This window comes from Streptomyces fagopyri (assembly GCF_009498275.1).
Lineage (GTDB): Bacteria > Actinomycetota > Actinomycetes > Streptomycetales > Streptomycetaceae > Streptomyces > Streptomyces fagopyri.
Genome location: NZ_CP045643.1, coordinates 6,723,332 through 6,781,002, shown reverse-complemented (window position 1 = coordinate 6,781,002; position 57,671 = coordinate 6,723,332). Strand labels below are relative to the sequence as shown.

Here is a 57,671-nt window from a genome sequence, read left to right as displayed (position 1 = left end):
TCGACGTAGGCCTCGTCCACGATCACCATCGACGGCTTGGCCGCCTGTGCGGCCTCGTACAGCGCGACGACCGTCTCGCGCGGCATCGCGTTGCCGGTGGGGTTGTTGGGGGTGGTGAGGAAGACGACGTCGGGGCGGTGCTCGGCGACGGCCCGTTCGGCGGCGGCCGGGTCGATGGTGAAGTCCTCGTCGCGCGGGCCCGGGATCCAGCCCGTGCCGGTGCCTCGTGCGATCAGCGCGTGCATCGAGTACGAGGGCTCGAAGCCCATCGCCGTCCGGCCGGGGCCGCCGAAGGTCTGCAGCAGTTGCTGGATGACCTCGTTCGAGCCGTTGGCCGCCCAGACGTTCTCGACGCCGACCCGGTGTCCGCCGGTCCTCGTCAGGTATCCGGCGAGTTCGGTGCGCAGTTGGACCGCGTCCCGGTCGGGGTAGCGGTTGAGGTCGCGGGCGGCCTCACGCACCCGCTCGGCGATCCGCTCGACGAGGGGTTCGGGCAGCGGGTAGGGGTTCTCGTTGGTGTTCAGCCGTACCGCGACGTCGAGTTGGGGCGCGCCGTAGGGGGACTTGCCGCGCAGCTCGTCCCGTACGGGGAGGTCGTCGATGCCAGTCACTTTGCCGGTCACTTGCCTTCGGGTACCTTCCAGCCACGCGAGACCTGTTCGTCTCCGGGAAAACGGGCCTTGATCGCCGCGCCGTGCGCGGGCAGGTCCTCCGCCTCGGCGAGCGTCACCACGTGATGCGCGACGTCGGCGAGCGCGTCCCGCGTGTAGTCGACGATGTGGATGCCGCGCAGGAACGACTGCACGGACAGGCCCGAGGAGTGGCAGGCGCAGCCACCGGTGGGCAGGACGTGGTTGGAGCCCGCCGCGTAGTCGCCCAGCGAGACGGGGGCCCAGGGGCCGACGAAGATCGCTCCGGCGTTCCGGACCCGGTCGGCGACCGCCGCCGCGTCGGCCGTCTGGATCTCCAGGTGCTCGGCGCCGTACGCGTCGACGACCCGCAGCCCCTCGTCGATGCCGTCGACCAGGACGATCGCGGACTGCCTGCCGCGCAGGGCCGGGACGATCCGGTCCTCGATGTGCCTGGTGGCCGCGACCTGGGTTTCGAGTTCCTTCTCCACGGCGTCCGCGAGGGCCGGTGAGTCGGTGACCAGGACGGCCGCGGCCAGCGGGTCGTGCTCGGCCTGGCTGATCAGGTCGGCGGCGACGTGCACCGGGTCGGCGGTGTCGTCGGCGAGGACGGCGATCTCGGTGGGGCCCGCCTCGGTGTCGATGCCGATCCGGCCGGTGAAGTACCGCTTGGCGGCGGCGACCCAGATGTTGCCGGGGCCGGTGACCATGGCGGTCGGGGCGCAGGACTCGGTGCCGTGCGCGAACATCGCGACGGCCTGGGCGCCACCGGCCGCGTACACCTCGTCGATGCCGAGGAGGGCGCAGGCGGCGAGGATCGTCGGGTGCGGGAGGCCGTCGAAGTCGCGCTGCGGCGGGGAGGCGAGGGCCATGGAGGGCACGCCGGCCTCCTGTGCCGGGACCGCGTTCATGATCACGGACGAGGGGTAGACGGAACGGCCGCCGGGCGCGTAGAGGCCCACCCGCTCGACGGGCACCCACTTCTCGGTGACCGAGCCGCCCCGCACGACCTGGGTGGTGTGCGAGCCGCGGCGCTGCGCGCGGTGGACCAGGCGGGCCCGGCGGATGGACTCCTCCAGGGCCGCGCGGACGGCCGGGTCGAGCCGCTCCAGGGCGTCCGCGAGGGCCTGGGCCGGGACCCGCACGGCTTCCAGCCGAACGCCGTCGAACTTCTCCGCGTAGTCGATCAGCGCCGCGTCCCCCCGATGATGCACGGCCTCGCAGATCGGACGCACCTTCTCCAGGGCGGCCGATACGTCGAAGTCGGCTCGGGGCAGCAGGTCGCGCAGTGCGGTGCCTTCGGGGAGGGCGTCGCCGCGCAGATCGATTCGGGAGATCACGTAGGCAATTCTCTCAGACCGAGATAAGGCGCCGGTCGCCTGTATCAATGGCTGATACAAGCCAGCCGTGTCACCCCCTGGACATCCCCGTCACCAGTAGCGTTCGGCCTGTCACACAGCGGGCATGAACGGATGTACGAAACCCGCGAGTAGCTGGGGAGGAAGGGAAGAACCGTGACCGAGGGTGCCGGCCTCCGCGCCGGGGACCTGCCGGACGAGCTGACCGCCGCCGAGGCCGGGATGTGGCAGGCCTTCCGCAACGGCAGCGTGTACGACCTGCGCGACGGGGACACCGCCGTGGACGATCCGCACGGCGGCCACCCCTGGGGGCCCGAACGCAGTGTGCGGGCCCGGATCGTGGCGTGGCTGCTGCTCGACGGGCCGCCCGCCCTGCAGGGCCGGGTCGCCTCCCTGAAGCTGACCGGCGTGCAGATCTCCGACGTGCTGGACCTCGCCGGCGGCACCGTGGTGCCGTACGTCGAGCTGAAGGGCTGCCGGTTCGAGAAGGAGATCCTGCTGCCGGAGGCCCGCTTCACCACCGTGCGCCTGGTCGACTGCTCGGTGCCGCGCCTGGAGGCGGCCCGGGTGCACACGGAGGGCGACCTGCATCTGCCGCGCTGCCGGTTCCACAACGGCGTGCGGCTGACCGACGCGCACATCGGCACCGACCTGATGCTCAACCAGGCGGTGGTCTACCGGGACCGGCGCGGCCGCTCGATCACCGGCGACGGCATGTTCGTGGGTCAGGACCTGCAGGCGGAGATGCTGGAGTCGCACGGCGAGCTGAGCCTGCGCGGGGCGACCGTCGGCGTCTCGCTCAGTCTGCGCGGCAGCAACCTGAGCAATCCGTACACCCGGCTCGCCCTGAACGCCCCCCAGCTGACCGTCAACCGCACGCTGTACATGACACCCGCGGCCGTCGGGGCGCCCTGGCTGACGAGCGGGACCACCCCGGCGCGCGGCACGCTCGTGCAGCGGTTCGAGTGCCGGGGCGGGATACGGCTGGACGACGGGCGGTTCGGGGACGCGGTCGACTTCGAGCGTGCCCGTTTCACCTTCGACGACGACCAGGAGCTGTCGCTGCTGCGGGTGCAGACGCCGGAACTGCGCTTTCTCGGCGAGCGGCCCGAGCGGGGCAAGGTCGTCCTGTCCGGCGCGCGGGTCGTCAACCTGGTCGACCGCGCGGACAGCTGGCCCCGGCCGGGCAATCTGCACATGGGCGGCTTCAGCTACGAGAACCTCGTGCCCCAGGGCGCGTTCCCGCTGACGCGGCGCCTGGAGTGGGTGGCGGCGGCGACCGCCGAGTACAGCCCGGAGCCGTACGAACGGCTGGCCACCGTGCTGCGTGACTCCGGCGAGGACGAGGACGCGCGCGAGGTGCTGCTGGCCAAGCAGCGGCGCCGCCGCGAGACCCTGCCGCTCGCGGCCAAGCTGTGGGGGTACGCGCAGGACTGGACGGTCGCCTACGGGTACCGGCCCGGCCGCGCCGCCCTGTGGATGGCGGTGCTCTGGGCGGCGACGTCGATCGCCTTCTCGCACGCGAGCCATCCGCCGGTCGACGACGGCGGACATCCGCCGTGGAACGCCGCGCTGTTCGCCCTGGACCTGCTGCTGCCCGTGATCGACCTCGGACAGGTGGGCGTCTGGCAGCTGCGCGGCGGCTGGCAGTGGCTGGCCGCCGTGGTGATCCTGCTCGGCTGGATCCTGGCGACGACGGTGGCGGCGGGAGCGACCCGGCTGCTGAGGCGCAGCTGACTCGACCGCGACCGGGGCACGACCGCCACTGTTGGCCAGGGTTCAATAGCCGAGAAACGGGCACTATTTGCCCATTCTTGACTGTTCGGCGTACAACCAATCAGCGGTTACGAAAGCTTCACCGCGCCCCCTCTGGCACAGCCCCGACCTGCGTCTTTCAATGGTCGATACCATGGCACTGCTGCGCGCGCTCATCCGCACGGCCCGGATGGCCCGGAACTCCCCGCGTCTCACCTCCGGGCTGCCCGGCGACGACGAGGTGCTGCTGGACGCCCCCGACGACCGGCTCGGCCCGGCCCTGGTCGACGCGGGCCGCGGCGAGTACGGCACCACCGCCAAGCTGCTCGCCACCACCCGCGAGGCCGCCGAGTGGGAGAACCGCGACCGCTACACGATGCGTCTCGCGGCCTTCGCGCGCTGCCGCGGCGAATGGCTCGACGCCTGGCAGGGCGACTCCCCGCACGACCCGGACGCGCTGCTGGTCAAGGCGGAACTCGCGGTGCGCCGCTGGTGGGACTCGCCCGCCCGCGCCGAGCTGCTGCGCCAGGTCGGCCCGCTGATCACGGCCGCCGCCGAGGGCGACCCGCACGACCCGGTGCCGTGGCGGATCGCACTCGACCACGCCAGGGGGACCAACGCCGGGCACACCGAGTTCGAGAAGCTGTGGGGCGAGGCCGTACGCCGCTCCCCCCACCACTACGGATGCCACGTCGCCGCCCTGAAGTACCTCTCGGCCGCCTGGTACGGCTCGCACCACGAGTGCTTCGACTTCGCCGAGCGTGCCGCCCAGGACGCGCTGCCCGGCTCCCTGGTGCAGGCCCTGCCGGTGCGCGCCGCCTTCGCGTTCCTGACCGAGGGCGGCGGAGCCGTGGTGCGGCGCGAACGGCTCGACGCGGCGGCCGACCTCGCCATCGCGGTCTCGGCGGCCTACGGGCCCAGCGACCCCTGGCCCGCCGAGGTCCGCAACCTGCTCACCTACGTCCTGATCAGGCTGGAGCGCTGGACGGACGCCCTGGAACAGCTCCGTCTGATCGGCCCCTACGCCACCTCGTTCCCCTGGGACCGGGTCTCGGACGACCCTCTGGGCCAGTTCCTGGAACTGCGCGACGGGGTACGTCTGGAGGTCGCGTCCCGCATGCCCGTACATCCACGGAGTGAGCACGGCGGACGCGCTCCCTCCGGCGACCATTAGGCTTGCCCGTCGTGACCACCGTCCGGCTCCCCCTCTTCCCGCTGAACTCGGTACTGTTCCCGGGGCTCGTGCTGCCCCTGAACATCTTCGAGGAGCGCTATCGCGCCATGATGCGCGAGCTGCTGAAGACCCCCGAGGACGAACCGCGCCGGTTCGCCGTCGTCGCGATCCGCGACGGCCACGAGGTCGCGACGAGCGGCCCCGGCATGCCGGACCAGACCGCCGTACCCGTCCGCGGGCCGGCCGCCGGCTTCGGCGACAACCCCTTCCTCGCCTTCCACGAGGTGGGCTGCATCGCGGACGCCGCGACCATCCGGGAGCGCGCCGACGGCAGCTTCGAGGTACTGGCCACCGGGACCACACGGGTCCGGCTGCTGTCCGTGGAGGCCTCCGGCGCGTTCCTCACCGCCGAGCTGGAGGAACTGCCCGAGGAACCGGGCGAGGAGGCGGGCGCGCTCGCCGAAGGTGTCCTGCGCGCCTTCCGCCAGTACCAGAAGCGGCTCGCGGGCGCCCGCGAACGCTCCCTGTCCACCGGCGCCGACCTCCCGGACGAACCGGCGGTGGTCTCCTACCTGGTGGCGGCCGCCGCGATGCTGGACATCCCGGCGAAGCAGAAGCTGCTCCAGGCCTCCGACACCGCGGCCCGTCTCCGCGAGGAGCTGAAACTCCTGCGCGCCGAGACCGCGATCATCCGTAACCTGCCGTCACTGCCTGCGTCGGACCTGACACGCGGCCCGACGAGCCTGAACTGACACCCCTCGCGCAGCCGGGAAGGCCGATGGCGAAGAAGCCGAAGAAACAGCAGCAGTCCGGGGGCACCCCCGCGACCGTCGCCCTGACGGCGGCGGGCGTCGCGTACACGGTGCACGCCTACGAGCACGACCCCGCGCACCCCTCCTACGGCGAGGAGGCGGCCGAGGCGATGGGCGTCTCCCCCGACCGGGTCTTCAAGACCCTGGTCGCCGACGTGGACGGCGCCCTCGTCGTCGCGGTGGTCCCGGTCGCGGGCTCCCTGGACCTGAAGGCCCTGGCCACGGCGGTCGGCGGGAAGCGGGCCGCGATGGCGGACCCGGCGGCCGCCGAACGCACGACCGGCTACGTCCGCGGCGGCATCTCGCCCCTGGGCCAGCGCAGGAGACTCCGTACGGTGCTGGACGCGTCCGCCCGGCTGCACGAGACGATCTGTGTCTCGGCGGGCCGGCGCGGCCTGGAGGTCGAGCTCGCCCCCGACGACCTCGCCACACTCACGGACGCGGTACGCGCACCCGTCGCACGCCACTGAGCCGACCCGCGGGGGTGGCAGCCCTCAGGGGGCGGGCCGCCCCCGCTCGGCCTGAACGGCCTCGTCCTCAAACGCCGGACGGGCTGAAACACCTGCCCCGGCCTTCACGCGCGGGCCGTCCGCACCCTTTCAGGGCGGGCGCGCATCTCCAGCCCGTCCGGCGTTTGAGGACGAGCCCTTCGGGCGACGCGGGGGTCCAGGGGGCGCGGCGCCCCTGGCGGGGTCCGGGGCGGAACCCCCGGGACGGGACGGGTAGGGCCGGCGGGGGCGAAGAACCCCCGCCCGGTGGACACCCTCAAACCGCCGGAGGCACAGGCGGCAAAGACGAATACGGACTCTCGTAGGGATCCGGATCCCGCGGCCCGAACAGCGCGGTCAGCCCCAGATGCACCAGCAACGCCCCCAGCGACCAGGCCAGCAACGCCCCCTTCGCCCCGAGCTTCAACGGCGCCGAGAAGGTCACCCCCTTGCCCACGGCCTTGGCGTGGGCGACCACGTTCTGCGTGGGCCCCAGATACACGCCGAGCCGCCAGGCGAGCACCGAGCCGAGCAGACCGCCGACCGCCAGCCCGACGACCAGCGGCACACCCCCGCGCCGCCGCACCAGGAACACCACGGCCGCGCTGACCGCCCCGAACCCGAGCGCCAGCAGCGCGAACGTCCCGTCCACCCCGATGGCCTGCTCCCCCTCGGTGTCCTTGAGGTACACGGCCGTGTCGTCCGCGACCAGGGGCACGTGCGGCGCCAGCCACCACCAGAGCACGCCGAACAGCACCCCCGCCAGCGCCACCGCCACCGTGACGACGGCGGCCTCCAGGATTTCGGTCGTCGTCCCGGGCCCGTCCTTCTCGTACCCGGCGTACCCGCCGGCGACGGCGGGCGGGGCCTGCCACCCGTGGGCGTTGTCCGAGGGCTGATGATGCGGCGGCGGAGGCGGAGTCAGCGGTGCGGTCACCCTGACATCGTGCCAGGCCCGGCTGTCGGCCGCGTCACCGGACGGCCGCCCGGCGGTACGCCCAGGTCGCCACGGCCAGCGAGGCGACGCCGACACCCGCGCAGACGGCGAGGTCGGCGAGGACGAAGGTCCAGTCCGGGTGCGCCCCGAAAGTCCGCGCGAAGGCCTCGACGCCGTACGTGGAGGGGAGCAGATCACGCCCGTACCGCACGACCGTGGGCAGCCGGTCGGCCGGCAGCACCCCCAGCAGCAGCGCCGCGGACATGCCCAGCTGTCCCAGCAGCGTCGCGAGTTCCGGCCTCGGCGCGAGCAGCCCGAGCGCCGCCCCCAGCCCGGCGAGCGCCGCGCCCGCGAGCGGGATCACCGCCACGAGCACCCACAGATGGGCCATCGGCAGCCCGAAGAGCACACAGCCGAAGACGGCGGTGGCGACGGTCCCCGGCACGGTGAAGGACGCGTACGCGCCCGCGGCACCGAGCACGACGGCCGCGGGCGGCACCGGCAGGGTCGCGTAGTGGTCGAGGCCACCGCCGGCCCGCAGGTGCCCGAAGTACTGCGCGAGGAGGTTGAGCGCGACGAACGCGACCACGAGGACCGTCGCCCCGGCCACCACGGCCCGCGCCTCGCCCCCGCCGTCCACCACGCCCCGCATCAGGATCATGATCCCGACGGACTGGAAGGTGGCCACGAACAACAGCGGGATCCGCGCCACCCGTGCCCGGGAGAGCTGGGCCCGGTACACGGCCGCGAGGGAGGGCCACAGCCGCGCCCTCGGCCCGAGTTCCACGGCGTCGCCGATCTCCTCGGCCACGGGCAGCGCGCTGCCCGGCAGCACCTCGGCGGGTACGACACTCACGTCGAGCTGCTCCTCTTCGCTCCGGCAGCCGTCCTGTCCCTGTTGCGCACGCCCATGACACCCCTCCCCGTCCGTACAGACTCCCCTACGGATTCCAGGCCCCCCGTGCTCATGCCTTGACCAGCCCCTGCGTGTCGCCACCGAGCGCCAGGTACACGTCCTCCAGGCTCGGCGTGGCCAGTGTGAAGTCGTCGAGCGCGGCGAAGGCGGCCCCGCCGGTGACCGTGGCGACCGCCGCCCGGGCCTCGTCGGGCGCGAGCCGGAGGGTCCAGCGGCGGCCCGACTCGACGGCCCGTGAGCGCAGCGCGGCGACCTCGGGCACGTCCAGTGGGGCGTTCTCGCGCCAGACGAGTTCGACCCGGACCTCGCCCGCGACCCGCTCCTTCAGACCGGCCGGGGTGTCGCAGGCGATGACGCGGCCGCGGTCGAGGACGGCGACCCGGTCGAGGACGGTCTCGGCCTCGATGACGTTGTGGGTGACCAGCAGCACGGTCGTACCGCGCTCGGCCCGGCGGCGGTCGACGGCGGCCCAGACGGCGCGCCGGGCGACGGGGTCCATTCCGGTGGTCGGCTCGTCGAGGACCAGCAGCGGCCGCTCCCCGACGAGTGCGGCGGCGACGCACGCGAGCCGCCGCTGCCCGCCCGACAGCTTCTTCAGGGGGCGGGAGGCCAGCGCGGTCAGGCCCAGCTCGTCCAGGACGGCGTCCCGCTCGGCCCGTGCCTGACGCAGCTCCAGTCCGCGCAGCCGTGCGGTCGTCTCCGCCGCCAGCGACACGGTCAGCTCGTCGAGAGCGGTGGACTCCTGTCCGAGGTAGGCGAGGATCCGCGCCGCCCGTTCGGGGTGGCGGACGATGTCGTGCCCGAGGATCTCGACGCTGCCGCTGTCGGGCCGCATGAGTCCGGTGAGCTGGCGGACGAGGGTCGACTTGCCGGCGCCGTTCGGTCCGAGGAGCCCGAAGATCTCGCCGCGCCGGATGTCCAGCCGCACCCCGTCGGTGGCCCTCACCTCGGGCGTGCCGGGGGCGCCCCGGCGTCCGCGGACGGCCGGATAGGTCTTGGTCAGCGCGCGTACCGCGCACACGAGACCGCCCCCGTGTCCGTTCCGGACTGCCTGTGCCGTGCGCGTACTCACGAAGGACGAGCCTACGGGGTCCGATGCCCCGTTATGCGCCCGGGGCCCTCGCCCCGGTCCGGTCCCGAGCGGCGCTGGACCGACTCTCCAGCCCGGCGTGCGCTCGGCCGGCCCTGCCGGGGACCCGGACCGGGCGGGCTCCTCCACGGGCCCGGGGGGCCGGGTGGCCGGAGCCCGGCCGGCCGCGGCGGAGGGACGGGCGGGGTGGGGCGGCTCCCCGGTTCACTCCCCGGCGGGGGCGTGCTGCGCGGCCGTACGCACGTCGATCTCGCGCCAGAAGCCCGCCCGGATGGCATAGCGGTCGTGCTCGTCGATCTGGTCGTCCTTGTGCGCGAGCAGTCCGAACCGCGCGGCGTAGCGCAGCAGCTCGCCGTCGACACGGTGCGGGACGCGCGGGTACATGGTGGACAGCTTCTGCAGATGGCTCTGGTCCGTCAGCCGCCCCATCCAGCGGCGCGCGAAGACCTGTCCGACCTCGTACGGGTCGCCGCCGACCGTGGTGATGTCCTCCTCCCGGTCCGCCCAGCGCTGCTCGGCCGAGGTGAGCTGGGCGAGCGTGGGCAGTGCGGCGGCCTCGCCGGACTCCGTGGTGCCCCCCGGCCGCTCGACCCATCCCTTGTCGGAGGACCAGCGCAGGGTGGCGCTGGTGGGGGGCTGGGCGGCCTGGACGCCCGGCGCGCGCAGTGCGGCGAGGTCCTTGGGGGTGGGGACGCCCTTGGGGGTGGGAACACGCTCCTCGGCGCCGTTCTGCGACTCGGCGGCCGGACCGTGCTCCACGTCCTGGGCGGGGCGCTCGGCGGTACCGGCGAGCGAGGAGTCGGGCAGCGGCGCGGAGAGGATCGCGGCGATCTCGGGCCGCGGCGCGGGCGGTGGGGCGCAGATCCCGCCGATCTCCTTGGCCCGTACGGCCTTGGTGATCCAGGCCCGGTCCAGCACCCGCCGTTCGTCGGCCTCGGCGACCAGGTCCTCGGACTGGTTGTAGTCCCCGTCGGCGGCCTGCACGGCCCACAGGTGCACGGCGACACCGTGCTCCTTGGCGGCCATCATGCCCGGCAGCAGATCTCCGTCGCCGGTCACCAGGACCACGTCGGAGCAGGCGCGGTTGCGGGCGAGTTCGGTGAGCTCGGCGTGCATGGCGGCGTCGACGCCCTTCTGCGCCCACCGTCCGTCGCTGCGGGTCAGCGCGCCGAGGCGTACCGTCACCCGCGGCATCACCCTGAGCCTGCGGTGTTCCGGCTGCGGTACGCGGTCGGGGGCGCCGTCGAACCAGTAGATGCGCAGCAGGGGCCGTTCCGTGTCGGATTCGGCCCGCTCGCGCAGCCCCTGGATGAGGGCGCCGTGGTCGACGGTGATCCGGGATCTCGAGGGCTCCCCGGCCAGGAGGCTGGCGGCAGCACCGAGCAGATACCCGGCGTCCACCAGGACGATGCAGCGGTCCACGGGGTCCACCCTCTTTCCGGTTTCCGGGAGGTTTGCTTCGGGCTTCCTTCGAGTCTGCCCGACGCCGCGGAGGTTAACGGCCCGAACTCGATCTTCGGCGTGGCGTATCGGGGGACAACGCTCCGACAGGGCTTATTACGCACGGTAATTCTCCGAAATGCACTGCTTGTCAGGCTATGTGAATCTGGATCCGGCCCTGACCCCTCGGGCCCCTCAGGAGGCAATCACCATGGCCAAGAACAAGAACCGCAAGCAGGGCAGCCAGCAGGACCGCTCCTCGCAGACCGAACGCGGACAGGAGCAGGCGCAGCGGTCCTCGACGGAGGCACACACGCCGATGCCGCAGTCCCAGGGCAGCCCGGCGGACGTAGCCCGCAAGCACCAGAAGCGTTTCGGCCACAACTGAGGCCACACGTAAGGGCTGTTGCAGCCCACGCATACACCGAGGGGCGCATCCGGTCTTGGATGCGCCCCTCGCATACCTCTGTCCCCCCGGTCTCAGCCCGCCAGGCAGGACGGGCCCAACAGGACCTTCAGGTCGCCGAAGAGGGCCGGGTCGGGCTTCACCCGGTGCCGGTCGAGCCGCAGGACGGTGGTCTTGCGCGGGCCCTGGAGCCTGATGCGCACCTCGCTCTCGCCCTTGTGGTGGCTGAGGATCTCACCGAGCCTGCTGACCATCGGCGGGGTGACCTTCAGCGCCGGGATGGTGAGGATCACGGGCGCGTTGGTGCCCGCGTTGGACAGGTCCGGGACCTGCAGCTCCATCGCGACCAGGCGCGGCACGTCCTCGCGCTTGTCGAGGCGCCCCTTGACGAAGACGACCGCGTCCTCGACGAGTTGGGTGGACACCAGCTGGTAGGTCGCGGGGAAGAACATGCACTCGATGGAGCCCGCGAGGTCCTCCACGGTGGCGATCGCCCAGGCGTTGCCCTGCTTGGTCATCTTGCGCTGGAGGCCGGAGATGATGCCGCCGATGGTGACGACGGCACCGTCCGCGTGCTCACCGCCGGTGAGCTGGGAGATGCCCGCGTCGGCCTTGTCGGACAGCACGTGCTCCAGACCGAACAGCGGGTGGTCGGAGACGTACAGACCGAGCATCTCCCGCTCCTGGGCGAGCAGATAGGCCTTGTCCCACTCGTCGGTCGTGAACTCGACGTCGAGTCCGAAGCCGGGCTCGCTGGTGTCCTCGTCGCCCATGCCGCCGAAGAGGTCGAACTGGCCCTCGGCCTCCTTGCGCTTGACCTGCACCACGTTGTCGATCATCGGCTCGAACTGCGCGGTGAGGCCCTTGCGGGTGTGCCCCATGGTGTCGAACGCGCCGGCCTTGATCAGCGATTCCGTGGTGCGCTTGTTGCAGGCGACGGCCTCGACCTTGTCGAGGTAGTCGGGGAAGGAGCCGTACTTCCCCTTGGCCTTGCGGCTCTTGATGATCGACTCGACGACGTTCGTGCCGACGTTGCGGACGGCGGAGAGGCCGAAGAGGATCACGTCGTCGCCCTGCGCGGCGAAGTTCTGCTCGGACTCGTTGACGTTGGGCGGCAGCACCTTGATGCCCATGCGCCGGCACTCGTTGAGGTAGATCGCGGACTTGTCCTTGTCGTCCTTGACCGAGGTGAGCAGACCGGCCATGTACTCGGCCGGGTAGTTCGCCTTCAGATAGGCGGTCCAGTACGAGACCAGGCCGTACGCGGCCGAGTGCGCCTTGTTGAACGCGTAGCCGGCGAAGGGGACCAGGACGTCCCACAGGGCCTGGATGGCCTCGGCGCTGTAGCCCTTCTTCTGGGCGCCCTCCTGGAAGAGGACGAAGTTCTTCGCCAGTTCGTCGGGCTTCTTCTTGCCCATCACGCGGCGCAGGATGTCGGCCTCGCCGAGCGAGTACCCGGCGATGATCTGCGCGGCCTTCTGCACCTGCTCCTGGTAGACGATCAGGCCGTAGGTGACGGCCAGGACCTCTTCGAGGGGCTCCGCCAGCTCCTTGTGGATCGGGGTGATCTCCTGGAGCTTGTTCTTGCGGAGCGCGTAGTTCGTGTGCGAGTCCATGCCCATCGGGCCGGGACGGTAGAGCGCCGAGACGGCGGAGATGTCCTCGAAGTTGTCGGGCTTCATCAGGCGCAGCAGGGAGCGCATGGGGCCGCCGTCGAACTGGAAGACGCCGAGGGTCTCGCCGCGCTGGAGCAGTTCGAAGGTCGTCGGATCGTCGAGCGGGAGGGCCAGCAGGTCCAGGTCGACGCCCTTGTTGGACTTCACCATCTTGACGGCGTCGTCCATGATCGTCAGGTTGCGCAGGCCGAGGAAGTCCATCTTCAGCAGGCCGAGCGACTCGCACTGTGGGTAGTCCCACTGCGTGATGGTCACGCCGTCCGTGTGCCGCACCCACACCGGGGCGTGGTCGACGATGGGTTCGCTGGACATGATGACGCCGGCGGCGTGCACGCCCATCTGCCGGACCAGTCCCTCGACGCCCTTGGCGGTGTCGATGACCTTCTTGACGTCCGGCTCGTTCTCGTACATCGCGCGGATCTCGCCCGCCTCGCTGTAGCGGGGGTGCGAGGAGTCGGTGATGCCGTTCAGGTCGATGCCCTTGCCGAGGACGTCGGCGGGCATCGCCTTGGTGAGGCGGTCGCCCATCGCGTACGGGTAGCCCAGTACGCGCGCGGAGTCCTTGATGGCGTTCTTCGCCTTGATCTTGCCGTAGGTGCCGATCATGGCGACCTTGTCGGCGCCGTACTTCTCGGTCACGTACCGGATCACCTCGACGCGCCTGCGCTCGTCGAAGTCGATGTCGACGTCGGGCATGGAGACGCGCTCCGGGTTGAGGAACCGCTCGAAGATCAGGCCGTGCGGGATCGGGTCGAGGTCGGTGATGCCCATGGCGTAGGCGACGATCGAGCCGGCCGCGGAACCACGGCCCGGGCCCACCGCGATGCCCTGGTTCTTGGCCCACATGATGAAGTCGGCGACGACGAGGAAGTACCCCGGGAACCCCATCTGGATGATGACGTCCATCTCGTACTCGACCTGCTTCTGGCGGTCCTCGGGGACGCCTGCGGGGAAGCGGCGCTCCATGCCGAGCCGGACTTCCTCCTTGAACCAGGTGACCTCGGTGAACCCCTCCGGAATGTCGAACTTCGGCATGAGGTTCTTCGCCTCGAACATGCCGCTCGTGTCGATCTGCTCGGCGACCAGGAGGGTGTTGGCGCAGCCCTGCTGCCAGGCCTCGGAGGAGTCGACGGCGTACATCTCGTCCGTCGTCTTCAGGTAGTAACCGGTGCCGTCGAAGCGGAAGCGGTCCGGGTCGGAGAGGTTCTTGCCGGTCTGGATGCAGAGCAGGGCGTCGTGCGCGGTCGCCTCGTGCGCGTACGTGTAGTGCGAGTCGTTCGTCACCAGGGGCGGGATGCCGAGCTTCTTGCCGATCTCCAGGAGGCCGTCGCGGACCCGGCGCTCGATCTCGATGCCGTGGTCCATCAGCTCCAGGAAGTAGCGGTCCTTGCCGAAGATGTCCTGGTACTCGGCGGCCGACTTCAGGGCCTCGTCGAACTGGCCGAGGCGCAGCCGGGTCTGGAGCTCGCCGGAGGGGCAGCCGGTGGAGGCGATGAGCCCCTCGGACCACTGGGAGATGGTCTCCTTGTCCATCCGGGGCCACTTCTGGAGCCAGCCCTCGGCGTACGCGTCCGAGGACAGCTTGAAGAGGTTGTGCAGTCCCGTCCGGTTCGCCGCCCAGATCGTCTTGTGCGTGTACCCGCCCGAACCGGACACGTCGTCGCGCTTCTGGTGGGGCTGGCCCCACTGGATCTTGCGCTTGTTGCGCCGGGACTCCGGGGCGACGTACGCCTCGATGCCGATGATCGGCGTGACGCCCGCCTTCTTGGCCGTGTGGAAGAAGTCGTACGCCCCGTGCAGGTTGCCGTGGTCGCTCATGGCGATGTGTGTCATGCCCATCTCATTGCAGGCATCGAACATGTCCTTGAGCCGCGCGGCACCGTCCAGCAGCGAGTACTGGGTGTGGACGTGCAGGTGCGTGAACGGCGGCTTCGACACGGTTTCGGCCTCCAAGAAGAACGATCGGCGACAGTCTGGGGGGACAGCGTCGAAGTCTATGACGCGCGACTGACACGTCGGAGTGAACACCGCGACGCGAGGTGCGCGGAGGCGTCCCGGGGCGGTGCCGGCCGGGTGACGGGCGGCCGGATCGGCCGTACCTTCGTGCGGGGAACGCGGGCACTCCCGCGTACCTTCGTCCGTTGGGAGGACGAAGGCGTCCGTCCCGGACGGACGGCCCTGTCGTCCTTCCCTCATGTCACGCACCACCTGCACCAGGAGGCACCCAGCGATGTCGGTCCCGCAGCTCAGCGCCGAGCAACGCGGCGAGCAGATCCTCGCCGTCTTCGACACCGCCTTCGGCGAGCTCCTGGCCGCCGACCCGGCCGCGTTCCGCGTGAAGTTCCGCAAGATGGCGGCCTCCGCCTTCGCGTTCTACCGGGGCACGGCGGGGCTCTTCTACCACGACCTCGAGGCCGACCGGCGGGGCGGCCCGTACCTGGACGAGCGGACCTCCCGGGTGTGGATCCACGGAGACCTGCACGCGGAGAACTTCGGCACGTACATGGACGCCCAGGGCCGCCTGATCTTCAACGTGAACGACTTCGACGAGGCGTACGTCGGCCCCTTCACCTGGGACCTCAAGCGCTTCGCCGCCTCCGTGGCGCTCATCGGCTACGCCAAGGCGCTCAGCGACGACCAGATCACCGAGCTGGTCACGGTGTACGCGACCGCCTACCGCGAGCGCATCCACTCGCTCGCCACCGGCGCCAAGAGCGACGAGGTGCCGCCCTTCACACTGGACACCGCCGAGGGCCCGCTGCTGGACGCGCTGCGCGACGCCCGCTCGCTGACCCGCTTCGGGCTGCTCGACTCCATGACCGAGATCCGTGACTTCGAGCGCCGCTTCGCCCCCGGCGGCGGCTCCATCGAGCTGGACGCGGCCACCCGCTACAAGGTGCTCGCCGCCTTCGACGGCTACCTGGAGACGCTCCCCGAGTCCTCGCTCACCCGCCCGGACTCGTACCGCGTGAAGGACGTCGTCGGCCGCCGCGGCATCGGCATCGGCTCGGCAGGTCTGCCCTCGTACAACATCCTGCTGGAGGGCAACAGCGACGCGCTGGAGAACGACGTCGTGATCTACATCAAGCAGGCCCAGACCCCGGCCGTCTCCCGGCACATCACGGACTCCTCGATCCGCGACTACTTCCAGCACGAGGGCCACCGCACGGTGATCTCGCAGCGCGCGCTGCAGGCGCACGCCGACCCGTGGCTGGGCTGGACCGAGCTCGACGGCGCGGGCCAGCTCGTCGCCGAGGTCTCGCCGTACGCGGTGGACCTGGACTGGGGCGACATCGACGACCCGGAGGAGATCGCCGCGGTCGTCGCGGACCTCGGCCGGGCCACGGCCGCGATGCACGCGGCGGCCGACGACGAGAGCGGCCACTCGGAGCTGGTTCCGTTCTCCACGGAGCGGGCCATCGACGCGGCGATCGCGGCCGACGAGGAGGGCTTCGCCACCCTCCTGGTCGACTTCGCGCACAGCTACGGCGCACGCGCGCGCGGTGACCACCAGATCTTCGTGGACCTGTTCCGCAACGGCCGGATCCCCGGCCTGTAGGCACGCCGACGACGGACTCACAACGCTCCCGTAACGCATAGGAACCCTTTAGGGGGCTCTTACGGGAGCGCGTGGGACACTCGGCTCCGCTATGGACATATCCGGGACCCAGCTCAGAGCCGTGCGCGCGGCACTGTTCACGGCTGTCGTCGTGACGCTCTCCGCCGCGTCGCACGTGCTGCTGTCCCGGGTCGCGCTGCCGCTGGGCACCGTGGCCGCGATCACCGCCGCCGTCTTCGTCATCGCGTACACGCTGGCGGGCCGCGAACGCGGCTTCGGACGGATCGCAGCCCTGCTCATCCCGCTCGAACTGGCCGCCGACACGGTGTTCACCACGGGCCAGCACGTCTGTTACGGCAGGTCGGGCGGCCCGGTCGCGGGCCCGCTGCGCGCCGTCGGTCTGGACGTGCTGTGCGGTGGCGGCGTGGGCGCCCCGCTGGCCCGGGTGACCGGTGGCGACGACCACGCCGCCACCCTGCTCGTGCACGCCGACCCGGCCGCCGCCTGGCTGCTGCTCGCCGCGCACGTCTGCATCGGGCTTCTCGCCGCCGCCTGGCTGCGCCGCGGCGAGCGGGCCCTGGACCAGCTGCTGCGCGCCGTGGCCGCGTCCACCTTCCGGCCGCTGCTGATCGCGGTCGCCGCGGTGACCGTACGGCTGGCCCCGGCGCGCCCGCTCCCGCGCCCCGCGCGCCGGAGCGCCCCCTCCCGTACGCGCCTGTTCGTGCACTCACTGGGACGGCGTGGCCCGCCCCGCTCGGCCGCGCTCCTCTGATGAGCGACAGCACCTGAGCACCAGCGGTCCCCCTTCACGTATTCCGCGTACGACGAGTACGCGCCCCCATGGAGATCACCAACATGAGCAAGCGGAACAGCCAGACGGCCAAGTCGGCGGCGCGCGAGAGGCTGCGCATCGAGCGCGAGCGCCAGGCCAAGCGGGACAGGATCAAGCGCCAGGTCATCGTGGCCGGCGGCATCGTCGCCGTCCTCGCGATAGCGGGCGGCGTCGGCTACGCGGTCGTGCAGAACAACAAGCCCGGGTACTGGGAAGCGGCCAAGGACGACAAGCTCGTCAAGCCGGCCAACACCACCGGCGCCGACGGCACCACCGTCGTGCTCGGCAAGAGCACCGCCAAGAAGACCCTGGTGATGTACGAGGACCCGCGCTGCCCGATCTGCGCCCAGTTCGAGCAGACCGTCGGCAGCACCGTCAAGAAGGACTACGACGACGGCAAGTTCAAGATCGAGTACGTCGGCGCCACGTTCATCGACAACGGCAGCCCGGGCGAGGGCTCGAAGAACGCCCTCAGCGCCATGGGCGCCGCGCTGAACGTGAGCCCCGAGGCCTTCCTCGAGTACAAGACCGCGCTGTACTCGGCGAAGTACCACCCGGAGGAGACGGACGACAAGTTCAAGAGCGACGACTACCTGATCAAGGTCGCGGACACCGTCTCCGCCCTCAAGGGCAACGCGGCCTTCCAGAAGGCCGTGAAGGACGGCACCTACGACAAGTGGGCGCTCGACATGTCCGAGAAGTTCAACAAGAGCGGCGTCCAGGGCACCCCGACCCTGAAGATGGACGGCAAGACGCTGACGGGCTCCGACGGCAAGAACGCGCCGATGACCGTCGCCGACTTCAGCACGGCCATGGACAAGGCGCTCGCCGCCTGACCCCTCGGACGGCCGGCCGGGGCGCCACCCGCATCGGGGCACCGGACCGAAATCGTCCAACAGCCGAAGAGCGGGCGAACTTTCTCGGTTCGCCCGCTCTTTGTGCGTACCGGTCGGTAACCTGACCGCTCGTGACCAGTCGCTACAGCTCATCCGACCCCTCGGGCGCCCTCAACTCCCGCGCCCCGCGCCGCCGTACGGTCGTCAAGGCCGCGGCCGCCACCGCCGTTCTCGCCGCCCCCCTCGCGGCCGCCCTGCCGGCGCGCGCCGCCGAGGCCCCCGCCTTCCTGCACGGCGTCGCCTCGGGCGACCCGCTCCCGGACGGCATCCTGTTGTGGACCCGGGTGACACCCACCTCCGCGGCGATACCCGGTTCCGGCGCCGGTCCGGACACCGAGGTCGGCTGGACCGTCGCCAAGGACAAGGCGTTCACCACGATCGTCGCCAAGGGCTCCCTCACCGCGACGGCCGCCTCCGACCACACCGTCAAGGCCGACATCCGCGGCCTGGAACCGGCCACCGACTACTGGTTCCGTTTCTCCGCGGGCGGCACCGACTCTCCCGTCGCCCGCACCCGCACCACACCGGCCGCCGACGCCCCCGTGGCCGGCCTGCGCTTCGGCGTGGTCTCCTGCGCCAACTGGGAGGCGGGCTACTTCTCCGCCTACCGCCACCTCGCGGCCCGCGGCGACCTGGACGCCTGGCTGCACCTCGGCGACTACATCTACGAGTACAAGTCCGGCGAGTACGGGACCCGTGGCACGGTCGTACGGCCGCACGCTCCCGCGGGCGAGATCCTCACCCTCGCCGACTACCGCACCCGGCACGGCCGTTACAAGACCGACCCGGACCTCCAGGCCCTGCACCACCGGGCTCCGGTGGTCGCGATCTGGGACGACCACGAGTTCGCCGACAACGCCTGGTCGGGCGGCGCGGTCAACCACACCGAGGGCGCCGAGGGCACCTGGACCGCCCGGCAGGCCGCCGCGAAGCAGGCCTACTTCGAGTGGATGCCGGTCCGCCCGGCGATCGAGGGCACCACCTACCGCCGACTGCGCTTCGGGAAGCTCGCCGACCTCTCGCTGCTCGACCTGCGCTCCTTCCGGTCCCAGCAGGCGTCCACGGCCAGCGGCTCGGTGGACGACCCGGACCGTACGATCACCGGCCGCGCGCAGCTCGACTGGCTGAAGTCCGGCCTCAAGGCCTCCGACACCACCTGGCGGCTGGTCGGCAACTCGGTGATGATCTCGCCGTTCGCGGTGGGGTCCCTCTCCGCCGACCTGCTCAAGCCGCTCGCCAAGCTGCTCGGTCTGCCCCAGGAGGGCATCGCCCTCAACACCGACCAGTGGGACGGGTACACGGACGACCGCCGCGAACTCCTCGCGCACCTGCGTTCCCAGGCCATCCGCAACACGGTCTTCCTGACCGGTGACATCCACATGGCGTGGGCCAACGACGTGCCGGTGGACGCCGGGACCTACCCGCTGTCCCCCTCCGCCGCCACGGAGTTCGTGGTCACCTCGATGACCTCCGACAACCTCGACGACATCGTCAAGGTCCCCGAGGGTGTCGTGTCGGCGATCGCCTCCCCCGTGATCCGCGCGGCGAACCGGCACGTCCACTGGGTCGACACCGACCGTCACGGGTACGGCGTCCTGGACGTCACCGCCACCCGGGCGCAGATGGACTACTACGTGATCTCCGACCGCGCGAACCCGAACGCCACCTCGTCCTGGTCCCGTTCGTACCGCACACTGACCGGGTCACAGACGGTGGAGCGGACCTACGACCCGGTGTAGACCCGGGTCGCGGACTCCTGACCACCGCCGACCGCCGCCGCGACGGGAGACGGCACGGCTGCGGGTGCCGCTGCCGCTGCGGTTAGAGGCTGTCGAGGAAGCCGAGCGCCACCTTCCAGGTGGCCTCGGCCGCCTCGGCGTCGTGATCGGGCAGTCCGGGGTCGGTGTACAGATGGCCCGCGCCCGCGTACCGATAGATCTCCACATCGGCGCCGGTTCTCCGCATCTGCAGATACCAGGCGCCCAGCCAGTCGTCCGTCTCGAACTGATCCGGCTCGGCGACATGGAGCTGGACCGGCAGTTCGTCCACCGACGCGTTCTCCGCGATGTCCGAGGTGCCGTGCAGCAGGAGCAGCCCGCGGGCCTTCTCGTCGCCGAGGGCCAGCGTCTGCGCCAGGGAGGCTCCGAGGGAGAAACCGGCGTAGACCAGACCGCGGTCCGAATAGGGCGCAGCGGCCAGGACCGCGCGCTTGAGCAGCTCGACCTTGCCGATCCCGTCGTTGAAGGCCATGCCCTCCTCGACGGTCTCGAAGGTGCGCCCCTCGAACAGGTCGGGCGTCCACACCTCGTGTCCCGCGGCCCGCAGCCGGTCCGCCGCCGCGCGCACCGCGGGCCGCAGACCGTACGTCGAGTGGAAGAGCATGATGTTCATGAGTCCCATGGTGCCAGCCGGCACCGACAGTGACGGGCGCGGGGCGTACCCCGTTCCATCCCGAGAACACATGTTCATGACCGCCCGCGGCCGGTTACGTTCTCAGGCATGGAGAACGTACTGCGCCCGGTGATCGTCGTCGGCGGCTCGGTCGTGCTCGCACTGCTCATCGGGTGGTCCGTGGACCGCCTGTTGCGCCGGGTGGACGACCGTCACAGCGAGACCTCCCTGTGGGGTCTGCTCCGTCGCGGCCGCATCCCCTTCCAGCTGGTCCTGTTCGCGGCCTTGCTCAGAGGCTCCTACGACGAGGCGAAGCTGCTGGTCGAGCACCGGATCGGCATCGGCCGGACCCTGACCCTGATCCTGATCGGCGCCGCCGCCTGGCTGGTGGTGAGCATCGCGACGGCGGTCGTCGACACCTCGTACTCCCGCTACGCGAACACGCACCGCGATCCGGCGCGGGTGCGCCGGGTGCGCACGCAGGTCGCGCTGATCCAGCGGGTGGTCACCGCGGTCGTCGGCGTCGTCGCGATCGCCGCGATGCTGCTCACCTTCCCGGCGATGCGCGCGGCCGGCGCCTCACTGCTCGCCTCGGCCGGCATCCTCGGCATCGTCGCCGGTGTCGCCGCCCAGTCCACGCTCGCGAACCTCTTCGCCGGACTGCAGATCGCCTTCGGCGACATGGTGCGTCTCGGTGACACGGTCGTGGTGGACGGCGAGTGGGGCACGGTCGAGGAGATCACCCTGACCTTCCTGACGGTCCGGACCTGGGACGAGCGCCGGATCACCATGCCGGTCTCGTACTTCACCTCGAAGCCCTTCGAGAACTGGTCGCGCGGCACCCCCCAGATGACCGGCACCGTCTTCTTCCACCTCGACCACAGCGCGCCGGTGGAGGCCATGCGGGAGGAGCTGCGGGACATCCTGCGGGAGTGCCCGGCCTGGGACGGCCGTGACTACGGCCTGGCGGTCACGGACTCGACGCCGAACACCATCCAGGTCCGCGCCCTGGTCACCGCCAAGGACGCGGACGACATCTGGACGGTACGGGTCACCGTGCGCGAGCGGATGATCCGGTGGCTGACCGAGCAGCACCCCCATGCCCTCCCCCGCGTCAACACAGCGGAAGCGGTACTGCCGCCCGGGCAGCTCCCCGGCCCGGCCCACACCGAACCCGACGGCGCGGCGACCACCCGCCACAACCACGCCCACTCCCCCGGCCCCCCGCGCACCGGACCGGGCCGCGGCTGACCCGACCGATCACCGACCGGACCACCCGCCACCCAACCTCCCGTCAGCGCAGGCTGCGCACGTCCAGATGCCGCAGCACCCGGTCCACGATCTCCGGGTCGGCCCCCGGCTCACTGCGCGCGGACAGCACCTCGTGCCGGGCCGCGCTCATCATCTCCGCCTGGATCCGCCGGATCCGCTTGATCCGTCGTGCCCGCTGCTCGTACGCCTCGCGCCGCTCCTCGTCTCCCAGGTCCGGACTGATCCGCGTCCCGATGTCGAAGGCGCGCCGCAGCAACTGTTCGGACACCTCCTCCGGCAGCTCCTCGACCTCCTCGATCTCCTTCAGTCTCCGCTTGGCGGCCTTGGCGGCCCGGATCGCCAGCTCCTTCTCGAAGGCCTTCTCCACGTCCGCGTCGGCCCGCACCCCGAGCCGTCTGACGAGCCACGGCAGCGTGAGTCCCTGCAGCACGAGCGTCGCCATGATCACGCCGAACGCGATGAACACGATCTCGTCCCGGTCGGGGAACGGCGACCCGTCGTCCATCTTCAGCGGAACCGCCAGCGCGAGGGCCACGGAGGCGACCCCCCGCATCCCCGACCACCACATCACGACGGTCTCCCGCCACGACGTGGGGATCTCCTCGTCGTAGTCCCGTTTCGCGTGCAGCCGTTTCGTCAGCCACGTCGCCGGCAACAGCCACGCCAGCCGTACGAGCACGACGACCGCGACGACCGCGGCCGCCCACCCGAGCATCTCCCCCCACCGTCCGGCCGCCGTCCGGATCGCGTTGTGCAGCTCCAGCCCGATCAGTCCGAACGCGACCCCGGTGACGAGCGTGTCCACCACGTCCCAGAACGTGTGCCCGGCGAGCCGTGTCATGACGTCGTCGGCGTCGGTCGCGTACTCCGCGAGGAACAGCGCGGTGGTGAGCACGGCGAGCACACCGGAGCCGTGCAGCTCCTCCGCCAGTACGTACGCGGCGTAGGGCACCAGCAGCGTCAGCCCGACCTGAAGCGTGGCGTCACCGAGCAGGTCCATCAGCTTGTTCGCGGCCCACCCCAGGCCCAACCCCACGGCGACCGCGACGACGGCGGACAGCACCAGGTCGAGCCCGGCCCGCCACGGCGAGAACGACCCGCTCACGACGGCGGCGATCGCGACGTGGTAGAGCACGATGGCCGTCACGTCGTTGAAGAGCCCCTCGCCCTCCAGGATCGACACCAGCCGGCGGGGCAGCCCGAGCTGTCCCGCCACGGCGGTCGCGGCGACCGGGTCGGGCGGTGCCACGAGCGCGCCCAGCGCCACGGCGGCGGCGAGCGGCAGCCCCGGCACGATCGTGTTGGCGACGACCGCCACCGCCGCGGTGGTGAGGAACACCAGCGCCACGGCCAGCGTGAAGATCGGCCGCTTGTTGGCGGTGAACTGTCGCCAGGACGTCCGCCGCACCGACGCGTACAGCAGCGGCGGCAACAGCAGGGGCAGGATCAGGTCCGGCCGGATGTCCACGTCGGGCACGAAGTCCAGCACGGCCAGCGCGATCCCGAGGAGCGTCATCAGCACCGGTGCCGGCAGCCCGAAGCGGTCCCCCACCGGGACGCTCACCACGGCCCCGAGCAACAGCATGAACAACAGGGCCAACTGGTCCACGGTCAGCGCTCCCGCGAGGTCTAGGCGATCAAGGAGGGGCCGGCCCCCAAGCCTGCCACGGCGCCACGGCAATGCCCTCCCGCCGGGCCCCCGCCCGGCGTACCTCTCACAAGGTCTTGCGCATCGCCCGGTGGTCGATCCCCGCGTCGAGGAACTCCTCGCCGTACGCCACGTATCCGAGCCGCTCGTAGAAGCCCAGCGCGTGGGTCTGCGCGTGCAGATCGACCGACGTGAGTCCCCGCGCGCGAGCCGCGTCCTCGATGGCGCCGACGAGGGCGACCCCCACGCCGAGCCCGCGCGCCTCCTTCTTCACGGCGAGCCGTCCCAGCGAGCCGGCCCGCGGGTCGCCGCCGGTCTTCGCGGCGGCGGCCTCGCCGTGCAGGAGCCGCCCGGTGCCCAGCGGAGTCCCGTCGTCACGGACGGCCAGCACATGCAGGGCGCCGGAGTCGTAGGCGTCGTACTCGATGTCCTCGTCCACACCCTGTTCACCGACGAAGACCTCCTTGCGCACCGCGAAGCACGCCTCACGGTCGGCGGTGTCCTCGGCCACCCGCAGCGTGTACGGGACGGTCATGCGTTGCTCTCCTCACGCACCCTGCCGAGGGCCTTCTCCAGGTCCTCGGGATAGTCGCTCCCGAACTCCACCCACTGGCCGTCCCCCGGGTGCTCGAAGCCGAGCCGGACCGCGTGCAGCCACTGCCGGGTGAGACCGAGACGCTTGGCGAGCGTGGGGTCGGCGCCGTAGGTCAGGTCTCCGACGCACGGGTGGCGGTGGGCCGACATGTGGACGCGGATCTGGTGGGTGCGCCCGGTCTCCAGCTTGATGTCGAGCAGGGAGGCCGCGCGGAACGCCTCGATCAGGTCGTAGTGCGTCACGGAGGGCTTGCCCTCGGCCGTGACCGCCCACTTGTAGTCGTGGTTCGGGTGCCGTCCGATGGGCGCGTCGATGGTGCCGCTCATGGGGTCGGGATGGCCCTGGACCAGCGCGTGGTAGCGCTTGTCGACCGTGCGCTCCTTGAACTGCCGCTTGAGCGACGTGTACGCGCGTTCGGACTTGGCGACGACCATCAGCCCGGAGGTGCCGACGTCCAGCCGGTGCACGATGCCCTGGCGCTCGGCGGCGCCCGAGGTCGAGATCCGGTACCCGGCCGCCGCGAGGCCGCCGATCACGGTCGTGCCCGTCCAGCCGGGGCTCGGGTGGGCGGCCACGCCGACCGGCTTGACGATCACGACGATGTCGTCGTCGTCGTGCACGATCTCCATGCCCTCGACGGGCTCGGCGACGATCTGGACGGGGGCGGGAGCCTGCGGCATCTCCACCTCCAGCCACGCACCGCCGTGCAGCCGCTCCGACTTGCCGACCACCGAGCCGTCGACCGTGACCTTCCCCGCCGCGGCGAGCTCGGCGGCCTTCGTGCGGGAGAAGCCGAACATCCGGGAGATGACGGCGTCGACGCGCTCGCCCTCCAGGCCGTCGGGCACGGGCAGGGTACGGATCTCGGGAATCGTGCTCACCCGTCGAGTATGCAGGACCGGCCGGACACCCCAGGACCAGAGCCCGAACGCCAGTGCCCATGACTGGGCGCCGGAGGCCGGCCCGCGCCGGTCCTCGCCCGTGCTCGGGCCCTCACAAACTCCCCGCGGGCCCCGTCAGTCCTTGTGGACGGTGCCGTCCGGGTCCAGCCCGCGGAAGGACAGCAGCACGATGAGGATGCCGCCGCACACGATCGCCGAGTCGGCCAGGTTGAAGACGGCGAAGTGCTTCGGCGCGATGAAGTCGACGACCGCGCCCTCGAAGATGCCGGGTGAGCGGAAGATCCGGTCGGTGAGGTTGCCCAGCGCGCCGCCCAGCAGCAGCCCGAGCGCGATCGCCCAGGGCAGGCTGTAGAGCTTGCGCGCGAGCCGGGCGATCACGATGATCACCGCGGCGGCGATCATCGTGAAGATGACCGTGAACGCCTCGCCGAAGCCGAAGGCGGCGCCCGCGTTGCGGATGGCCTCGAACTGAAGCCAGTCCCCGACGATCTCGATCGGGGCGTGGTGCTCCAGCTTGGCGACCACGAGCAGCTTGCTGCCGAGGTCGAGGGCGTACGCCAGTACGGCGACCGTGAACAGGACCGCGATCCTGCGCCTGCCCCTCGGCGGCCCGGCCGGGGACGCCGTACCGTCCGCCCCGGACCGCTCGGCCGGGGACGGCTCGCCGGGGCCGGAGCGGTCGCCCGGCGTCGTGTTCCCGTCGGACTGCTCCGGCCCGGACCCCGCCGCTCCTGGGGAATCCGGCGTACCGATGATGCGCTCCGCCTCTGCCACGTGAGTGAGTCCCTCGACCTAGGTGCCTGACTGAGGACGAGGGTACGTCACACCTCCCCGCATTCACGTGCGCGGGAGCCCTCCCACGCCGTTCACTACCGGCGTTCCTGCTTCTGCTTGCATTCGACGCACAGGGTGGCGCGCGGGAAGGCCTGCATCCGGGCCTTGCCGATGGGGTCGCCACAGTTCTCGCAGAGCCCGTACGTGCCCGCGTCGAGCTTCTCCAGGGCGCGCTCGGTCTGGACGAGCATCTCGCGCGCGTTGGCCGCCAGCGCCATCTCCGACTCGCGGGTGATGTTCTTCGTGCCGGTGTCCGCCTGGTCGTCGCCCGCGCCGTCCCCGGAGTCGCGCATCAGGCCCGCGAGCGACTCCTCCGACGACGTGATCTCGGTGCTCAGCCGCAGCGCCTCGGACTGCAGCTCCGCGCGCGCGTCCGCCACCTCCTGCGGGGTCCAGGGGTCCTCACCCGGGCGCACCGCGAGTTCGCCGGGCTCCACCGCGGAGATCCGCGCCTTGGGGAGCGCGGTGGGCTTCCCGGCCGCCGTGGCCGTGCCAGGGGTCTTCTTCGCAACCACCGTCGGAGCTCCCGTCGTCTTCGCGGCCGAAGCCGCGTCCTCGGCCGCGGAAGCGGCCGTCTTCTTCGCCCTGCTCGTGCTCTTCCTCGCCGTGCCCGTGCCCTGCCTCGCCGCACCGGTGGCCTTCTTGGCCGTACCGGAACTCTTCCCGGCCGTGCTCCCGGCAGCCCTCTTCGGGGCCCCGCCCTTCGCGGTGGCGCCCGCCCGCGGTGCCGGTTCCTCCAAAACGGACTTCTCGGCCACCGTCCTCTTGGTGGCCGTCTTCTCGGCGACGGTCTTCCTGGCGGCTGTCCCGGCGGCCCTGCTCACCGGCGCCGTACCGCTGCCGTGCTCCGCCGGTGCTCCCTGTGCGCTCTTCCTGTCACCCACGTCCTTGGCCGCCGGACCCGTGGATCTTCCGGACGCCGACTGCTGTACGGCGGTCTTTTTCGCCACCATGGCCGCGGCCCCTTCACATGTGGTGATCTTGCGCGCAAATCGCTCTGGGACGATAAATCGACTTCCGGCCCGCGGCAACGGGGCACGCCTGTTTCCCGGCCGCCCCGAAGGTCGCGCCTGACGAGCCTGCATGCGTTGTGCCCAGCTCCCCGCCGGGTAATCCGCCGGGCACGGCGTCCCGGAACACGGACTCCGGCGCCTCCCCATTCGGGTCAGCTCGCCCGCCTCCGGGAGACCCCGGCCGGCACCGGCCGCGGACTCGGGAAAACCGGTCGGCCGCCGTGCGCCCGGCGCCGTACACTGGCCGCAGCGAGAAGCGTGGATGGGGACGAGTAGCGGCGTACGCGGCCAGGAGCGACCCGGGGACGGTGGAAGCCCGGGGGCGAGCGCGACGCGAAGATCACCCCGGAGCCGCCGGAAGAAAGCCGCAGCCGACAGGCGGCGGCCGGTAGACCCGGCATCGCGACCCCAATGAGGGGGCTCACCGGCGCACAGGACGTGCCGGGGAGCCAAGGAGGGTGGTACCGCGGGAGCGCGCCGCACACGGCGTCCGCAGCAGCTACTGGGCAGCGGCACAGGCTCTCGTCCCTCCGGACGGAAGGCAGAAAGTCCGCCGGAGGAAGCTCGCTGATGACAACGCCGACGTACCGCCAGGTGCCCGCCCAGGTCGACCTGCCCGCCCTCGAGCACGCCGTGCTCGATTTCTGGCGCGAGCAGAAGATCTTCGCCAAGAGCCTCGAGCAGTCCGAGGGACGCCCTGAATGGGTGTTCTACGAGGGTCCGCCCACCGCGAACGGCATGCCGGGAGCGCACCACATCGAGGCGCGCGTCTTCAAGGACGTCTTCCCGCGCTTCCGCACCATGCGCGGCTACCACGTGGCCCGCAAGGCCGGCTGGGACTGCCACGGCCTGCCGGTGGAGCTCGCCGTGGAGAAGGAGCTCGGCTTCACGGGCAAGCAGGACATCGAGGCGTACGGCATCGCCGAGTTCAACGCCAGGTGCCGCGAGTCCGTGACCCGTCACACCGACGCCTTCACCGACCTCACGAACCGCATGGGCTACTGGGTCGACCTGGATGACGCGTACCGCACGATGGACCCCGAGTACGTGGAGTCCGTGTGGTGGTCGCTGAAGGAGATCTTCAACAAGGGCCTGCTGGTCCAGGACTACCGCGTCGCGCCGTGGTGCCCCCGTGACGAGACGGGCCTGTCGGACCACGAACTGGCGCAGGGCTACGAGACGATCGTCGACCCCTCCGTCTACGTCCGTTTCCCGCTCACCTCCGGTCCGCTGGCCGGCGAGGCCGCGCTCCTGGTGTGGACGACGACCCCCTGGACGCTGGTCTCCAACACCGCGGTCGCCGTGCACCCGACCGTCACCTACGTGGTCGCCACGAACGGCGAGGAGAAGCTCGTCGTCGCCGAGCCGCTCGTCGGGAAGGCGCTCGGCGAGGGCTGGGAGACCACCGGTGAGACGTTCACCGGGGCCGAGATGGAGCGCTGGACGTACCAGCGTCCCTTCGAGCTGGTGGAGTTCCCCGAGCCCGCCCACTACGTCGTGAACGCGGAGTACGTGACGACCGAGGACGGTACGGGCCTGGTCCACCAGTCCCCCGCCTTCGGTGAGGACGACCTCAAGGTCTGCCGCGCGTACGGACTGCCGGTGGTGAACCCCGTCCGCCGGAACGGCACCTTCGAGGAGGACCTTCCGCTCGTCGGCGGTGTCTTCTTCAAGAAGGCGGACGAAAAGCTCACCGAGGACCTCCAGGACCGCGGACTGCTCTTCAAGCACGTCCCCTACGAGCACAGCTACCCGCACTGCTGGCGCTGCCACACCGCGCTCCTGTACTACGCGCAGCCGTCCTGGTACATCCGCACCACCGCCGTCAAGGACCGCCTCCTCCAGGAGAACGAGAAGACCAACTGGTTCCCGGAGTCGGTCAAGCACGGCCGCTTCGGCGACTGGCTGAACAACAACATCGACTGGGCGCTGTCCCGCAGCCGCTACTGGGGCACCCCGCTCCCGCTGTGGCGCTGCGAGAACGACCACCTCACCTGTGTCGGCTCCCGCGCGGAGCTGACCGAGCTGACCGGCACCGACCAGTCCGAGCTGGACCCGCACCGCCCGTACATCGACGCCGTCACGTTCACCTGCCCGCAGTGCGAGGAGACGGCGACCCGCGTCCCCGAGGTCATCGACGCCTGGTACGACTCGGGCTCGATGCCGTTCGCGCAGTGGGGCTACCCGTACAAGAACAAGGAGATCTTCGAGAGCCGCTACCCGGCGCAGTTCATCTCGGAGGCCATCGACCAGACGCGCGGCTGGTTCTACACGATGATGGCGGTCGGCACGCTCGTCTTCGACAAGTCGTCCTACGAGAACGTGGTGTGCCTGGGCCACATCCTCGCCGAGGACGGCCGCAAGATGTCGAAGCACCTGGGCAACATCCTGCAACCGATCCCGCTGATGGACCAGCACGGCGCCGACGCGGTGCGCTGGTTCATGGCGGCCGGCGGCTCCCCCTGGGCGGCCCGCCGTGTCGGCCACGGCACCATCCAGGAGGTCGTCCGCAAGACCCTCCTGACCTACTGGAACACGGTCGCCTTCCAGGCCCTGTACGCCCGCACCTCCGGCTGGGCGCCCAGTGGGGCGGACCCGGCCCCGGCCGACCGCCCGGTCCTCGACCGCTGGCTCCTCTCCGAGCTGCACGCCCTCACCGACCAGGTCACCCAGGCGCTGGAGGCCTACGACACCCAGCGCGCCGGAAAGCTCCTCTCGGCGTTCGTCGACGACCTGTCCAACTGGTACGTACGCCGCTCGCGACGCCGCTTCTGGCAGGGCGACAAGGCCGCGCTGCGCACGCTGCACGAGGTCGTCGAGACCGTGACGCGCCTGATGGCCCCGCTGACCCCGTTCATCACCGAGCGGGTCTGGCAGGACCTGGTCGCGCCGGTCACGCCGGACGCCCCCGAGTCCGTACACCTGTCGTCGTGGCCGGAGCCGGACCTGTCCGCCATCGACCCCGCGCTGTCGCGGCAGATGGTGCTGGTCCGCCGTCTCGTCGAGCTCGGCCGCGCCACCCGCGCGGAGTCGGGCGTCAAGACCCGCCAGCCGCTGTCCCGTGCGCTGATCGCGGCGACCGGCTTCGACTCGCTCGACCCCGAACTGCACGCGCAGATCACGGAGGAGCTGAACGTCAGCGGCCTCGCCTCGCTCTCCGAGGTCGGCGGCTCGCTGGTCGACACCACCGCCAAGGCCAACTTCCGCGCGCTCGGCAAGCGCTTCGGCAAGGGCGTCCAGGCCGTCGCGAAGGCGATCGCCGAGACGGACGCGGCGGCGCTCTCCCTGGCCCTGCGCGAGGGCACGGCCGCGGTGCTGGTCGACGGTGAGACGGTCACCCTGGCTCCCGACGAGGTCATCATCACGGAAACCCCGCGCGAGGGCTGGTCGGTTGCCTCCGACTCCGGCGCCACGGTCGCCCTCGACCTGGAGATCACCGAGGAACTGCGGCAGGCGGGCCTCGCCCGCGACGCGATCCGCCTCATCCAGGAGGCCCGCAAGAACAGCGGCCTCGACGTGGCCGACCGGATCGCGCTGCGCTGGACGTCCACCGACCCGGCCGTCATCGCGGCGCTGTCCGAGCACTCCGACCTCATCGCCGACGAGGTCCTCGCCACGGACTTCGCCCAGGGTCAGGCCGAGGACACCTACGGCGCCCCGTTCACCGACGAGTCCCTGTCGCTGACCTTCCGCCTGCACAAGGCGTAGCACGGAGGGAACGGCCCCCGCGAAGGCCCCGGCCCGCCCAGGAACCTGGGCGGGCCGGGGCCTTCGGCGTTGCGGGCCCGGGAACAGCCGTGCCACGTACGGCCGTGCCACCCCCACGGCGCCCCGCGTGCGACTCTCGGCACCCGGGTGAGCCAGGCGCACACGCACCACGTGACGACCGGCCACCCGCCGGCGAACCGGGTCCACGGGGCGAGCCACCGGTGAACGAGGTGCCGCCCGCGGTCGAGCCGCGTGCGACCACGCCCTCCTGCGGCGGGCCGCGGCAGCACAAAAGGGCGGGGCCCCCGGAAGATCCGGGGGCCCCGCCCTGAACGCCGGCCGACGCCTAAGGCGTACGGGAGGCCGTCAGTTGTCGTCCTCGTCGATGAGGAACCCGCGCATCGGCGAGGGCGCCTGCTGCATCGGCGACGGGCCCTGGGGCCGCACCGGAGCCATCGGCTGGGTCATCGCCGGAGACATCTGCTGCTGCCCGCCGTAGGAGGGCGCGGCCGGTGCCGGGGCACCACCCATGCCCTGGCCACCGCCGTACGACGGCGCGCTCGCGCCGGCCGGAGCCATCGAGGGCGCCGAAGGCGAAGGCAGCGACGGAGCGGCCGGGGAACGCGGCGGGGCGAGCGAGTCGTCCGCCTGCGTCTCCAGCTGGCGCAGCTGCGACTCCAGGTAGGACTTCAGACGCGTGCGGTACTCGCGCTCGAAGCCGCGCAGGTCCTCGACCTTGCGCTCCAGCGTGGCGCGGGCGGACTCCAGGGAGCCCATCGCGACGCGGTGCTTCTCCTGCGCGTCCCGCTCCAGCGCGTCGGCCTTGGCACGGGCGTCGCGCTCCAGACCCTCGGCGCGGCTGCGGGCCTCACCGACGATCTTGTTGGCCTCGGAACGGGCCTCGGCGATCGCCTGGTCGGCGGTCTGCTGGGCCAGCGAGAGCACCCGGGCGGCGCTGTCGCCACCGGGACCCTGGCCGGGCTGTCCCATCTGCGGGCCGTGACCGCCCATGGGGCCACCCATGGGTCCGCCCATCGGGCCACCCATCTGCTGCTGCATCTGCTGCTGCATCTGACCGGGCATCTGCTGCTGCATCTGCTGACCGGGACCCTGGCCCATCGGACCCTGACCCATCGGACCCTGACCCATGGGGCCCTGACCCATCGGACCCTGACCCATCGGACCCTGACCCATGGGGCCCTGACCCATGGGGCCCTGACCCATCGGACCCTGACCCATCGGACCCTGACCCATCGGACCCTGACCCATGGGGCCCTGGCCCTGCTGGCCACCCTGGGCGCTGGGGCCCGCGGGCAGCTGCGGCGCACCGCTCGGCAGCTGGGGCGGACCGCCCATGGGGCCACCCATCTGCTGCTGCGGCGGACCCGATATGCCGGCGGGCACCGGAGCGCCGGGACCGCGCATGCCCTGCGGCGGCCCCTGCTGCTGGTCCTGCTGCTCGGGAGGTTTGCGCATGCCCTGCTGCTGCTGGTTCTGCGCGGCCGCGCGCGTGGCCGCGGCCAGCTTGGCGCGCAGGTCCTCGTTCTCGCGGAGCAGGCGCGTCAGTTCGGCTTCGACCTCGTCGAGGAAGGCATCGACCTCGTCCTCGTCATAGCCTTCTCGGAGGCGGACGGTCGTGAACTGCTTGTTCCGCACGTCCTCGGGGGTCAACGGCATCTCTTCACCTCAACGTAGTCGTCGGCATTCGGCAAGACCGTATCGTTCACAGCCGGCTCACGACGGAGATCAGGATGTAGACGATGATCATCAGTACGAAGAAGGACAGGTCGAGCGCCACGCCCCCGAGACGCAGCGGCGGAATGAACCGCCGCAGAAGCTTGAGCGGTGGATCGGTGACAGTGTAAGTGGCCTCGAGAACGACCACCATCGCCTTGCCTGGTTGCCATGAGCGGGCGAACTGGAAGACGTAGTCCATGACCAACCGGAAGATCAGCACGATGAGGAAACACATCAGCGCGATGTAGAGAACCTGCCCAACCACGCTCATGATCCGTGCTTCCCTCTCCCCTGTTTCCCTGCGTTGTTCCGGTCCAGCGTCTCAGCTCTGGTTGAAGAACCCGCCCTCTGCGATGCGGGCCTTGTCCTCCGCCGTGACATCGACGTTAGCAGGCGACAACAGGAACACCTTCTGCGTCACCCGCTCGATGCTGCCGTGGAGACCAAAGACCAAACCGGCCGCAAAGTCGACAAGTCGCTTCGCGTCCGTGTCATCCATCTCGGTCAGATTCATGATCACCGGGGTGCCCTCACGGAAGTGTTCCCCGATAGTACGGGCCTCGTTGTACGTCCGCGGGTGGAGCGTGGTGATCCGGTACGGCTCTCGTTCCGACACGACCTTGGGCATGATCACCGGTGCGTTCTTCTCCAGGCTCGCGCGTTCTTGTGTGATGGATGCCACGGGCGCGATGCGCGCCGGACGGCCTGATTCCGCAGAGAGCGAAGCGGAATGCGGCACCGGGTCGCGCTGCGCGGGAGGCTGCACCACTCGTACCGATTCGTCCCGTTGGGACTGGTGCGCCTGATGTGACTGGTGCGGCGGCTCGTGCCGCCGGCGGTCCCGCTCGGGCTCCGGATCAAGCTCGGGCTCGAACTCGTCGTCGGGGTCGAATCCCCTGCCGTCGTACCCATCGTCCTCCACGAGGCCGAGGTAGACCGCCATCTTGCGCATCGCGCCGGCCATGCTCTGAGTCCTCCGCTCTGTGGTGGATCGGCTGACGAATAGCCAAGTGCCCGCGATCCACGAGGTCGTTATGCCCGCCTGTGGCGGTAATGACCATATTTTCTGCTGTGGTCCGACTTCTTGGCGACGTTACCCGAGCCCGGGTCGGACTCCGAGTACCGCCGTACCGACGCGCACATGTGTCGCTCCGGCCGTCACGGCCTGCTCGAGGTCCGCACTCATCCCTGCGGACACCATGTTCGCAGCCGGATGCGTGCGGCGCATAGCAGTCGACAAATCCATCAGTCGCGCGAACGCGTCCTGCGGACGCCCCGCGTACGGCCCGGTGAGGGGCGCGACGGTCATCAGGCCGTCGAGCCGGAGCCCCGGAGCCCGCTCGACGAGCCCGGCCAACTCCTCGACCCCGCCCACTCCCACGCCGCCCCGCTCGCCCCGGCCGCTCTCCTCCGCGTCCAGCGCGACCTGGAGGAGACACCCCACCTCGCGCTCCACCCGCACCGCCTCCTTCGACAGGGCCGTGACGAGCCGGGACCGGTCGACGGACTGCACCACATCCGCGTAACTGACCACCGAACGCACCTTGTTGGTCTGCAACTGACCCACGAAGTGCCAGGAGAGCGGCAGATCCGAGCACGCGGCGGCCTTGGGGGCCGCGTCCTGGTCCCGGTTCTCGGCGACGTGGCGCACGCCGAGCTCCGCCAGGATCCGCACGTCGCTCGCGGGGTAGGTCTTGGTGACCACGATCAGGGTCACCTCTTCACGCTTGCGCCCGGCGGCCGTGCACGCCGCCGCGATGCGCTCTTCCACTTTCGCCAGGTTTGCGGCGAGTTGAGCCTTACGGTCCGTCATGCCCCATCAGTCCAGCCAGACATAGCCCGCGAGCCGCCCGGTGATGCGGTCCCGTCGGTACGAGAAGTGGTCCTTCGACTCCAGCGTGCACGCCGGCGACTGCTGCCGGTCGCGTACCCCGAGCCGTTCCAGTTGCGCGTGCACCCCGGCGGTCACATCGACCGCGGGTGTGCCCCAACTGGTCTCGGCGTACGCCGCCGGTTCGACGGCGGCGACTTCGGCGCGCATCCCGTCCGGCACCTCGTAGCACCGTCCGCAGACCGCGGGTCCGGTGCGGGCGACGATCCTCGCGGGTTCGGCGCCGAGTTCCACCATGGCCCGTACGGCGGCGGGGACGACCCCCGCGACCATGCCGGGGCGTCCCGCGTGCGCGGCGGCCGCGATCCCGGCGACGGGATCGGCGAGCAGGACCGGTGTGCAGTCGGCCGTGAGGACGGCCAGCGCGAGCCCCCGGCGCGCGGTGACGATCGCGTCGACGGACGGGATCTCCGAGGAGCCCCACGGGGCGTCGACGACCGCCACGTCCGGCCCGTGCACCTGGTTCATCCAGACGACCCGGGCCGGGTCCAGGCCGAGGGACCCGGCGGCCAGTTCACGATTGGTCCGTACGGCGGCGGGGTCGTCGCCGACCGCTCCGCCGAGGTTGAGCTCCTCGTACGGAACGGCGCTCACCCCGCCCCACCGGTCGGTGAAGGCGAAGTGCGCGCCGCTCACGGTGCCCGTCTCGGAGCGCTGTCCTATCACTTGAGGAAGTCCGGCACGTCCAGCTCTTCGGCCGCGCTGTCCGAGTAGGTGCGGGACGGCGGGACCGGCGGGGACACCTGGATCTCGGGGACCGGCTCCGGAGCGGGCTCCGGCGCCTCCTTCGGCGTGACGCTGCCGAGCGAGCCGAAGGACGGACGGCTCTCGGCGGCCCGCACCGGCGCGGGCTCCTCGCGCTGCTTGGCCGCGGTGGAGCCGAGGACGTTGTCCCGCTTGGCCGGCGGCTGGCCGCCGTCGAAGCCGGCGGCGATGACGGTGACCCGGACCTCGTCGCCGAGCGCGTCGTCGATGACGGCGCCGAAGATGATGTTGGCCTCGGGGTGCGCGGCCTCGCTGACCAGCTGGGCGGCTTCGTTGATCTCGAACAGGCCGAGGTCGGAGCCACCGGAGATGGAGAGCAGGACGCCGCGGGCGCCGTCGATGGAGGCCTCCAGGAGCGGCGAGGAGATCGCCATCTCCGCGGCCGCCACGGCACGGTCGTCGCCGCGGGCCGAACCGATGCCCATCAGCGCGGAACCCGCCTCGGACATCACGGACTTGACGTCGGCGAAGTCGAGGTTGATCAGACCGGGCGTCGTGATGAGGTCGGTGATGCCCTGGACGCCGGAGAGCAGGACCTGGTCCGCCGACTTGAACGCGTCGAGGACCGAGACCTGGCGGTCCGAGATGGACAGCAGCCGGTCGTTCGGGATGACGATGAGGGTGTCGACCTCTTCGCGGAGTTCGGCGATGCCGTCCTCCGCCTGGTTGGCGCGGCGCCGTCCCTCGAAGGTGAACGGACGGGTGACCACGCCGATGGTCAGGGCGCCCAGCGAACGGGCGATGTTGGCCACGACGGGGGCGCCGCCGGTGCCGGTGCCGCCGCCTTCGCCTGCCGTCACGAAGACCATGTCGGCCCCCTTGAGGACCTCCTCGATCTCCTCGCGGTGATCCTCGGCCGCCTTCCGGCCGACGGCCGGGTTGGCTCCGGCGCCGAGTCCGCGGGTGAGTTCGCGGCCGACGTCGAGTTTGACGTCGGCGTCGCTCATCAACAGAGCTTGCGCGTCCGTGTTGATGGCGATGAACTCGACGCCCTTGAGACCGACCTCGATCATCCGGTTGATGGCATTGACACCACCGCCGCCGACACCGATGACTTTGATGACTGCGAGGTAGTTCTGCGGTGCTGCCACGTCGAAGGCCTCTCGCCTCGAGTTACGTGTCGTCGCCTCGCACGCTCGCGATCCGACGACTGATGCCGAATGGGACGGTCCGAACGCCGACCCGAACCCTAACGCTGAAGTTTAGGGTTACCAGTGTGTCTGTTCCTTGGACTCTTCCGAACAGGACACTAAGTCGACAAGTGGCGCACGTTCAACGAACACGCCGAACCTCCCGTTTTTCTTTTCACCCTATGTGATCAGCCGTAGCGCTGCCCAACCAGGGTGCTGGCCTGCGCGGATGTGCGTCAACTACCGGCTGACGAGGGGGCGGTGGGGACGCTCACGTCGAAGTGCCGGGCCTTCGGAGCTGCTTTCATGAGAGCGGTGAGTGTCCGCGCCTTCGCGCGGCCCTTCTCGCCGCTCCCCCACTCGACGTCACGGCCGTCGGCCAGTTGCAGCGAGATGGAGTCGTACGAGCGGACCTTGACGGTACGGGTGTCACCGGCCACGGGGGCCGGGACGTCCCCGGCGACCCGAACCGCCTCACGCACCAGCCGGTCGACCGGGAAGCGCCGCAGGACGGCCGAGCGGGACGGCGTCAATTCGAGCAGGGGCACGTTCTTCGGGGCTCGCGAAACCGTCGCGAACCGCACGCCCTTGGCGTCCACTTCGACGTACCCGCCCCCCTTTCCCGGCTGCTTCACCACCAGGACAGGGGTGCGTTCGGTCACTTTCAACCCGATTCCGTGCGGCCAGGAACGGACGACGACGACCGAGTCGATCCTGGGCAGTTTCCGCAGCAGTCGGGCTTCCACGACGTCGGTGTCGACGGAGATCAGTGGCGTTCCGTCCGGCACCCGGGCCGCTTCGCGCACCTGCCGTACCGTCAGCACCCCGGTACCGGAGACGGACAGCCTCTCGACCCGCAGCCAGTGCGAGCCGTAGAGGAGCCAGACCACTCCGGCGCCGGCCGCTACCGCCGTCACCAGAAGGACGATGAGCACACGAAGGCGGCGAAGCCGCACCGGACGGGGCGGCCGGGGCGGGCCGGACTTCAGCTTCTGCCGTTCACCGCGCTCGGCGGTCGTCGGTCCGGCCACGCTCCCTGCCTTCCCTCACATGTGCCTAGTGGCGGCGCGAGGCGATCGCCTCGTACACCATGCCGACGAGCAGGTCGTCGGCGTCCCGGCGCCCGAACTCGCTGGCGGCGCGGGACATCTCGTACAGCCGGTGCGGGTCGGCGAGCACGGGCAGCACGTTCTGCTGCACCCACTGGGGCGTCAGTTCCGCGTCGTCGACCAGCAGTCCACCGCCGGCCTTGACCACCGGCTGGGCGTTGAGCCGCTGTTCGCCGTTGCCGATGGGCAGCGGGACGTAGGCGGCCGGGAGCCCGACGGCGGAGAGTTCGGCGACGGTCATCGCGCCCGCGCGGCAGAGCATCATGTCGGCCGCGGCGTACGCGAGGTCCATCCGGTCCACGTACGGTACCGGGATGTACGGGGGCATCCCCGGCATCTGGTGCACCTGCGGCAGTTCGTTCTTCGGCCCGACCGCGTGCAGGATCTGGATGCCGGCCTGCTGGAGGTACGGGGCGGCCTGCTGGACGACCTCGTTGAGGCGCCGGGCACCCTGCGAGCCGCCGGAGACCAGCAGCGTCGGCAGGTTGGGGTCGAGCCCGAACGCGGCGCGGGCCTCGGGGCGTACGGCGGCCCGGTCGAGGGTGGCGATGGAGCGGCGCAGCGGGATGCCGATGTAGCGGGCACCGCGCAGCTTGTTGTCGGGGGTCGAGACGGCGACCTGCGCCGCGTACCGCGAGCCGATCTTGTTGGCGAGGCCCGGCCGCGCGTTCGCCTCGTGGATGACGATCGGTACGCCGAGGCGCTTGGCGGCGAGATAGGCGGGCAGCGCGACATAGCCGCCGAACCCGACGACCGCGTCCGCCTTGGTGCGCTCCAGGACCTGCTCGGCCGCCTTGATCGTGCCGCGCAGCCGTCCGGGGACGGTGATCAGCTCGGGGGTGGGCTTGCGCGGCAGCGGAACGGCGGGGATCAGCGCGAGGTCGTATCCCCGCTCGGGTACGAGCCGGGTCTCGAGTCCGCGTTCCGTGCCCAGGGCCGTGATCCCCACGGTCGGGTCCTGCCTCCGCAGGGCGTCCGCGAGGGCGAGCGCGGGCTCGATGTGGCCGGCGGTCCCCCCGCCGGCGAGTACGACATGCACCGAAATTCACCGCTCTCCGGACGAACGCGCCGCGGCGCGCCGTCGCATCGTGTTCCATCTCCGAGGCCCCGCGGCCCCAGCGGAGCCTCTCACCGCAGTACGCTTTCTGCCAAAGCGGGGTTGCCGCATCGCGAGCGCCGCCCGCGCGCCGGGCTCGTCCCGCGCGAAGGCGATCAGCAGTCCGACGGCGAACATGGTCGGCAGCAGGGCGGAACCCCCGTAGGAGAACAGCGGGAGCGGGACGCCGGCGATCGGCAGCAGACCGAGCACCGCACCGATGTTGATCACGGCCTGGGCCGTGATCCAGGTGGTCACGCCTCCCGCGGCATACCTGACGAAGGGGTCCTCCGTGCGTCCGGCCACGCGGATACCCGCATAGCCTAGAGCCGCGAAGAGGGCGAGTACCGACAGTGTTCCCGCGAGGCCCAGTTCCTCCCCGGTGATGGCGAAGATGAAGTCCGTGTGCGCTTCGGGCAGTTGGCCCCATTTTTCCACGCTGGCGCCGAGGCCGGATCCGAACAGGCCGCCGGAGGCGAGGGCGTAGATGCCGTGCACGGCCTGCCAGCAGGTGTCGTTCGGGCCGGGCTCGGTGGCGCCGATGCAGGCCAGCCTGGACATGCGGTTGGGGCTGGTCTTGATGAGGACGAAGCCGATCGTCAGCGCGACGGCCAGGACTCCCGCGAACAGCCGAGTGGGCGCTCCGGCCAGCCACAGCAGCCCGAAGAGGATGGCGGTGAGGATGATCGCCGTGCCCATGTCGCCGCCGAGCATGATCAGCCCGAGCAGCATGAAGGCGACCGGGACGAGCGGCACCAGCATGTGCTTCCACTGCGCCAGCATCGCCTTGTCCTGTTTGCGGGCGAGCAGGTCGGCGCCCCACAGCACGAGCGCGAGCTTGCCGAACTCACTGGGCTGGATCTGGAACGAGCCGCCCAGGGAGATCCAGTTCTGGTTGCCGTTGACCGACATCCCTATCCCCGGCACCTGCACGAGGATCATCAGGAAGACCGCGCCCGCCAGGATCGGATAGGCCAGCGCCCGGTGCAGTTTCACCGGCACCCGCATGGCCACCAGGAGCAGCACGGCGCCGATGGAGGCGGCGAGAAACTGTTTGCGGAAGAAGAACGATCCGGGCAGCGACAGCTGCAGTGCCGTGATCATCGACGCCGAGTAGACCATCACGAGGCCCAGTACGGTGATCAGCAGGCTGCTGCCGAGGATCAGGTAGTAGGCGGTCAGCGGCCGGTCCCAGGCCTTGCGCGCCCGCGTGACGAGGCGGCCCACGGGATTGTCGCGCGCGGGTCGCGCCGAGGCGGGGCGCCGGGGGGCGCGCTGGACGGGGGGGCGGCCCGTACGGCTACCGGCCATCGCCGGCTCCCTTGGCCGGGGCGCGCAGGGGCGCCCCCGTGGTGGTCCTGCCGGGCCGTGCGGGCACGGCGGCGGGGGTACGGCGGCTCAGCGCCGTACGGCCCGCCGGAAGCCGCCTGTCGAGCCCCGACCGCAATGGCGTCACGCGTCCCTCCCAAGGGTCCCGGGGCGCCTGGGTCCCGCCGTCAGGCGCTCGCGGTGCCGAGTTCGCGAACCGCCTCCGCGAAAGCGTCACCGCGTTTGTTGTAGTTGGCGAACATGTCCATGGACGCACAGGCCGGCGCCAGCAGGACGGTGTCTCCCGGTCCGGCGAGCCGTGCGGCCTCCTGAACCGCCGCGAGCATCGCCCCAGTGTCCGTGCGGGCGAGGTCGACGACGGGTACTTCCGGGGCGTGTCGCGTGAGGGCTTCACGGATCAGCGCGCGGTCGGCGCCGATCAGCACGACCCCCCGAAGCCGCTGTGCCGACTTGGCGACCAGTTCGTCGAAGGTCGCTCCCTTGGCGAGGCCGCCGGCGATCCACACGATCGACTCGTAGGCCGCCAAGGAGGCTTCCGCCGCGTGGGTGTTGGTCGCCTTGGAGTCGTCGACGTAGGCGACGCCGTCCACGTCGGCCACGTGCGCGATGCGGTGCGCGTCCGGGGTGAAGGCCCGCAGACCGTCGCGTACGGCGCCGGCGGGGACGCCGAAGGCGCGCGCGAGGGCCGCCGCCGCAAGGGCGTTGGCGATGTTGTGGGGGGCCGACGGGTGCACGTCGGAGACCTCGGCGAGCTCCTGGGCGTTCTTCTGCCGGTTCTCGACGAAGGCGCGGTCGACCAGGATGCCGTCCACGACGCCGAGTTGGGAGGGCCCGGGGGTGCCGAGGGTGAAGCCGACGGCCCGGCAGCCCTCCTCCACGTCCGCCTCGCGCACCAGGTCCTCGGTGGCCTTGTCGGCGACGTTGTAGACGCAGGCGACCCGATTGCCCTCGTAGACACGGCCCTTGTCGGCGGCGTACGCCTCCATGGAGCCGTGCCAGTCGAGATGGTCGGGCGCGAGGTTCAGCACGACCGCGGAGTGGGCGCGCGGCGAGGGTGCCCAGTGCAGTTGGTAGCTGGACAGCTCCACCGCCAGGACGTCGTACGTCTCCTCGCCCAGCACCGCGTCCAGCAGGGAGACCCCGATGTTGCCGACGGCGGCCGTGCGCAGCCCCGCCGCCTTCAGGATCGAGGCGAGCATCTGCACGGTCGTGGTCTTGCCGTTGGTGCCCGTGACGGCGAGCCAGGGTGCGGCCTTCCTGCCGTCCAGCTCGCGCAGGCGCCAGGCCAGCTCGACGTCGCCCCAGACCGGGACGCCCGCCTCGGCGGCCGCGGCGAACAGCGGCTTGTCCGGCTTCCAGCCGGGTGCGGTGACGATGAGTTCGGTGCCCCCGGGCAGGGTGTCGCCGTCGCCGAGGCGCACGGTGACGCCGAGCGCCTGAAGTTCTCCGGCCTGCGCGCGGGAGCGCTCGTCGTCGCCGTCGTTGACGACCGTGACGACGGCGCCGAGCCCGTGCAGGACCCGCGCCGCCGGGATGCCGGAGACCCCGAGCCCGGCGACGGTGACGCGCTTGCCCTGGAACTCCGGGGAGGTCACTTCTCGGCCGCCCATCCCGCGTAGAAGATGCCGAGACCGACGATCACGCAGATGCCCTGGATGATCCAGAACCGGACCACGACCAGGACCTCGGACCAGCCCTTGAGTTCGAAGTGGTGCTGGAGCGGTGCCATCCGGAAGACGCGTTTGCCGGTGAGCCGGAACGAACCGACCTGGATGACCACGGACATGGTGATCAGGACGAAGAGGCCGCCGAGCAGCGCGAGCAGCAGCTCGGTGCGGGAGCAGATCGCCAGACCGGCCAGCGCGCCGCCGAGGGCCAGCGAACCGGTGTCACCCATGAAGATCTTGGCGGGTGAGGTGTTCCACCACAGGAAGCCGAGGCAGGCGCCCATCAGCGCGGAGGCGACGATCGCGAGGTCCAGTGGATCTCGTACCTCGTAGCAGGCGGCCGGGTTGGTGAGGGTCTGCGTGTTGGCGCAGGACTCCTGGAACTGCCAGACACCGATGAACGTGTAGGCGCCGAAGACCAGGACGGAGGCGCCGGTGGCGAGGCCGTCCAGACCGTCCGTGAGGTTCACGCCGTTCGACATCGCCAGGATCATGAACAGCGCCCAGACCACGAACAGCACCGGTCCGATGGTCCAGCCGAAGTCCTGGACGAAGGAGAGCTTGGTGGAGGCCGGGGTGTTGCCGCGGTTGTCGGAGAACTGGAGCGCGAGCACCGCGAAGGAGATGCCGACGATCAGCTGTCCGGCCATCTTCGCCTTGGCCCGCAGGCCGAGCGAACGCCGCTTGACGATCTTGATGTAGTCGTCGAGGAAGCCGACCAGGCCCATGCCCGCCATCAGGCCGAGCACCAGCAGACCGGAGAAGGTGGGCGGGTATCCCGTGATGATCTTGGACAGGAAGTACGCGGCGATCGTCGCCAGGATGAAGGCGATACCACCCATCGTCGGCGTACCGCGCTTGCTGTGGTGCTCCTTCGGCCCGTCGTCACGGATGTACTGCCCGTAGCCCTTGCGGGCCAGCAGTTTGATCAGCAGCGGCGTGCCGACCAGGGTGAGGAACAGACCAATGACTCCTGCGAACAGGATCTGCTTCATCATCGGGCAGCAACCTCACCCTCGGCACCGCCGTCGAGCAGCGCCTGCGCCACCCGTTCGAGCCCGACCGACCGGGACGCCTTCACGAGCACGACGTCCCCCGGGCGCAACTCGCTGCGCAGCAGGTCGACAGCCGCCTGTGCGTCGGACACGTGCACCGACTCCTCACCCCACGAACCCTCGTTATATGCGCCCAGTTGGAGCCAGGACGCTTCCCTGCCCCCGACCGCGACGAGCTTGCTGACGTTGAGTCGGACGGCTAGCCGCCCGATCGCGTCGTGCTCGGCGAGAGCCTCGTCCCCGAGCTCGGCCATCTGACCGAGCACCGCCCACGTACGACGTCCCCTTCCCATCGCCACGAGCGCGCGCAGGGCGGCTCGCATGGACTCGGGGTTCGCGTTGTAGGCGTCGTTGACGACCGTCACGCCGTCCGGGCGCTCGGTGACCTCCATCCGCCAGCGGGAGAGGGAGCCCGCCTCGGAGAGCGCGCGGGCGATCTCGTCTGCGGACATGCCCAGCTCATGGGCGACGGCGGCCGCGGCGAGCGCGTTCGACACGTGGTGCTCACCGTACAGGCGCATGGTCACATCACCGCACCCGGAGGGTGTGTGAAGCCTGAACGCGGGCTGTCCGAGGTCCGTGAGACGCACGTTCTCGGCGCGTACGTCCGCTTCGCCGGACTCTCCGAAAAGCACCACCCGCGCCTTCGTCCGGGACGCCATGGCGCGTACGAGGGGGTCGTCGGCGTTGAGGACCGCGGTGCCGTCCTCGGGGAGGCTCTCGACGAGCTCGCCCTTCGCCTGTGCAATCTGTTCGCGGCCGCCGAACTCGCCGATGTGGGCGGTGCCGACGTTGAGGACGAGACCGATCTTCGGCGGGGTGAGATCCGTGAGGTAGCGGATGTGGCCGATGCCGCGGGCGCCCATCTCCAGCACGAGGTACTTCGTCTCCTCGGTGGCGGTCAGCGCGGTCAGCGGCAGTCCGATCTCGTTGTTGAGCGAACCGGGCGTGAAGACGGTCGGCGCCTTGCTCCGCAGCACCTGGGCGATCAGGTCCTTGGTGCTGGTCTTGCCCGCGGAGCCGGTGAGGGCCACGAGGGTCACGCCGAGCCGTTCGACGACGTGCCGGGCGAGGGCGCCGAGGGCCTTCTGCACGTCGTCGACCACGATGGCGGGCACGCCGACCGGCCGGGAGGCCAGTACGGCGGCCGCGCCCGCGTCGACCACCGCCCGGGCGAAGTCGTGGCCGTCCACGCGCTCGCCGGCGAAGGCGACGAAGAGGCTGCCTGGCTCCACTTCACGGGAGTCTCTGACGACCGGTCCGGTGACCTGTGGCGCCGGATCCGGTATGTCGTGCGTCTGCCCGCCGACGACTGCTGCGATCTCGGCGAGAGAGAGGGCGATCACAAGTTCATCCCTGGGTCTTCTGGATAGCTTCGCGAAGCACCTGGCGGTCGTCGAAGGGACGCACCACCCCGGCGATGTCCTGGCCCTGCTCGTGGCCCTTGCCGGCGACCAGCACGGTGTCACCGGGCCGGGCCCGGGCGACGGCGGCGGCGATGGCGGCGGCCCGGTCCTCGAAGACCTGGACCTCGCCGCGCTCGTGCGCCGGCACCTCGGCGGCGCCCGCGAGCATCGCCGCGAGGATCGCGAGGGGGTCCTCGGAGCGGGGGTTGTCCGATGTCAGTACGGCGGTGTCGGCGAGCCGTGCCACGGCCGCGCCCATCGGCATCCGCTTGGTCGTGTCACGGTCGCCGCCGCAGCCGAGCACGACGTGCAGCCGGCCCTCGGTGACCTTGCGCAGCGCGCGCAGCACCGACTCGACGGCGTCCGTCTTGTGGGCGTAGTCGACGACCGCGAGGTAGGGCTGGCCCGCGTCCACGCGCTCCAGCCGGCCCGGGACGCCCGGGACGGCGGCGACGCCGTCGGCGGCGGTCTGCGGGTCGAGTCCGGCGGCGGCGAGGGCGACGATCGCGGCGAGGGTGTTCGCCACGTTGAAGGGGCCCGCGAGCGGCGATCTCGCGGTGATCCGCTCGCCCTTGGGGCCGACCGCGACGAAGGCCGAGTCCATCGGACCGACCTCGACCTCCTCGGCCCGCCAGTCGGCGTCCGGGTGGCCCTCCGCGGAGAAGGTGACGACGGGGACGGTGGTCTCCTCGGCCAGTCGGCGCCCGTAGGCGTCGTCGAGGTTGATCACGGCGAGTTTGCTGCGTTCCGGAGTGAACAGTTGCGCCTTGGCCCGGAAGTAGTCCTCCATGTCGGAGTGGAACTCCATGTGTTCCGGGCTGAGGTTGTTGAAGACGGCGATGTCGAAGACGCAGCCGTCGACCCGGCCCAGTACCAGCGCGTGGCTGGAAACCTCCATCGCGACCGCGTCGACGCCGCGTTCGCGCATGACCGCGAACAGCGCCTGGAGATCGGTCGCTTCGGGGGTGGTGCGCTCCGACTTGATGCGCTCGTCGCCGATGCGCATCTCCACCGTGCCGATCAGGCCGGTGGAGCGGACCGTCTTCAGACCGCCCTCGACGAGATACGCCGTGGTGGTCTTGCCGGAGGTTCCGGTGATGCCGATCTGGAGCAGGTCGCGTCCGGGGTGGCCGTAGATCGTGGCCGCGAGCCCGCCCATGCGTCCGCGCGGGTCGTCGACCACGAGGACAGGCAGGCCGGTGGCCGCGGCCCGCTCGGCACCGGTCGGGTCGGTCAGTACGGCGACCGCCCCCAGGCCGGCGGCCTGGCCCACGTAGTCGGCGCCGTGCACGCGGGCGCCGGGCAGCGCGGCGTAGAGGTCGCCGGGGCGCACCGCGCGGGAGTCATGGGTGATGCCCGTGACCTCCGCGGTCGACGCCGGGGCGTTGGCACCCAGCTGATCGGCGAGCTCCACGAGGGGTGTTGCGGAGTTCTGGACCGGTCGCGGCGGCCCCGGATATGTCACAGGAACGCCCTTCTGGGTGATTTGGGACTGATCAGCGTGTGGCACGGCGGTGAGCGTACCGGGCTCACCCCCGCCGGAGCGAAGCGAGGGGCGTGCGGTGCCCTGGTTGCGGGGATCCGGGGTGATCGTTGTCACGAGGTGGTTCCTGGTCCGTTGTGCGTACGGGCAGATCAGGGTGTGCGGTCGGGGGCGGGCTCGGGCTCGGGGTGGATCACGGGGTGAAGGAGACGGGGAGATTGGCGGCCCCGGCTCCGGTGGGCGGGATCTGGAGGGTCTTCAGCGCGAACTCCATGACCTGCTTGTAGATGGGGCCGCAGATCTGACCGCCGAAGTAGCTGCCCCTGGTGGCGTTCTGGATCGCGCAGTAGACGGTGATCCTGGGCTTGTCGGCGGGGGCGAAGCCGGCGAACGACGAGGTGTAGCCGTGGTACTTGCCGGTGGCCGGATCCACGCGGTTGGCCGTACCCGTCTTGCCCGCGACCCGGTAGCCGGGGATGCGCGCCTTGGCGCCGGTGCCCTCCTCGTCGTCCACGACGGACTCCAGCATCTGGGCGAGGGTCTTCGCCGTCTTCGCGCTCACGACCCTGGTCCTCTTCGGCTGGGCGACGGGAGCGAAGCGGCCGTCGGGCCCCTTCGCGCCGCGCACCAGCGTCGGCTCCACGCGAACGCCGCCGTTGGCGATCGTCGAGTAGACGGAGGCCGCCTGCATCGCGTTGATGGAGACGCCCTGGCCGAAAGGAATCGTGTACTGCTGCGACGTCGACCACTTGTCGGCGGGCGCGAGGATGCCCCTCGTCTCGCCGGGGAAGTCGAGTCCGGTGTAGCCGCCGATGCCGAACTTGCGCAGATACGAGTAGAGGACCTTGTTGGCCTCCTTCTGCGTCTTGCCGAGCTGTCCGGCGGCCAGGATGGTGCCGATGTTGCTGGACTTGGCGAGCACGCCGTTGAGCGTCAGGTTCCAGGTCGCGTGGTCGACGTCGTCCTGGAAGAGCCGGTCGCCGCGGTGCAGCCGGTTGGGGACGACCACGTGCGTGCCGGGCGTGGCGACGTTCTCCTCCAGCACCGCGGCCATCGACATGACCTTGGCGGTGGAGCCGGGCTCGTACGCGTCCTGGAGGGCCGCGTTGCCGAGGGCCGCCGCACTGGCCTGGGAGAGGTCGTTGGGGTCGAAGCCGGGCGAGTCGGCCATCGCCAGCACCTCGCCGGTACGGGTGTCCTGCACGATCACGTACCCGCGGTCCGCCTTGGACTTCTTCACCTGTTCGGCGATGGCGTTCTGCGCGGCCCACTGGATGTCGCGGTCGATGGTCAGTTCGACGTCGGAGCCGGCCACGGCGGGCGTCTCGGTGGAGCCCACGGTCGGCACCTGACGGCCGCCGGACTGCGCGTAGCGGATCTTGCCGTCCTTGCCGGAGAGCTCCTTGTTCAGCTGCTGCTCGACACCGCCGCCGCCCTTGCCGTCGGCGTTGACCCAGCCCAGTATCCCGGCGGCGAGATCGCCGTTCGGGTAGACGCGCTTGCTCGCCGGGACCGCGAGGACGCCCGCGAGGAAGTTGACCGCGCTCCTGTCGGTCTCCGCCTTGGCCGCGAGCGTGGTCTTCAGGTCCTTGATCTGCTTCCAGACCTGCGGGGTCCGGCGGTGCGCGAGCAGCGTGTAGCGGGTGTTCTTCGTCCGCAGTTTCCTTGCGACCGTGTCCGGGCTCTGGTCGAGGATCGGCCCGAGCAGCGCCCCGGCCTGCTCGGGCGCGTCCGACACCTTCGTCGCCGCCCGGGTGAACATCGTGGGGTCGGCCGTGATGTCGTACGCGTCCACGCTCGTGGCCAGCTCGACACCGTTGCGGTCCGTGATCCCACCGCGGGTGGCGGCCAGGGTGCGGCCGACGTAGCGGTTCTGTTCGGCCTTCGCGGCGTACGCGCTCGCGTCCACGGCCTGCACCTGGAGCAGCCGGACGACGAAGGCGGCCATCACCAGTGTCAGGGCGAGGCTGACCATGCGCAGCCGGGGCCGGGGACTGCCGAGCCGCAGGGGGCGCGAGCCGCCGGGCCTGGGTGCGCCGGGGCGGCGCGCGGGGCGGGCGCCGGGGCCCGGGCGGCGCTGGCCGCCGGGGCGTGCGGGGCCGGGCACACGACGGCGCGGCGGTTCCCTGTCGGACACTTCCGTCACCTGCCGGGGGTCGAGGAGCGCTGCGTGGACGGGGTGGGGGTGGGCGTGGGGGTGGGTACGGAGGCGAGGGACCGTGTGCGGGACGTGACGGAGGCGCTGGGGGTACCGGCGGCCGGGGTGGTGACGGCCGGGACGGGGGTGCCGGTGGCCGGGGCGCCGGTGGCGGAGGGGCCGGCGGCAGGGGTGACGGGAGTACCGGTGGCCGGGGTCCGGCTCGCGGTCGGCGAGGAGCCGAGGACCTCGGGCGGGCGCGTCGCCGGGTTCCGCAGGGAGGAATCCCGGGCGGCCGCTCCGGGGACACCCTTGACGGTGCCGTCCGGGGCGAGGAAGGCGGGGTCGCCGCCCGGGACCATGCCCAGCTCACGGGCGCGACGCTGGAGGGCGTCGGGCGCGGAGTAGGCGTCCACGTCCCGCTGGAGCGCCTGCTCCTCGTCGGTGAGGGACTTGGTGCCCTTCTGGAGGTCGTCGAGGTGGAAGGAACCCTCGCTCAGCGCGGAGTTCAGCACGAGCAGGCCGATGAGTCCGCCGCCGAGCAGGAGCACGACGAGCAGGACGAAGGGGGTACGGGCGGCGTGGGCCGCGCCGGCGGGGAGGAGCCGGGCGAGCCGGGCGGCGCGGCCCTTGAGTTCGGGTTTCCTGCTCACAGGCCCTCCCGGCGGGTTCGCTTTCCCGACCCGCGGTCGCGTCGCGGAGGTGCGCCGCCGCCCCTCGGCCACGCCGTGCGTTCGGGTTTCCCACTCACTCGCTCTCCCCCTCCAGGTGCCTCACTCGGCGTCCTCACGGATGCGCTGTGCCCCGCGCAGCCGCGCGGGGGCCGCCCGCCGGTTCTCGGCGACCTCTTCCTCGGTGGGAAGTTCGGCACCACGGGTGAGCAGCTTGAGCCGGGGCTGGTAGCGCTCGGGCACCACGGGCAGTCCGGGCGGCGCGGTGGTGGCGGCACCTGCCGCGAAGACCTGCTTGACCAGCCGGTCCTCCAGCGAGTGGTACGACAGCACGGCGATCCGGCCGCCGACGGCGAGCGCCTTCACGGCGGCGGGGATCGCCCTCTCCAGGACGCTCAGTTCGCCGTTGACCTCGATGCGCAGGGCCTGGAAGGTGCGCTTGGCCGGGTTGCCACCGGTGCGCTTGGCGGCCTGCGGCAGGGAGTCGCGGATCAGCTCGACGAGCCGCGCGCTGTGGGCGAACGGCTCCTTCGCGCGTTCGCGCACCACCGCGGAGACGATCCGCTTGGCCTGCTTCTCCTCGCCGTACGCGCGCAGGATCCGCACCAGTTCGCCCGGCGGGTAGGTGTTGAGCACCTCGGCCGCGCTGATCCCGGTCGTCTGGTCCATGCGCATGTCGAGGGGAGCGTCCTGCGCGTACGCGAACCCGCGGTCGGCCTCGTCGAGTTGCATGGAGGAGACGCCGAGGTCGAACAGGACGCCCTGGACGCGCGGGACGTCCAGACGGGCGAGCACGTCGGGCAGCTCGTCGTAGACGGCGTGCACGAGGGTGGCGCGGTCACCGAAGGGCGCGAGCCGCTCGCCGGAGAGGCGGAGCGCTTCCTTGTCGCGGTCCAGGGCCACCAGGCGGGCCTCGGGGAACCGGGTGAGGAGCGCCTCGCTGTGGCCGCCGAGTCCGAGCGTGCAGTCGACGACGACGGCTCCCGGCTCGGCGAGGGCCGGGGCCAGCATGTCCAGGCACCGCTGGAGCATCACCGGGACGTGTCGACTCTGGCTCAAGGGGCCCTCTCAGATCCGGCACGGCCGCACGCACCGCCGGGTCCCCACCCGCTCCAGAAGGGGAGGCCTGCCGCCGCCGGGTGAGTGGCGTCAGCCGACCGGGAGCGGGAGGAGGCCGAGCCGTACGTACGCGCCGCGCACGCGGGGAAGACTCCGGAAAGTCGCCGGGTCTCCGGGGGAAATCAGTCCAGCAGGGAGCCTCGGCTCCCGCTTCGCGTCACTTTAGTCCACGCCGACTCGCGGTCAATCAACCGGCATGCGCGTCGCGGACCGCTCCTCGATGAAGCCCCGGACGAAGCCATGAATCGGCAAAGATCACCTGTACGGCCGGTATCGAGAGCCCATGTGGGTTACCTCACAACAAGAGAGGATGGCGTTCTTTGTCCACCCTCACAGCAGGACTACTTCATACGTGACCAGTAACGTCATAGCTATGACGACTTCTGCATCCGTACCCACAGAGCCCGAAGACGCCATATCCGCTCGTGGCGTCTCCCCCGACGGCACCGTGACCGATCGCCTCGTCGACGCGAACCAGCGGTACGCCGCCGCCTTCACCGACCCGGGGATGGACGCACGGCCCGTGCTGCACGTGGCCGTGGTGGCGTGCATGGACGCCCGGCTCGACCTGCACGCGGCGCTCGGCCTGGAGCTCGGCGACTGCCACACCGTCCGCAACGCGGGCGGCGTGGTCACCGACGACGTGATCCGCTCACTCACGATCAGCCAGCGGGCACTGGGCACCCGCAGCGTCGTCCTCATCCACCACACCGGCTGCGGCCTGGAGTCCCTCACCGAGGAGTTCCGGCACGAGCTGGAGATGGAGGTCGGCCAGCGTCCCGCCTGGGCGGTCGAGGCCTTCCGGGACGTCGACCAGGACGTGCGGCAGTCGATGCAACGAGTGCGCACCTCCCCGTTCCTGCTCCACAGGGACGACGTGCGCGGCTTCGTCTTCGACGTGACGACGGGTCTGCTGCGCGAGATCGATCCCGCCTGAACGCTCCCACCGGCCCCCTCGTACAACCGAGGGGGCCTTCGTGGGACCCTCACTTCACGAAAGAACCCCGAGCTTCCGGCGCCCAAAAGCCCGTAAGACCCGACATATCGCAGCCAGTTATCCACAGGCGAGTGACACGAACCGGTAACGGCAACAAGAATGCGGGTGTGGCGTCACGCGGAACTTCGCGCGTGGTGTCCGTTTTTCGGGGTGGGCCGGTCCGCACAGGGCGTCGGCCCGCGAAAGGGCCGAGGAGGGCCGGGTGACGACCTATGACGATCGAGCGAGCCTCACGGATCTGACCGCCACTGCGGAGCGAGTCCGCAGTTCGGTGGAAGGAGTGATCGAGGGCAAGCCAGAGGTCGTACGGCTTTCGCTGACCGTGCTGCTCGCCGAGGGGCATCTTCTGATCGAGGATGTCCCCGGCGTCGGCAAGACCATGCTCGCCAAGGCGCTGGCCCGGTCCATCGACTGCTCGGTGCGGCGTATCCAGTTCACGCCCGACCTGCTGCCCTCGGACATCACGGGTGTGTCCATCTGGGACCAGCAGCGCCGGGACTTCGAGTTCAAGCCGGGCGCGATCTTCGCGCAGATCGTGATCGGCGACGAGATCAACCGCGCCTCGCCCAAGACGCAGTCCGCGCTCCTGGAGTCGATGGAGGAGCGCCAGGTCACCATCGACGGGCAGACCTACGAACTGCCCAGCCCCTTCATGGTGGTCGCCACGCAGAACCCCGTCGAGATGGAGGGCACCTACCCGCTGCCGGAGGCCCAGCGCGACCGTTTCATGGCCCGCGTCTCCATCGGCTACCCCAGCGCCGAGGCCGAACTGCAGATGCTGGACATCCACGGCGGCGTGAACCCGCTGGACGACCTGCAACCGGTGGCGCACGCGCACGAGATCGTGAAACTGATCGACGCCGTCCGCACGGTCCACGTCGCGGACAGCGTCCGGCGGTACGCGGTCGACCTGGTCGCCGCCACCCGTACCCATCCCGACCTGAGACTCGGCGCCTCACCGCGTGCCACGCTGCATCTGCTGCGGGCGGCGAAGGCGTCCGCCGCCCTGAGCGGCCGGGAGTACGCGCTGCCGGACGACATCCAGGCACTCGCGGTGGCGGTCCTGGCACACCGTCTGCTCCCCACCGCCCAGGCGCAGCTGAACCGCCGCACCGCCGAGCAGGTCGTCCAGGAGATCCTGCAGCACACCCCCGTTCCGGCAGCGCCGCAGCAGCAGGCCGGCTCCGGCTTCACCATGGGCCGCGGCGCGTCCGCGTTCGGCCAGCAGCCGCCCCGGAGGCTGTGATGTCCGGGGGGACGGGCGACACCGAGGACGAGAAGGGCGGCCTGCGCACCGCGCTCGCCGGTCTCACCACCCGCGGACGCTCCTTCCTTGCCGCCGGAGTCGCCGCCGTGATCTGCGCGTACGTCCTGGGGCAGAGCGATCTGCTCCGGGTCGGCCTGCTGCTCGCCGCGCTTCCCCTCGTCTGCGCGACCGTGCTGTACCGCACCCGCTACCGCGTCGCGGGCAGCCGCAGGCTCTCCCCCGGGCGGGTACCCGCCGGCTCCGAGGCCCGGGTCCATCTGCGGATGGACAACGTCTCCCGGCTGCCCACCGGATTGCTGATGCTCCAGGACCGGGTGCCGTACGTCCTCGGACCGCGGCCCCGCTTCGTCCTGGACCGGGTGGAGGCGGGAGGCCGCCGCGAGGTGTCCTACCGGGTGCGCTCGGACCTGCGCGGCCGGTATCCCCTGGGGCCGCTGCAACTGCGGCTCACCGACCCCTTCGGCATGTGCGAGCTGACGCGCTCCTTCTCCACGTACGACACCCTGACCGTCATCCCGCGCGTGGAGCCGCTGCCGACGGTGCGGCTGACCGGCGAGGCGAAGGGGTACGGCGAGGGACGGCAGCGCTCGCTGGCGCTGGCCGGCGAGGACGACATCATCCCCCGCGGATACCGCCACGGGGACGATCTGCGCCGGGTGCACTGGCGCCTGACCGCGCGCTACGGCGAACTGATGGTCCGTCGTGAGGAACAGCCGCAGCGCTCCCGCTGCACGGTGCTGCTCGACACCCGGGGCATCGCCTACCAGGGCGCGGGACCCGACTCGGCCTTCGAGTGGGCGGTTTCGGGCACGGCGTCCTCGCTGGTGCACATGCTGGAGCGGGGCTTCTCCGTCAGGCTGCTGACGGACGACGGCAGTTCGGTGCCCGGGGAGGGCGCCGACGGCTTCACGGGCGCGAGCCAGCAGTCGGCGGACGCCGCCGGGCTGATGATGGACACCCTCGCGGTCATCGACCACTCGGACGGCACGGGGCTGTCCCGCGCCTACGACATCCTGCGCAGTGGGAACGAAGGGCTGCTGATCGCCTTCCTCGGCGACCTCGACGAGGAGCAGACGACGGTGCTCGCGAAGATGCGCCAGCGCAGCGGTGGCGCGGTCGCCTTCCTGCTGGACAGTGAGACCTGGGTGCGGGAACCCACCGACGTACCCGGCCCGTTGGACAGAAGTGAGGATCGGCTGCGCATGCTGCGCGAGGCGGGCTGGACCGCGGTCACGGTGCCGCGTGGCGCGGATCTCGCGGACCTGTGGCGGCTGGCGGACCGGCAGCGCACGGGTGCCGCGTCCACGGGGAGTACGGCAGGGGGCGGAGTCCGATGAGCGGGCGGGCACGACTGACGCTGTGCTCGGCGGCGGCCACGCTGATGGCGGCGTGCGCCCTGCTGCCGCTGGTCGCTCCGGTGACCTGGCTGTTCCAGGCGGCGCTCCTGCTGGCGCTGCAGGCCGGTGTGGGCGTGTTGACCCGGCGGGTTCCGCTGGCCCGGCCGCTGACCGTGGCGGCGCAGGCGCTGGTGATGCTGATGCTGCTGACCCTGGTCTTCGCCCGGCAGCAGGCGCTCCTCGGTTTCGTTCCCGGACCGGAGGCGTTCCGGCACCTCGGCGACCTGCTCCGATCGGGCACGGACGATGTCGGGCGGTACGCGATACCGGCACCCCTGTCCGACGGCATCCGGCTGATGCTGATCGGCGGTGTCCTGCTGATCGGCCTCGCGGTCGACGCGCTCGCGGTGACGTTCCGCAGCGCGGCCCCCGCCGGACTCCCCCTGCTCGCGCTGTACTCGGTCGCCGCGGGGCTGGCGGGCGGCGGGGCCGCCTGGCTGTGGTTCCTGCTCGCGGCCGGGGGCTATCTGATGCTGCTCCTGGCGGAGGGCCGTGACCGGCTCTCGCAGTGGGGGCGTGTCTTCGGCGGCGCGCCCCGCACACGGGGGCCTGACGTCTCGTCGGGCGCGACCGCGCCGGTCCGCACGGGACGGCGCATCGGCGCGGTCGCGCTGGGCGTCGCCCTGGTGGTGCCGCTCGGCCTGCCCGCGCTCGACGGTGGCCTGCTGGGCGCCGCCGGCGCGGGCGTCGGCCCCGGCTCGGGTGGCGGTGGCACGATCTCCGCGGTGAACCCGCTGGTCTCGCTCCGCGACAGCCTGAACGTGGACGAGGACCGTCAGGTCATGTCCTACCGCACCAACACGCAGGACACCCAGGACATGTATCTGCGGATCGTGTCCCTGGACGACTTCGACGGCACGGCGTGGAAGCCGGCCCAGCGGCACATCCAGGACGTTCCCGACACGTTCCCGACACCGATCGGCCTCGGGTCGGACGTCCGGCACAGCGAGATCCGCACACGGATCGCGGCGGCCGACTGGTACGCGCAGGACTGGCTTCCCATGCCGTACCCCGTGAGCCACGTGAGCATCAAGGGCAGTTGGCGCTACGAGCCGGTGGGCCGCACGCTCGTCGGCGACCACGGCCAGAACACGCGCGGTGTGCAGTACGACGTCACCAGTCTGATCGTCCAGCCGACCGCGGCGCAGCTTGCGGACGCGCCGGAGCCCCCCGCGGCCCTGAAGCGTGAGTTCACCAAGGTGCCCGAGTCGCTGCCCGCGGTGGTGGCCGACACCGCCCGCAAGGTCACCGAGGGCTCGACGAACCATTACGAGCAGGCGGTCAAGCTCCAGGACTACTTCGCGGTGACCGGCGGATTCACCTACGACACCCAGGTGCAGGTCGGCAGCGGCTCGGCCGCGATCGCGCGTTTCCTGAGGGACAAGCAGGGTTTCTGCGTCCACTTCTCCTTCGCGATGGCCTCGATGGCCCGCACGCTGGGGATACCGGCCAGGGTCGCGGTGGGCTTCACGCCCGGCACCCCGGAGGCCGACGGTTCGATGTCGGTGGGGCTGCGGGACGCGCACGCCTGGCCCGAGCTGTACTTCGAGGGAGTGGGCTGGACCCGCTTCGAGCCGACCCCGAACCGGGGCTCGGTGCCGGACTACACCCAGACGGACACGCCCGGCCTGGACACGCCGGCGCTGCCGAACCCGACGACCTCGACGTCCGCGGCGCCGTCCACCGCCCCGTCGGTCGGCTCCACCTGCTCGGCCCAGCTGAAGCGGCTGGAGGGCTGCGCGAGTGAGTCCGCGTCGGCCGCGGTGGGTTCGAAGGACGACGGCACGCCGTTGTTCCAGATCCTGGGGCTGACCCTGTTGGGGCTCCTGCTGCTGGCGTTGCCGTCGCTGCCGATGCTGTGGCGGCTGCGGGCCCGGGCCCTGCGGCTCGGCGCGCACGGCCGTGGTGAGGAGGACGCGGCGGCGTACACGCTGGCGGCCTGGCTGGAGGTGACCGACACGGCGTGGGACTACGGGATCGTGCCGGACGAGTCCCAGACGCCACGCAAGGCCGCGGCGCGGATCGTGCGCCTCGGATTTCTCGACGGGGACGCGGCGGAGGCGGTGCACCGGGTGGCGGCGGCGGTGGAGCAGGTTCTCTACGCTCCGCGTCCCCGGCCGGCCGCGGGGCTCGCCGAGGACGCCCGCCGGGTCGCGAGCGCCCTGCGCGTCCCGGCGAGCCGGATCGCCCGGTTGCGCGCGGTTGTCGCACCGCGCTCAGCCATCAGGGTGGCCTGGGCGGCGTCGGATCGGCGGGCGGCGGTGACGGCCCGCCTGGCGGCCCGCGGGGAGACCCTGCTGCGACGCCCTTCGAAGCAGAGCGGCTGACGCCGGACACCACGCCGGACACCACGGGTGGCCCGCACCTCCCTGCCGGGGGTGCGGGCCACCCGGCTTCGCGAGCCGGACCCCACGAGCGGACCCGTCCACGGTGGCCGGCACCCACCGCACGCCGGGACGACCCACGCCACCGGTCGAGCCACTCCGGACGCCGAGCCGTGCCACCGGTCGAGCCACCCCAGCCGTCGAGCCGCGCCACCGGTCGGACCGGGCTCCGGTCGAACCGTGCCGCTGATCGGACCGGGCACCCTCGGACCGCGGTCCGTTGGGGCGGGGACTCCGGCCCCACCATGACCCGCCGGTTCAGGGGCTTCGATCGGGCGCTGCCCGGGCGGGTGCGTATTCCGGCCGGACAGGGCTTCCGTCCGGCTTGGAGGGAGGGGGCGGTCGGAGGCGGAAGCCGGTGGGTCGTGGGATCGCCTGAGGGGGTGTCCACCCGGTCCGGGTGGACACCCCCTCACGCAAGTCCTACGGCTGCGGCCGATCGCTCGTCGCCCCGGCGGACGCCGCTGGTGCTACTGGCCCTGCTCGTCGCGGCGTCGCTGCCAGCGTTGTTCGATGCGGTCCATCATGGAGCGGCGCTGTCTGGCCTGGCGACGCGCGGCGGGTGCGCCGGGCGTCGCCGGTTGTTCTCCCGGCTTGGGAGCCTTGCGCCAACCGGTGACTGCAAGCACGGCACAGCCCAGCATGACGAGAAAACCCACCACGCTCAGCCAGATCTGTACTGCGACCATTCCGGCCATGAGGAGCGCGATACCCACCAGGAAGCCCGCGACCGCCTGGTAGACCCGTCGCCGGGTGTACGTACGCAGCCCGCTTCCCTCAAGCGCTGTCGCGAACTTGGGATCTTCGGCGTACAGCGCTCGCTCCATCTGCTCGAGCATTCGCTGCTCGTGCTCCGAGAGCGGCACGGCGTCCTCCTCATCGTGCAGTCGCCGGGGCGACCGGGGGTCCCCTTCAGGATAGGCAGGGAATCGCCCCCGTGAAACCCGCCCCTCTGCGCCAATTCGCCAACCGGAACCCGCCATGGCACCCCGGTCCACTGAGGCGTGCATTCCCCAGCGACCGGCCCGTCATGCCGGACGGTCTCCCTCGATCATACGGCGCCGAGGGCTCGATCGGGTGGCCTGTGGCGTACTCCATCTGCCGCCCCGCCCCTGATCAGGGGCGCACCACGGTGGACGACTCAGCCCTCGTCGGCCCCCCGCGTCTCACCGAGCACATGAAGCTGCGTGGCCACGGAGTGGAACGCGGCGAGTTCCGCGGCCGCCGCCTCCAGCTTCAGGAGGGCTTCGAGGGCTCCCGGTTCGGTGTCCACGAGGACTCCGGGGACCAGGTCCGCGAAGACCCGTACGCCGTGCACCGCGCCGACGCGCAGGCCCGCGCCCTCGACGAGCGTGGTGAGCTGTTCGGCGGTGAAGCGGTGGGGCACGGGGTCGCCCTCGCCCCAGCGTCCGTCCGGGTCGGCGAGGGCGTGCCTGGCTTCCTTGAAATGTCCGGCGAGGGCGCGGGCGATCACCGCGCCGCCCAGGCCGGCGGCGAGCAGGCTGAGGACACCCTCGGGGCGCAGCGCGTCCACGACGTTGCGCACGCCCTCTGCCGGGTGGTCCACGTACTCGAGGACCCCGTGGCACAGCACCGCGTCGTAGCCGCCGCGCTCGACGACGTCGAAGAGACCGTGGGCGTCGCCCTGCACGCCCTTGACGCGGTCGGCGACGCCGACCTCGGCGGCCCGGCGCTCCAGCGCGAACAGCGCGTTCGGACTGGGGTCGACGACGGTGACGCGGTGGCCGAGGCGGGCCACGGGCACCGCGAAGTTGCCGCTGCCGCCCCCGGTGTCGAGCACGTCCAGGGACTCCCGCCCGGTCGCCTTGACCCGGCGGTCGAGAGCGTCCTTGAGGACCTCCCAGACCACGGCGGTACGGAGAGAAGCGCGGGGGCGCATCGGGTCCGACACGGCAGTTGACTCCTCGGCGCGGCACCGCCTCGGATGGGGCGGAGCGATCGGGGGGCCTCCCGGCGGGAGGCATCAGGCGTGTCCACCCTATTGCCTCCGCCGCCGTACCCGATCCTCCGTCTCACGCGCCGGATCACGTGGTGGATCACGTCGTGGATGAGGCCCTCCTCCGCGCGGTCAGCCGGCGTCCGGGACCTCCCTGCCCCCGTCCTGCCGCGGCTGGGGCAGGACGGGTTGCAGTACGAGGATCCGCTCGACGATGCGCAGGAACATCGCCACGTCCCGAATGAGGTCGTCGGCGTCACGGGTGCCCGCCGCGCCCTGGATGCCGGCCTCGGCCCGGGCGCGGCGGCCTGCTCCGGAAGCGAACAGGGCGCTCCACTCGGTCAGTTCGGGCGCTATCTCGGGGAGCACCTCCCAGGCGCTGCGGATGCGGGCCCGGCGTCGGGGGGTGGGTTCGGGGCGACCTCGCGCGGCGAGGACGGCGGCGGCGGTGCGCAGGGCGGCCAAGTGGGCCGTCGCATAGCGCTCGTTGGGCGTTTCCAGGACCGTCGCCTCGTCGAGTCCGGCGCGGGCCTGGGCCAGCAGGTCGAGGGCGGCGGGCGGGGCCGTGGTCCGGCGGAGCACGGGGTGCACGTCGCCCGCCGGGCCGGTCAGCGAGGGGGCAGGGCCGGTGGCGCGGCGCCGGTGGGCGGCTGCTGCGGAAGAGGTGGCCATGACGAACCTCCTGTCGTCTGCGTGACGGCACTGTGGCCGTATGTGCCCATCGTGAGGTATGCCACTGACAA

The 57,671-nt window shown here is 71.3% G+C and carries 47 protein-coding genes (1 of these 47 cut by a window edge); 15 read left to right on the top strand and 32 right to left on the bottom strand.

Annotated elements, in window-relative coordinates:
• Window positions 1–611 carry the 5' portion of a histidinol-phosphate transaminase gene (locus tag GFH48_RS29250; RefSeq protein WP_153293168.1) on the bottom strand. Its footprint begins 496 nt before the window's first position, so the window shows 611 of its 1,107 coding nt (coding positions 1–611); its start codon is at window positions 609–611; its stop codon lies off the left edge, out of view.
• Between the two features lie 8 nt (window positions 612–619).
• Window positions 620–1,969 (bottom strand): histidinol dehydrogenase, encoded by a 1,350-nt coding sequence (gene hisD, locus GFH48_RS29245; protein ID WP_153291099.1) that lies wholly within the window; start codon window positions 1,967–1,969, stop codon window positions 620–622.
• Window positions 1,970–2,143: 174 nt separating this feature from the next.
• Between hisD and GFH48_RS29240 the strand changes: the two genes are divergently transcribed.
• The 4 genes from GFH48_RS29240 (at window position 2,144) to ybaK (ending at window position 6,198) form a co-directional block, all read left to right on the top strand.
• Window positions 2,144–3,724: an oxidoreductase gene (locus tag GFH48_RS29240; RefSeq protein ID WP_153291098.1), complete on the top strand. Its 1,581-nt coding sequence runs from the start codon at window positions 2,144–2,146 to the stop codon at window positions 3,722–3,724.
• 172 nt (window positions 3,725–3,896) lie between these two features.
• Complete coding sequence (locus tag GFH48_RS29235) at window positions 3,897–4,916, top strand: hypothetical protein (RefSeq protein WP_153291097.1); 1,020 nt, start codon at window positions 3,897–3,899, stop codon at window positions 4,914–4,916.
• An 11-nt stretch (window positions 4,917–4,927) separates the two neighbouring features.
• Window positions 4,928–5,668: an LON peptidase substrate-binding domain-containing protein gene (locus tag GFH48_RS29230; RefSeq protein WP_153291096.1), complete on the top strand. Its 741-nt coding sequence runs from the start codon at window positions 4,928–4,930 to the stop codon at window positions 5,666–5,668.
• Between the two features lie 26 nt (window positions 5,669–5,694).
• Entirely contained in the window at window positions 5,695–6,198 is a 504-nt protein-coding gene (gene ybaK / locus GFH48_RS29225) for a Cys-tRNA(Pro) deacylase (RefSeq protein ID WP_153291095.1), read from the top strand.
• A 295-nt stretch (window positions 6,199–6,493) separates the two neighbouring features.
• On the opposite strand, the gene GFH48_RS29220 is transcribed toward ybaK, so the two are convergent.
• The 4 genes from GFH48_RS29220 to GFH48_RS29205 all read right to left on the bottom strand — a co-directional run bounded on the left by GFH48_RS29220 (window position 6,494) and on the right by GFH48_RS29205 (window position 10,581).
• Window positions 6,494–7,153, bottom strand: a complete 660-nt coding sequence (locus GFH48_RS29220; protein WP_153291094.1) for an AAA family ATPase — start codon at window positions 7,151–7,153, stop codon at window positions 6,494–6,496.
• A gap of 34 nt (window positions 7,154–7,187) precedes the next feature.
• Window positions 7,188–8,009: an ABC transporter permease gene (locus GFH48_RS29215; RefSeq protein WP_194280714.1), complete on the bottom strand. Its 822-nt coding sequence runs from the start codon at window positions 8,007–8,009 to the stop codon at window positions 7,188–7,190.
• A gap of 109 nt (window positions 8,010–8,118) precedes the next feature.
• Window positions 8,119–9,141, bottom strand: a complete 1,023-nt coding sequence (locus GFH48_RS29210) for an ABC transporter ATP-binding protein (protein WP_194280713.1) — start codon at window positions 9,139–9,141, stop codon at window positions 8,119–8,121.
• Window positions 9,142–9,363: 222 nt separating this feature from the next.
• The gene (locus GFH48_RS29205) at window positions 9,364–10,581 is read right to left on the bottom strand and encodes an NYN domain-containing protein (RefSeq protein ID WP_153291093.1); all 1,218 of its coding nucleotides are present in this window, start codon (window positions 10,579–10,581) and stop codon (window positions 9,364–9,366) included.
• Window positions 10,582–10,810: 229 nt separating this feature from the next.
• On the opposite strand from GFH48_RS29205, the gene GFH48_RS38685 reads away from it, so the two are divergent.
• Window positions 10,811–10,987 carry a hypothetical protein gene (locus tag GFH48_RS38685; protein WP_194280712.1) on the top strand — a complete coding sequence of 59 codons (177 nt, stop codon included), beginning with the start codon at window positions 10,811–10,813 and terminating at the stop codon, window positions 10,985–10,987.
• A gap of 92 nt (window positions 10,988–11,079) precedes the next feature.
• On the opposite strand, the gene dnaE is transcribed toward GFH48_RS38685, so the two are convergent.
• On the bottom strand, window positions 11,080–14,619 hold the full coding sequence (gene dnaE, locus GFH48_RS29200; RefSeq protein WP_153291092.1) for a DNA polymerase III subunit alpha: 3,540 nt from the start codon (window positions 14,617–14,619) through the stop codon (window positions 11,080–11,082).
• 292 nt (window positions 14,620–14,911) lie between these two features.
• Here dnaE and GFH48_RS29195 point away from each other — a divergent pair, with 292 nt between their 5' ends.
• From GFH48_RS29195 to GFH48_RS29180, 4 genes are all read left to right on the top strand, one after another.
• Window positions 14,912–16,240 (top strand): DUF2252 domain-containing protein, encoded by a 1,329-nt coding sequence (locus GFH48_RS29195; protein WP_153291091.1) that lies wholly within the window; start codon window positions 14,912–14,914, stop codon window positions 16,238–16,240.
• A 91-nt stretch (window positions 16,241–16,331) separates the two neighbouring features.
• The gene (locus GFH48_RS29190; RefSeq protein ID WP_153291090.1) at window positions 16,332–17,012 is read left to right on the top strand and encodes a hypothetical protein; all 681 of its coding nucleotides are present in this window, start codon (window positions 16,332–16,334) and stop codon (window positions 17,010–17,012) included.
• Window positions 17,013–17,095: 83 nt separating this feature from the next.
• Complete coding sequence (locus GFH48_RS29185) at window positions 17,096–17,908, top strand: DsbA family protein (RefSeq protein WP_153291089.1); 813 nt, start codon at window positions 17,096–17,098, stop codon at window positions 17,906–17,908.
• A gap of 131 nt (window positions 17,909–18,039) precedes the next feature.
• Window positions 18,040–19,707, top strand: a complete 1,668-nt coding sequence (locus tag GFH48_RS29180; protein WP_153291088.1) for an alkaline phosphatase D family protein — start codon at window positions 18,040–18,042, stop codon at window positions 19,705–19,707.
• 82 nt (window positions 19,708–19,789) lie between these two features.
• Here GFH48_RS29180 and GFH48_RS29175 read toward each other — a convergent pair whose 3' ends face one another.
• Window positions 19,790–20,359 (bottom strand): dienelactone hydrolase family protein, encoded by a 570-nt coding sequence (locus GFH48_RS29175; protein ID WP_153291087.1) that lies wholly within the window; start codon window positions 20,357–20,359, stop codon window positions 19,790–19,792.
• 108 nt (window positions 20,360–20,467) lie between these two features.
• On the opposite strand from GFH48_RS29175, the gene GFH48_RS29170 reads away from it, so the two are divergent.
• Complete coding sequence (locus GFH48_RS29170; protein ID WP_153291086.1) at window positions 20,468–21,610, top strand: mechanosensitive ion channel family protein; 1,143 nt, start codon at window positions 20,468–20,470, stop codon at window positions 21,608–21,610.
• 43 nt (window positions 21,611–21,653) lie between these two features.
• Here GFH48_RS29170 and GFH48_RS29165 read toward each other — a convergent pair whose 3' ends face one another.
• The 5 genes from GFH48_RS29165 to GFH48_RS29145 form a co-directional block, all read right to left on the bottom strand.
• A complete protein-coding gene (locus GFH48_RS29165; protein WP_153291085.1) occupies window positions 21,654–23,240 on the bottom strand; it encodes a Na+/H+ antiporter in 1,587 nt (528 codons plus the stop codon).
• 106 nt (window positions 23,241–23,346) lie between these two features.
• A complete protein-coding gene (locus GFH48_RS29160) occupies window positions 23,347–23,814 on the bottom strand; it encodes a GNAT family N-acetyltransferase (RefSeq protein ID WP_153291084.1) in 468 nt (155 codons plus the stop codon).
• On the bottom strand, window positions 23,811–24,755 hold the full coding sequence (locus tag GFH48_RS29155; protein WP_153291083.1) for an RluA family pseudouridine synthase: 945 nt from the start codon (window positions 24,753–24,755) through the stop codon (window positions 23,811–23,813). The genes GFH48_RS29160 and GFH48_RS29155 overlap by 4 nt, the downstream gene beginning before the upstream one ends.
• 135 nt (window positions 24,756–24,890) lie before the next feature.
• Window positions 24,891–25,550, bottom strand: coding sequence for a signal peptidase II (gene lspA / locus GFH48_RS29150; protein ID WP_153291082.1), 660 nt, complete (start codon window positions 25,548–25,550; stop codon window positions 24,891–24,893).
• A gap of 95 nt (window positions 25,551–25,645) precedes the next feature.
• Complete coding sequence (locus GFH48_RS29145; RefSeq protein WP_153291081.1) at window positions 25,646–26,563, bottom strand: TraR/DksA C4-type zinc finger protein; 918 nt, start codon at window positions 26,561–26,563, stop codon at window positions 25,646–25,648.
• Between the two features lie 630 nt (window positions 26,564–27,193).
• Between GFH48_RS29145 and ileS the strand changes: the two genes are divergently transcribed.
• Window positions 27,194–30,331, top strand: a complete 3,138-nt coding sequence (gene ileS / locus GFH48_RS29140) for an isoleucine--tRNA ligase (protein ID WP_153291080.1) — start codon at window positions 27,194–27,196, stop codon at window positions 30,329–30,331.
• A gap of 366 nt (window positions 30,332–30,697) precedes the next feature.
• On the opposite strand, the gene GFH48_RS29135 is transcribed toward ileS, so the two are convergent.
• The 16 genes from GFH48_RS29135 to rsmH form a co-directional block, all read right to left on the bottom strand.
• Window positions 30,698–32,008 (bottom strand): DivIVA domain-containing protein, encoded by a 1,311-nt coding sequence (locus GFH48_RS29135; RefSeq protein WP_153291079.1) that lies wholly within the window; start codon window positions 32,006–32,008, stop codon window positions 30,698–30,700.
• Window positions 32,009–32,054: 46 nt separating this feature from the next.
• Window positions 32,055–32,339: a YggT family protein gene (locus GFH48_RS29130; RefSeq protein WP_028803186.1), complete on the bottom strand. Its 285-nt coding sequence runs from the start codon at window positions 32,337–32,339 to the stop codon at window positions 32,055–32,057.
• Window positions 32,340–32,390: 51 nt separating this feature from the next.
• On the bottom strand, window positions 32,391–33,032 hold the full coding sequence (locus GFH48_RS29125) for a cell division protein SepF (protein ID WP_153291078.1): 642 nt from the start codon (window positions 33,030–33,032) through the stop codon (window positions 32,391–32,393).
• A 129-nt stretch (window positions 33,033–33,161) separates the two neighbouring features.
• Window positions 33,162–33,881, bottom strand: coding sequence for a YggS family pyridoxal phosphate-dependent enzyme (locus GFH48_RS29120; protein WP_153291077.1), 720 nt, complete (start codon window positions 33,879–33,881; stop codon window positions 33,162–33,164).
• A 6-nt stretch (window positions 33,882–33,887) separates the two neighbouring features.
• The gene (gene pgeF / locus GFH48_RS29115) at window positions 33,888–34,625 is read right to left on the bottom strand and encodes a peptidoglycan editing factor PgeF (protein WP_153291076.1); all 738 of its coding nucleotides are present in this window, start codon (window positions 34,623–34,625) and stop codon (window positions 33,888–33,890) included.
• Window positions 34,622–35,815 (bottom strand): cell division protein FtsZ, encoded by a 1,194-nt coding sequence (ftsZ, locus tag GFH48_RS29110; protein WP_153291075.1) that lies wholly within the window; start codon window positions 35,813–35,815, stop codon window positions 34,622–34,624. Before ftsZ ends, pgeF begins: the two co-directional genes overlap by 4 nt.
• 275 nt (window positions 35,816–36,090) lie before the next feature.
• Window positions 36,091–36,885, bottom strand: a complete 795-nt coding sequence (locus GFH48_RS29105; protein WP_153291074.1) for a cell division protein FtsQ/DivIB — start codon at window positions 36,883–36,885, stop codon at window positions 36,091–36,093.
• A 25-nt stretch (window positions 36,886–36,910) separates the two neighbouring features.
• Window positions 36,911–38,002, bottom strand: a complete 1,092-nt coding sequence (murG, locus tag GFH48_RS29100) for an undecaprenyldiphospho-muramoylpentapeptide beta-N-acetylglucosaminyltransferase (protein WP_153291073.1) — start codon at window positions 38,000–38,002, stop codon at window positions 36,911–36,913.
• 6 nt (window positions 38,003–38,008) lie between these two features.
• Window positions 38,009–39,370 (bottom strand): putative lipid II flippase FtsW, encoded by a 1,362-nt coding sequence (gene ftsW / locus GFH48_RS29095; protein ID WP_153291072.1) that lies wholly within the window; start codon window positions 39,368–39,370, stop codon window positions 38,009–38,011.
• 185 nt (window positions 39,371–39,555) lie between these two features.
• Complete coding sequence (gene murD / locus GFH48_RS29090; RefSeq protein ID WP_153291071.1) at window positions 39,556–40,998, bottom strand: UDP-N-acetylmuramoyl-L-alanine--D-glutamate ligase; 1,443 nt, start codon at window positions 40,996–40,998, stop codon at window positions 39,556–39,558.
• Complete coding sequence (gene mraY / locus GFH48_RS29085; RefSeq protein WP_153291070.1) at window positions 40,980–42,053, bottom strand: phospho-N-acetylmuramoyl-pentapeptide-transferase; 1,074 nt, start codon at window positions 42,051–42,053, stop codon at window positions 40,980–40,982. Before mraY ends, murD begins: the two co-directional genes overlap by 19 nt.
• Window positions 42,050–43,456 (bottom strand): UDP-N-acetylmuramoyl-tripeptide--D-alanyl-D-alanine ligase, encoded by a 1,407-nt coding sequence (locus GFH48_RS29080; protein WP_153291069.1) that lies wholly within the window; start codon window positions 43,454–43,456, stop codon window positions 42,050–42,052. The genes mraY and GFH48_RS29080 overlap by 4 nt, the downstream gene beginning before the upstream one ends.
• A 4-nt stretch (window positions 43,457–43,460) precedes the next feature.
• Window positions 43,461–44,981, bottom strand: coding sequence for a UDP-N-acetylmuramoyl-L-alanyl-D-glutamate--2,6-diaminopimelate ligase (locus GFH48_RS29075; RefSeq protein ID WP_153293165.1), 1,521 nt, complete (start codon window positions 44,979–44,981; stop codon window positions 43,461–43,463).
• A 211-nt stretch (window positions 44,982–45,192) separates the two neighbouring features.
• Window positions 45,193–47,136, bottom strand: coding sequence for a peptidoglycan D,D-transpeptidase FtsI family protein (locus GFH48_RS29070; protein ID WP_322747006.1), 1,944 nt, complete (start codon window positions 47,134–47,136; stop codon window positions 45,193–45,195).
• 5 nt (window positions 47,137–47,141) lie between these two features.
• Window positions 47,142–47,789 carry a septum formation initiator family protein gene (locus tag GFH48_RS29065; RefSeq protein ID WP_194280711.1) on the bottom strand — a complete coding sequence of 216 codons (648 nt, stop codon included), beginning with the start codon at window positions 47,787–47,789 and terminating at the stop codon, window positions 47,142–47,144.
• 120 nt (window positions 47,790–47,909) lie between these two features.
• Window positions 47,910–48,866, bottom strand: coding sequence for a 16S rRNA (cytosine(1402)-N(4))-methyltransferase RsmH (gene rsmH / locus GFH48_RS29060; protein WP_153291067.1), 957 nt, complete (start codon window positions 48,864–48,866; stop codon window positions 47,910–47,912).
• Window positions 48,867–49,299: 433 nt separating this feature from the next.
• On the opposite strand from rsmH, the gene GFH48_RS29055 reads away from it, so the two are divergent.
• From GFH48_RS29055 to GFH48_RS29040, 4 genes are all read left to right on the top strand, one after another.
• On the top strand, window positions 49,300–49,863 hold the full coding sequence (locus GFH48_RS29055; RefSeq protein WP_153291066.1) for a beta-class carbonic anhydrase: 564 nt from the start codon (window positions 49,300–49,302) through the stop codon (window positions 49,861–49,863).
• Window positions 49,864–50,125: 262 nt separating this feature from the next.
• Window positions 50,126–51,169, top strand: coding sequence for an AAA family ATPase (locus GFH48_RS29050; RefSeq protein ID WP_153291065.1), 1,044 nt, complete (start codon window positions 50,126–50,128; stop codon window positions 51,167–51,169).
• Complete coding sequence (locus GFH48_RS29045; protein ID WP_153291064.1) at window positions 51,169–52,527, top strand: DUF58 domain-containing protein; 1,359 nt, start codon at window positions 51,169–51,171, stop codon at window positions 52,525–52,527. Before GFH48_RS29050 ends, GFH48_RS29045 begins: the two co-directional genes overlap by 1 nt.
• Entirely contained in the window at window positions 52,524–54,914 is a 2,391-nt protein-coding gene (locus tag GFH48_RS29040) for a transglutaminase TgpA family protein (RefSeq protein ID WP_153291063.1), read from the top strand. Before GFH48_RS29045 ends, GFH48_RS29040 begins: the two co-directional genes overlap by 4 nt.
• Window positions 54,915–55,441: 527 nt before the next feature.
• On the opposite strand, the gene GFH48_RS29035 is transcribed toward GFH48_RS29040, so the two are convergent.
• The 3 genes from GFH48_RS29035 to GFH48_RS29025 all read right to left on the bottom strand — a co-directional run bounded on the left by GFH48_RS29035 (window position 55,442) and on the right by GFH48_RS29025 (window position 57,600).
• On the bottom strand, window positions 55,442–55,837 hold the full coding sequence (locus GFH48_RS29035; protein ID WP_153291062.1) for a DUF3040 domain-containing protein: 396 nt from the start codon (window positions 55,835–55,837) through the stop codon (window positions 55,442–55,444).
• 275 nt (window positions 55,838–56,112) lie between these two features.
• Window positions 56,113–56,883, bottom strand: coding sequence for a class I SAM-dependent methyltransferase (locus GFH48_RS29030; RefSeq protein WP_153291061.1), 771 nt, complete (start codon window positions 56,881–56,883; stop codon window positions 56,113–56,115).
• A gap of 177 nt (window positions 56,884–57,060) precedes the next feature.
• Window positions 57,061–57,600, bottom strand: coding sequence for an SAV_6107 family HEPN domain-containing protein (locus tag GFH48_RS29025; protein ID WP_153291060.1), 540 nt, complete (start codon window positions 57,598–57,600; stop codon window positions 57,061–57,063).
• Window positions 57,601–57,671 lie beyond the last annotated feature (71 nt).

Coding starts and splice junctions, on each gene's coding strand:
- GFH48_RS29235 (WP_153291097.1), top strand. CDS start 3,897: ATGGCACTGCTGCGCGCGCTCATCCGCACGGCCCGGATGGCCCGGAAC.
- ybaK (WP_153291095.1), top strand. CDS start 5,695: ATGGCGAAGAAGCCGAAGAAACAGCAGCAGTCCGGGGGCACCCCCGCG.
- GFH48_RS38685 (WP_194280712.1), top strand. CDS start 10,811: ATGGCCAAGAACAAGAACCGCAAGCAGGGCAGCCAGCAGGACCGCTCC.
- GFH48_RS29195 (WP_153291091.1), top strand. CDS start 14,912: ATGTCGGTCCCGCAGCTCAGCGCCGAGCAACGCGGCGAGCAGATCCTC.
- GFH48_RS29190 (WP_153291090.1), top strand. CDS start 16,332: ATGGACATATCCGGGACCCAGCTCAGAGCCGTGCGCGCGGCACTGTTC.
- GFH48_RS29185 (WP_153291089.1), top strand. CDS start 17,096: ATGAGCAAGCGGAACAGCCAGACGGCCAAGTCGGCGGCGCGCGAGAGG.
- GFH48_RS29175 (WP_153291087.1), bottom strand. CDS start 20,359: ATGAACATCATGCTCTTCCACTCGACGTACGGTCTGCGGCCCGCGGTG.
- GFH48_RS29170 (WP_153291086.1), top strand. CDS start 20,468: ATGGAGAACGTACTGCGCCCGGTGATCGTCGTCGGCGGCTCGGTCGTG.
- GFH48_RS29160 (WP_153291084.1), bottom strand. CDS start 23,814: ATGACCGTCCCGTACACGCTGCGGGTGGCCGAGGACACCGCCGACCGT.
- GFH48_RS29145 (WP_153291081.1), bottom strand. CDS start 26,563: ATGGTGGCGAAAAAGACCGCCGTACAGCAGTCGGCGTCCGGAAGATCC.
- ileS (WP_153291080.1), top strand. CDS start 27,194: ATGACAACGCCGACGTACCGCCAGGTGCCCGCCCAGGTCGACCTGCCC.
- GFH48_RS29135 (WP_153291079.1), bottom strand. CDS start 32,008: ATGCCGTTGACCCCCGAGGACGTGCGGAACAAGCAGTTCACGACCGTC.
- GFH48_RS29130 (WP_028803186.1), bottom strand. CDS start 32,339: ATGAGCGTGGTTGGGCAGGTTCTCTACATCGCGCTGATGTGTTTCCTC.
- GFH48_RS29125 (WP_153291078.1), bottom strand. CDS start 33,032: ATGGCCGGCGCGATGCGCAAGATGGCGGTCTACCTCGGCCTCGTGGAG.
- GFH48_RS29120 (WP_153291077.1), bottom strand. CDS start 33,881: ATGACGGACCGTAAGGCTCAACTCGCCGCAAACCTGGCGAAAGTGGAA.
- ftsW (WP_153291072.1), bottom strand. CDS start 39,370: ATGGCCGGTAGCCGTACGGGCCGCCCCCCCGTCCAGCGCGCCCCCCGG.
- murD (WP_153291071.1), bottom strand. CDS start 40,998: ATGGGCGGCCGAGAAGTGACCTCCCCGGAGTTCCAGGGCAAGCGCGTC.
- mraY (WP_153291070.1), bottom strand. CDS start 42,053: ATGATGAAGCAGATCCTGTTCGCAGGAGTCATTGGTCTGTTCCTCACC.
- GFH48_RS29055 (WP_153291066.1), top strand. CDS start 49,300: ATGACGACTTCTGCATCCGTACCCACAGAGCCCGAAGACGCCATATCC.
- GFH48_RS29045 (WP_153291064.1), top strand. CDS start 51,169: ATGTCCGGGGGGACGGGCGACACCGAGGACGAGAAGGGCGGCCTGCGC.
- GFH48_RS29040 (WP_153291063.1), top strand. CDS start 52,524: ATGAGCGGGCGGGCACGACTGACGCTGTGCTCGGCGGCGGCCACGCTG.
- GFH48_RS29025 (WP_153291060.1), bottom strand. CDS start 57,600: ATGGCCACCTCTTCCGCAGCAGCCGCCCACCGGCGCCGCGCCACCGGC.